This is a genomic window from Bacillus sp. REN16 (assembly GCF_020731355.1).
Classification (GTDB): Bacteria; Bacillota; Bacilli; order Bacillales; family Bacillaceae_L; genus Ferdinandcohnia.
The window spans coordinates 1-57,671 of the sequence record NZ_JAJFZK010000012.1; the positions used below are offsets into that span (position 1 = coordinate 1).

At 39.1% G+C, this 57,671-nt stretch carries 57 protein-coding genes and 1 riboswitch (1 of these 58 running past the window's edge); of the genes, 15 read left to right on the forward strand and 42 right to left on the reverse strand.

Annotation, left to right across the window (positions count from 1 at the left end):
• Positions 1-38 precede the first annotated feature (38 nt).
• The 4 genes from bioB to LKW28_RS16685 form a co-directional block, all read right to left on the reverse strand.
• On the reverse strand, positions 39-1,046 hold the full coding sequence (gene bioB, locus LKW28_RS16670) for a biotin synthase BioB (RefSeq protein ID WP_229141496.1): 1,008 nt from the start codon (positions 1,044-1,046) through the stop codon (positions 39-41).
• A gap of 66 nt (positions 1,047-1,112) precedes the next feature.
• On the reverse strand, positions 1,113-1,709 hold the full coding sequence (locus LKW28_RS16675) for a biotin transporter BioY (protein WP_229141498.1): 597 nt from the start codon (positions 1,707-1,709) through the stop codon (positions 1,113-1,115).
• Between the two features lie 195 nt (positions 1,710-1,904).
• Positions 1,905-3,470, reverse strand: a complete 1,566-nt coding sequence (locus LKW28_RS16680) for an FAD-dependent oxidoreductase (RefSeq protein WP_420708899.1) — start codon at positions 3,468-3,470, stop codon at positions 1,905-1,907.
• Positions 3,471-3,653: 183 nt separating this feature from the next.
• On the reverse strand, positions 3,654-3,881 hold the full coding sequence (locus LKW28_RS16685; protein ID WP_229141499.1) for a hypothetical protein: 228 nt from the start codon (positions 3,879-3,881) through the stop codon (positions 3,654-3,656).
• Positions 3,882-4,049: 168 nt separating this feature from the next.
• Between LKW28_RS16685 and LKW28_RS16690 the strand changes: the two genes are divergently transcribed.
• Positions 4,050-4,703, forward strand: coding sequence for a carboxymuconolactone decarboxylase family protein (locus tag LKW28_RS16690; protein WP_229141500.1), 654 nt, complete (start codon positions 4,050-4,052; stop codon positions 4,701-4,703).
• Between the two features lie 77 nt (positions 4,704-4,780).
• Here the strand turns inward: LKW28_RS16690 and LKW28_RS16695 are convergent, their stop codons facing one another.
• The 6 genes from LKW28_RS16695 to LKW28_RS16720 form a co-directional block, all read right to left on the reverse strand.
• Positions 4,781-5,152, reverse strand: coding sequence for a hypothetical protein (locus tag LKW28_RS16695; RefSeq protein WP_229141501.1), 372 nt, complete (start codon positions 5,150-5,152; stop codon positions 4,781-4,783).
• Positions 5,146-5,877, reverse strand: a complete 732-nt coding sequence (locus LKW28_RS16700; protein WP_229141502.1) for a hypothetical protein — start codon at positions 5,875-5,877, stop codon at positions 5,146-5,148. Before LKW28_RS16700 ends, LKW28_RS16695 begins: the two co-directional genes overlap by 7 nt.
• Positions 5,878-6,750: an ABC transporter ATP-binding protein gene (locus tag LKW28_RS16705; protein WP_229141504.1), complete on the reverse strand. Its 873-nt coding sequence runs from the start codon at positions 6,748-6,750 to the stop codon at positions 5,878-5,880.
• The gene (locus LKW28_RS16710; protein WP_229141505.1) at positions 6,734-7,537 is read right to left on the reverse strand and encodes a hypothetical protein; all 804 of its coding nucleotides are present in this window, start codon (positions 7,535-7,537) and stop codon (positions 6,734-6,736) included. The genes LKW28_RS16705 and LKW28_RS16710 overlap by 17 nt, the downstream gene beginning before the upstream one ends.
• Positions 7,512-8,081 carry an RNA polymerase sigma factor gene (locus tag LKW28_RS16715; RefSeq protein WP_229141506.1) on the reverse strand — a complete coding sequence of 190 codons (570 nt, stop codon included), beginning with the start codon at positions 8,079-8,081 and terminating at the stop codon, positions 7,512-7,514. The genes LKW28_RS16710 and LKW28_RS16715 overlap by 26 nt, the downstream gene beginning before the upstream one ends.
• 174 nt (positions 8,082-8,255) lie before the next feature.
• The gene (locus LKW28_RS16720) at positions 8,256-8,567 is read right to left on the reverse strand and encodes a hypothetical protein (RefSeq protein ID WP_229141508.1); all 312 of its coding nucleotides are present in this window, start codon (positions 8,565-8,567) and stop codon (positions 8,256-8,258) included.
• A gap of 270 nt (positions 8,568-8,837) precedes the next feature.
• On the opposite strand from LKW28_RS16720, the gene aspA reads away from it, so the two are divergent.
• Positions 8,838-10,256, forward strand: coding sequence for an aspartate ammonia-lyase (aspA, locus tag LKW28_RS16725; protein ID WP_229141509.1), 1,419 nt, complete (start codon positions 8,838-8,840; stop codon positions 10,254-10,256).
• 42 nt (positions 10,257-10,298) lie between these two features.
• Here aspA and LKW28_RS16730 read toward each other — a convergent pair whose 3' ends face one another.
• From LKW28_RS16730 to LKW28_RS16750, 6 genes are all read right to left on the reverse strand, one after another.
• Complete coding sequence (locus tag LKW28_RS16730; protein ID WP_229141510.1) at positions 10,299-11,084, reverse strand: SDR family oxidoreductase; 786 nt, start codon at positions 11,082-11,084, stop codon at positions 10,299-10,301.
• A gap of 135 nt (positions 11,085-11,219) precedes the next feature.
• Positions 11,220-12,143 (reverse strand): DMT family transporter, encoded by a 924-nt coding sequence (locus tag LKW28_RS16735; RefSeq protein ID WP_229141511.1) that lies wholly within the window; start codon positions 12,141-12,143, stop codon positions 11,220-11,222.
• Positions 12,144-12,233: 90 nt separating this feature from the next.
• Complete coding sequence (locus LKW28_RS16740; protein WP_229141656.1) at positions 12,234-12,851, reverse strand: TetR/AcrR family transcriptional regulator; 618 nt, start codon at positions 12,849-12,851, stop codon at positions 12,234-12,236.
• Positions 12,852-12,873: 22 nt separating this feature from the next.
• Positions 12,874-13,593: a GTP pyrophosphokinase gene (locus LKW28_RS16745; RefSeq protein ID WP_229141512.1), complete on the reverse strand. Its 720-nt coding sequence runs from the start codon at positions 13,591-13,593 to the stop codon at positions 12,874-12,876.
• 47 nt (positions 13,594-13,640) lie between these two features.
• The gene (locus LKW28_RS23040; RefSeq protein WP_267498042.1) at positions 13,641-13,763 is read right to left on the reverse strand and encodes a hypothetical protein; all 123 of its coding nucleotides are present in this window, start codon (positions 13,761-13,763) and stop codon (positions 13,641-13,643) included.
• 123 nt (positions 13,764-13,886) lie between these two features.
• The gene (locus LKW28_RS16750) at positions 13,887-15,188 is read right to left on the reverse strand and encodes an MFS transporter (RefSeq protein ID WP_229141513.1); all 1,302 of its coding nucleotides are present in this window, start codon (positions 15,186-15,188) and stop codon (positions 13,887-13,889) included.
• Between the two features lie 129 nt (positions 15,189-15,317).
• Here LKW28_RS16750 and LKW28_RS16755 point away from each other — a divergent pair, with 129 nt between their 5' ends.
• The 4 genes from LKW28_RS16755 (at position 15,318) to LKW28_RS16770 (ending at position 19,987) form a co-directional block, all read left to right on the forward strand.
• Positions 15,318-16,559, forward strand: a complete 1,242-nt coding sequence (locus tag LKW28_RS16755; protein WP_229141514.1) for a helix-turn-helix domain-containing protein — start codon at positions 15,318-15,320, stop codon at positions 16,557-16,559.
• Positions 16,552-17,334, forward strand: a complete 783-nt coding sequence (locus LKW28_RS16760; RefSeq protein WP_229141515.1) for a TatD family hydrolase — start codon at positions 16,552-16,554, stop codon at positions 17,332-17,334. Before LKW28_RS16755 ends, LKW28_RS16760 begins: the two co-directional genes overlap by 8 nt.
• A 250-nt stretch (positions 17,335-17,584) precedes the next feature.
• Complete coding sequence (locus LKW28_RS16765; protein ID WP_229141516.1) at positions 17,585-18,490, forward strand: rhodanese-related sulfurtransferase; 906 nt, start codon at positions 17,585-17,587, stop codon at positions 18,488-18,490.
• A 234-nt stretch (positions 18,491-18,724) separates the two neighbouring features.
• A complete protein-coding gene (locus LKW28_RS16770; protein ID WP_229141517.1) occupies positions 18,725-19,987 on the forward strand; it encodes a sensor histidine kinase in 1,263 nt (420 codons plus the stop codon).
• A gap of 15 nt (positions 19,988-20,002) precedes the next feature.
• On the opposite strand, the gene LKW28_RS16775 is transcribed toward LKW28_RS16770, so the two are convergent.
• Both LKW28_RS16775 and LKW28_RS16780 read right to left on the reverse strand, forming a co-directional pair.
• Positions 20,003-20,494 (reverse strand): hypothetical protein, encoded by a 492-nt coding sequence (locus LKW28_RS16775; protein WP_229141518.1) that lies wholly within the window; start codon positions 20,492-20,494, stop codon positions 20,003-20,005.
• 16 nt (positions 20,495-20,510) lie between these two features.
• Entirely contained in the window at positions 20,511-21,428 is a 918-nt protein-coding gene (locus tag LKW28_RS16780; protein ID WP_229141519.1) for a ParA family protein, read from the reverse strand.
• A 170-nt stretch (positions 21,429-21,598) separates the two neighbouring features.
• Between LKW28_RS16780 and LKW28_RS16785 the strand changes: the two genes are divergently transcribed.
• Entirely contained in the window at positions 21,599-22,369 is a 771-nt protein-coding gene (locus LKW28_RS16785; RefSeq protein ID WP_229141520.1) for a class I SAM-dependent methyltransferase, read from the forward strand.
• Between the two features lie 24 nt (positions 22,370-22,393).
• On the opposite strand, the gene thiD is transcribed toward LKW28_RS16785, so the two are convergent.
• The 3 genes from thiD to thiM are packed head-to-tail and all read right to left on the reverse strand — an operon-like array spanning position 22,394 to position 24,631.
• The gene (thiD, locus tag LKW28_RS16790; protein ID WP_229141521.1) at positions 22,394-23,173 is read right to left on the reverse strand and encodes a bifunctional hydroxymethylpyrimidine kinase/phosphomethylpyrimidine kinase; all 780 of its coding nucleotides are present in this window, start codon (positions 23,171-23,173) and stop codon (positions 22,394-22,396) included.
• Positions 23,173-23,820, reverse strand: a complete 648-nt coding sequence (thiE, locus tag LKW28_RS16795) for a thiamine phosphate synthase (protein ID WP_229141522.1) — start codon at positions 23,818-23,820, stop codon at positions 23,173-23,175. Before thiE ends, thiD begins: the two co-directional genes overlap by 1 nt.
• Entirely contained in the window at positions 23,807-24,631 is an 825-nt protein-coding gene (gene thiM, locus LKW28_RS16800; RefSeq protein WP_229141523.1) for a hydroxyethylthiazole kinase, read from the reverse strand. The genes thiE and thiM overlap by 14 nt, the downstream gene beginning before the upstream one ends.
• Positions 24,632-24,692: 61 nt before the next feature.
• Positions 24,693-24,803, reverse strand: a riboswitch (TPP riboswitch).
• A 141-nt stretch (positions 24,804-24,944) separates the two neighbouring features.
• On the opposite strand from thiM, the gene LKW28_RS16805 reads away from it, so the two are divergent.
• The 3 genes from LKW28_RS16805 to LKW28_RS16815 all read left to right on the forward strand — a co-directional run bounded on the left by LKW28_RS16805 (position 24,945) and on the right by LKW28_RS16815 (position 26,794).
• The gene (locus tag LKW28_RS16805; protein WP_229141524.1) at positions 24,945-25,292 is read left to right on the forward strand and encodes a PadR family transcriptional regulator; all 348 of its coding nucleotides are present in this window, start codon (positions 24,945-24,947) and stop codon (positions 25,290-25,292) included.
• Positions 25,279-26,277 (forward strand): HAAS signaling domain-containing protein, encoded by a 999-nt coding sequence (locus tag LKW28_RS16810; protein WP_229141525.1) that lies wholly within the window; start codon positions 25,279-25,281, stop codon positions 26,275-26,277. The genes LKW28_RS16805 and LKW28_RS16810 overlap by 14 nt, the downstream gene beginning before the upstream one ends.
• Positions 26,278-26,470: 193 nt before the next feature.
• A complete protein-coding gene (locus LKW28_RS16815) occupies positions 26,471-26,794 on the forward strand; it encodes a hypothetical protein (RefSeq protein ID WP_229141526.1) in 324 nt (107 codons plus the stop codon).
• 30 nt (positions 26,795-26,824) lie between these two features.
• Here the strand turns inward: LKW28_RS16815 and LKW28_RS16820 are convergent, their stop codons facing one another.
• Positions 26,825-27,526 (reverse strand): gamma-glutamyl-gamma-aminobutyrate hydrolase family protein, encoded by a 702-nt coding sequence (locus tag LKW28_RS16820; RefSeq protein WP_229141527.1) that lies wholly within the window; start codon positions 27,524-27,526, stop codon positions 26,825-26,827.
• Between the two features lie 12 nt (positions 27,527-27,538).
• Positions 27,539-28,591 carry a P1 family peptidase gene (locus LKW28_RS16825; protein ID WP_229141528.1) on the reverse strand — a complete coding sequence of 351 codons (1,053 nt, stop codon included), beginning with the start codon at positions 28,589-28,591 and terminating at the stop codon, positions 27,539-27,541.
• A 196-nt stretch (positions 28,592-28,787) separates the two neighbouring features.
• On the opposite strand from LKW28_RS16825, the gene LKW28_RS16830 reads away from it, so the two are divergent.
• Positions 28,788-29,783 (forward strand): zinc-binding dehydrogenase, encoded by a 996-nt coding sequence (locus LKW28_RS16830; RefSeq protein WP_229141530.1) that lies wholly within the window; start codon positions 28,788-28,790, stop codon positions 29,781-29,783.
• A 35-nt stretch (positions 29,784-29,818) separates the two neighbouring features.
• On the opposite strand, the gene LKW28_RS16835 is transcribed toward LKW28_RS16830, so the two are convergent.
• Genes LKW28_RS16835 through LKW28_RS16850 form a run of 4 tightly spaced genes read right to left on the reverse strand, consistent with a single transcriptional unit; the run spans position 29,819 to position 33,296 of the window.
• Positions 29,819-30,562, reverse strand: a complete 744-nt coding sequence (locus LKW28_RS16835; RefSeq protein WP_229141532.1) for a hypothetical protein — start codon at positions 30,560-30,562, stop codon at positions 29,819-29,821.
• Between the two features lie 49 nt (positions 30,563-30,611).
• Entirely contained in the window at positions 30,612-31,877 is a 1,266-nt protein-coding gene (gene kynU / locus LKW28_RS16840) for a kynureninase (RefSeq protein ID WP_229141533.1), read from the reverse strand.
• Between the two features lie 12 nt (positions 31,878-31,889).
• Positions 31,890-33,035 carry a GNAT family N-acetyltransferase gene (locus LKW28_RS16845; protein ID WP_229141535.1) on the reverse strand — a complete coding sequence of 382 codons (1,146 nt, stop codon included), beginning with the start codon at positions 33,033-33,035 and terminating at the stop codon, positions 31,890-31,892.
• Positions 33,036-33,095: 60 nt separating this feature from the next.
• Positions 33,096-33,296, reverse strand: coding sequence for a hypothetical protein (locus LKW28_RS16850; protein WP_229141536.1), 201 nt, complete (start codon positions 33,294-33,296; stop codon positions 33,096-33,098).
• Positions 33,297-33,446: 150 nt separating this feature from the next.
• Here LKW28_RS16850 and LKW28_RS16855 point away from each other — a divergent pair, with 150 nt between their 5' ends.
• Positions 33,447-33,764 (forward strand): hypothetical protein, encoded by a 318-nt coding sequence (locus LKW28_RS16855; RefSeq protein ID WP_229141538.1) that lies wholly within the window; start codon positions 33,447-33,449, stop codon positions 33,762-33,764.
• Between the two features lie 222 nt (positions 33,765-33,986).
• Here LKW28_RS16855 and LKW28_RS16860 read toward each other — a convergent pair whose 3' ends face one another.
• From LKW28_RS16860 to mnmH, 11 genes are all read right to left on the reverse strand, one after another.
• Complete coding sequence (locus LKW28_RS16860; RefSeq protein ID WP_229141540.1) at positions 33,987-35,237, reverse strand: M20 family metallo-hydrolase; 1,251 nt, start codon at positions 35,235-35,237, stop codon at positions 33,987-33,989.
• Between the two features lie 35 nt (positions 35,238-35,272).
• Positions 35,273-36,376 (reverse strand): alanine dehydrogenase, encoded by a 1,104-nt coding sequence (gene ald / locus LKW28_RS16865; RefSeq protein WP_229141541.1) that lies wholly within the window; start codon positions 36,374-36,376, stop codon positions 35,273-35,275.
• Between the two features lie 95 nt (positions 36,377-36,471).
• Positions 36,472-37,824 (reverse strand): aspartate aminotransferase family protein, encoded by a 1,353-nt coding sequence (locus LKW28_RS16870; protein ID WP_229141543.1) that lies wholly within the window; start codon positions 37,822-37,824, stop codon positions 36,472-36,474.
• A gap of 209 nt (positions 37,825-38,033) precedes the next feature.
• Positions 38,034-39,500: a CoA-acylating methylmalonate-semialdehyde dehydrogenase gene (locus LKW28_RS16875; RefSeq protein ID WP_229141544.1), complete on the reverse strand. Its 1,467-nt coding sequence runs from the start codon at positions 39,498-39,500 to the stop codon at positions 38,034-38,036.
• A 173-nt stretch (positions 39,501-39,673) separates the two neighbouring features.
• Entirely contained in the window at positions 39,674-41,281 is a 1,608-nt protein-coding gene (locus LKW28_RS16880; RefSeq protein ID WP_229141545.1) for a PucR family transcriptional regulator, read from the reverse strand.
• A 159-nt stretch (positions 41,282-41,440) separates the two neighbouring features.
• Positions 41,441-41,653, reverse strand: coding sequence for a hypothetical protein (locus LKW28_RS16885; protein ID WP_229141547.1), 213 nt, complete (start codon positions 41,651-41,653; stop codon positions 41,441-41,443).
• 36 nt (positions 41,654-41,689) lie between these two features.
• A complete protein-coding gene (locus LKW28_RS16890) occupies positions 41,690-43,012 on the reverse strand; it encodes a solute carrier family 23 protein (RefSeq protein ID WP_229141549.1) in 1,323 nt (440 codons plus the stop codon).
• A 200-nt stretch (positions 43,013-43,212) separates the two neighbouring features.
• Positions 43,213-44,631: a dihydropyrimidinase gene (hydA, locus tag LKW28_RS16895; RefSeq protein ID WP_229141551.1), complete on the reverse strand. Its 1,419-nt coding sequence runs from the start codon at positions 44,629-44,631 to the stop codon at positions 43,213-43,215.
• A 24-nt stretch (positions 44,632-44,655) separates the two neighbouring features.
• Positions 44,656-45,939, reverse strand: a complete 1,284-nt coding sequence (gene preA, locus LKW28_RS16900; RefSeq protein ID WP_229141552.1) for an NAD-dependent dihydropyrimidine dehydrogenase subunit PreA — start codon at positions 45,937-45,939, stop codon at positions 44,656-44,658.
• A gap of 28 nt (positions 45,940-45,967) precedes the next feature.
• Positions 45,968-47,338: an NAD(P)-dependent oxidoreductase gene (locus LKW28_RS16905; protein ID WP_229141553.1), complete on the reverse strand. Its 1,371-nt coding sequence runs from the start codon at positions 47,336-47,338 to the stop codon at positions 45,968-45,970.
• 299 nt (positions 47,339-47,637) lie between these two features.
• Positions 47,638-48,693 carry a tRNA 2-selenouridine(34) synthase MnmH gene (gene mnmH, locus LKW28_RS16910; protein WP_229141554.1) on the reverse strand — a complete coding sequence of 352 codons (1,056 nt, stop codon included), beginning with the start codon at positions 48,691-48,693 and terminating at the stop codon, positions 47,638-47,640.
• Between the two features lie 156 nt (positions 48,694-48,849).
• Between mnmH and LKW28_RS16915 the strand changes: the two genes are divergently transcribed.
• The 3 genes from LKW28_RS16915 (at position 48,850) to LKW28_RS16925 (ending at position 52,782) form a co-directional block, all read left to right on the forward strand.
• Positions 48,850-49,962, forward strand: a complete 1,113-nt coding sequence (locus LKW28_RS16915; RefSeq protein ID WP_229141555.1) for a CdaR family transcriptional regulator — start codon at positions 48,850-48,852, stop codon at positions 49,960-49,962.
• 88 nt (positions 49,963-50,050) lie between these two features.
• Entirely contained in the window at positions 50,051-51,463 is a 1,413-nt protein-coding gene (gene glcD / locus LKW28_RS16920; protein WP_229141556.1) for a glycolate oxidase subunit GlcD, read from the forward strand.
• Positions 51,460-52,782 (forward strand): (Fe-S)-binding protein, encoded by a 1,323-nt coding sequence (locus tag LKW28_RS16925; RefSeq protein WP_229141558.1) that lies wholly within the window; start codon positions 51,460-51,462, stop codon positions 52,780-52,782. The genes glcD and LKW28_RS16925 overlap by 4 nt, the downstream gene beginning before the upstream one ends.
• 34 nt (positions 52,783-52,816) lie before the next feature.
• Here LKW28_RS16925 and LKW28_RS16930 read toward each other — a convergent pair whose 3' ends face one another.
• The 4 genes from LKW28_RS16930 to LKW28_RS16945 all read right to left on the reverse strand — a co-directional run.
• Positions 52,817-53,404: a YdcF family protein gene (locus LKW28_RS16930; RefSeq protein ID WP_229141559.1), complete on the reverse strand. Its 588-nt coding sequence runs from the start codon at positions 53,402-53,404 to the stop codon at positions 52,817-52,819.
• 89 nt (positions 53,405-53,493) lie between these two features.
• Positions 53,494-54,312, reverse strand: a complete 819-nt coding sequence (locus tag LKW28_RS16935; protein WP_229141561.1) for an NAD-dependent epimerase/dehydratase family protein — start codon at positions 54,310-54,312, stop codon at positions 53,494-53,496.
• 64 nt (positions 54,313-54,376) lie between these two features.
• Positions 54,377-57,580: a UvrD-helicase domain-containing protein gene (locus LKW28_RS16940; protein ID WP_229141563.1), complete on the reverse strand. Its 3,204-nt coding sequence runs from the start codon at positions 57,578-57,580 to the stop codon at positions 54,377-54,379.
• Positions 57,573-57,671: the 3' end of a PD-(D/E)XK nuclease family protein gene (locus tag LKW28_RS16945; RefSeq protein ID WP_229141564.1), read on the reverse strand. 2,838 nt of this gene lie beyond the right edge of the window; only the last 99 of its 2,937 coding nucleotides appear in the window; its start codon lies off the right edge, out of view; the stop codon is at positions 57,573-57,575. The genes LKW28_RS16940 and LKW28_RS16945 overlap by 8 nt, the downstream gene beginning before the upstream one ends.

Sequence of the window (57,671 nt, forward strand, 5' to 3'; positions counted from 1 at the left end):
ATACCTATTATTTCTTGCCTTGCGAAGATTGTCGAATATTACTTACACAAGATTTTACGCAGACCCACTTGTACACCATGATCGATTTCAAATCCAAGATCTTGAAGCATTTTGTGGTCAGCCGAGCTCTTTTGACCAGCAGTTGTGAGATAATCCCCTACAAAGATTGAGTTTGCTGCATAAAGCCCAAGTGGTTGAAGACTGCGAAGATTCACTTCCCTTCCACCTGAAATACGAATTTCTTTAGTCGGATTTATATAGCGCATTAAACACAACACCTTTAGACAATATCTAGGACTCAGTTCGTCTGTTCCTTCTAAAGGGGTTCCAACAATGGCATGTAGAAAATTTACTGGAATAGAATCGGCATCTATAACTCGTAAGCTTTTTGCCATGTCCACAACGTCTTGCTTTGATTCTCTCATCCCCACTATTACCCCTGAACAAGGTGAGATTCCATGCTCCTTTATTGTTTCCAACGTATTAACCCGATCTTGGTATGTATGAGACGTTGTGATAGAACCGTGATGGTTTTCAGATGTATTAATATTATGGTTATACCGATCTACACCTGCTTCTTTTAACTTTTTAGCCTGATCAAATTTTAATATTCCTAGGCATGCACAAACCTTTAAATCATATTTTTCTTTAATTTCCTTTACAGCAGACACCACCTGGTCCACTTCTTTGTTACTAGGTCCACGACCACTCGCAACAATACAGTAGGTACCCACTTTTAATTGATTGGCTTTTTCTGCCCCTTTCAAAATTTCCTCCTTGTCCATCATTCGATATTTTTCAATGGGTGCAGTTGATATACTAGATTGGGAGCAATACCCACAATTTTCAGGACATAGTCCAGACTTTGTATTGATTATCATATTTAGCTTCACTCTATTGCCATAATAATGCTTGCGAATCACATAAGCTCCTTGTAATAATTCCAATATTTCATCATCTGGAGAGTTTAGAACATCTAATGCCTCTTCATTGCCTAATTCATACCCATCTATGACTTTTTGTGCTAATTCCTTCCATGCACACATCATATTTCCTCCCATACACTTTTTTTCAATTTGCTTTACTGACCTTTTAGCTATTCTTCTATTAAGTTAAGCAGTTCTTCTTAAACTCTTAAAGTAATCACGACTAACGAGTGACCTTTCAAAGCGATAAGCAAATATCCCTGCCCCAATTGAAAGTACAATATCCTTTGGTAACGGGACAATCATCCATAACCATGCTATTGAATACGTAAATCCTTCTGGTGCTGAAGCCCATAGTTTATAAGCAAAATACATCCAGTTCGTTCCGAAAATGTAATTTAAAGACATCCCGATTAGCGATGCAATGATGTATATATGTAATGCCCTTTTCTTTTCGATGATTTTTCCTGTTATATATGCCGTGAATATAAATGAAATGATAAAACCAAATGTTGGGCTAAATAAGTGAGCAAACCCACCGCTAAATTTTGCAAATACTGGAACCCCTACTAAGCCTACAAATGCATAGACACACATACTTATCGCGCCAATTCTGCTTCCTAAAATCGCACCTGCTAATATAGCAAAAAAGGTTTGCAACGTAATCGGAACCCCGCCTACAACCATAAATGGCGCAATTGATGTAATATTCGCACCGATTGCCATTAATGCAACAAACATTCCGACTAAACTGATTTCAATAGTCGATAATTTCCGTTTCATTCCCTATACCTCCTCCTTCTACAAGAAACTATAAAATTAGAATAAAGGGTTTGTTCAATATATGTCAACCTGTTTTTTATTTCGGTTGACAATTATTTTAAGAATAAAGGAGTCTCCGGCACGAAAGTAAACATGAGGATTCTCTTATTTAAAAACATAAAAGCACTGTTCTTTTGTTGAACAGTGCCGATTTTTTTAATACCCGGAATCTTCTGATGTGAGGTTATCCAGCATTGTATAATCGTATTGCTGCAATGGCTTTTCTGCTGGACCTTCCAGAACCTCACCTGTATAGGAGAATCTGGATCCATGGCAAGGGCAGTCCCATGATTTTTCACCATTGTTCCAATGGACTTCACAGCCTACATGGGTACATGTTGTGTCAACGACGTAAAGCTTGCCGTTCTCATCCTTATAAGCGCCTTTTCGATGACCATCAATCGAAATAACCGCACCTTCTCCATTCGGAATGTCACCCACATTTTTTTCTGGTATTTCCATTTTCCCTTGAATTAAATGCTTAACAACCTTTGCATTGTTGACAAAGAAATTTTTCAGCGAAGGGTGTGGATTGAATCGTGCAGGAGAATATATGTCACGATAGCGGTTATTTCTTTTCAGAATAATATCTCTAAATAGCAAAGCAGCAGCTGTGCCATTCGTCATTCCCCATTTTCGGAATCCAGTTGCGACTAAAATATTTGGTTCTCCAGTTGTAAGTTCCCCGATATATGGGATTTTGTCCAATGTTTGAAGGTCTTGTGTAGACCAACGATATTGAATATCCTTTACATCAAATATCTGTTCTCCAAATGTACCTAGTGCATTATATTCTTCTAACGTGTCGTTTCTTTCGCCCGTTTGATGACTGCCACCTACAACTAAAACATATTCTTCACCATTATTTATCGTTGAACGTAATGAACGCGTTGGCTTATCTGCACTTATATACATCCCGCCTGGAAAACTTTCCTTTGTTTTTGCCGCAACTATGTATGAACGTGTCGCTTTCATTCTTGCAGAATATAGGCCAGTCCCCTCATAGAATGGAAAATGGGAACAAGCAAGGACGAAACCGGCCTTAACCCGTTTATTTTCGCGTGTAAGTACTGTCGGCTTCTCACCTGTTTCAATATTCACTGCAACCGTATGTTCATAAATGAGTCCACCTTTTTCTTTAATAATTTTTACAAGATGCGCTAGATACTTTACTGGATGGAACTGAGCTTGATTTTTCATAACAAGTGCGTTTTTAATATCAATTTTAAAAGGAATACTGTCGACCAGTCCCCCATCAATTCCTATTTTTTGATAGGCCTGCGCTTCTTTTTCAAGCTTTTGTTTGTATTCGTCTGTTGTGGAGTAGATGATTGCGTCTTGTTGGCTAAAATCACAATCTATCTGATGCTCCTCCACTGTTTGTTGGACAAATTTGATTGCATCTGTATTTGCTTCGTAGTAAAGCCTAGCGGTGCTCTTTCCGAAATTTGTGATGAATTCATCATAAATGAGATCATGCTGTGCAGTCACCTTAGCAGTTGTGTGCCCTGTTGTCCCATTGAGTAATTGATCTGCCTCTAATACCGCAACCTTTAGCCCTTCGTTTACTAATACGTAAGCGGAAGTAAGTCCTGTAATCCCCCCACCTACAATCGCCACATCTACCTCAAGATCTTCTTCAAGTGGGGAAAATGATGGAATGTCGACATCGACTCGCCACAATGGCTCAGGTGATTCTGGAAGTTTTTTCTCATTTGCCACAATAAACCCTCATTTCCTAAATAAGTAATTTTGCCATTAGGTTTTCCAGTAATTTGGGTATCATACATGGGTGGGAATAGATTAAAAAAGAGAGCCGTTTAGTTATGAAGGACTTTCCCGGCACAACTCGGCTCCGTTCGGGACTTCATCGGGCTTATGAAGGACTTTCCGGGCTCATCCCAGCTACGTTCGGGACTTCATCGATATTATGAAAGACTTTCCGGGCCTCAATTGATCCCTTAATTCCTTCAAACGCCATTTATATTCCACGCGATTTTCTTTGTTGACGCTTAGTTTTTCCCATTCTTTCAGGGCTGTTTTTACTTCTTCGTAATTCATCGCCCATTCCTCCGATTCATCAAGAATTTCAGTATCAACCGTTTCCTTTTGATTGCCTGCTGCTGTTAACAATAATAGCCAAGGAACAGCTTTTGTATCCGTATTCCAACGCCGGCGATATTTCTTCCATATTTTCTGCTAAAATCCTCTTTTTCCTTTAAAAAATTCACAAGAACTGCCCTTCGAATGCTTTTCAAATTTAATGGAAAAACTAAAGTGAATCATAAAGGGGGGTTTCTTATGTCTACAAGCTTTTATCCGAAAGAAAATATTAAACATTTTGCGAAAATCAGGGATCTTGCGCCAGAACAGTTAGCGGCTTATAATGCGTTCGGTAAGACAGCCATGCAAGAAGGAGCCTTATCAAAGAAGGAGAAGGAAATTATTGCGGTTGCGATTGCACATGTTACGGAGTGCCCTTATTGCATTGATGCACATACAAAGGGTGCGAAAAAAGCTGGTGCATCCTTAGAAGAGTTAACCGAAGCGGTATTTGTTGTAGCTGCTGTTGAAGCCGGTGGTGCTGTTACACACAGCACACATGTACATAATGCAAATAATCAAGATGCTTCCGATACACTATATACACGCTCAAATTTAAATCATCTCGGTCAATTAGGAAAGTTTGCTCCAAATGGTTTCAAAGCGTATGGAGCATTTAGTGCTACCGCAACAAAAGAAGGTAATTTAAGTAGTAAATTTAAAGAAATCATTGCCGTGGCTGTTGCAAATGCTACTCAATGTCCATATTGTATCGATGTTCATTCAAAAAATGCTATAAAACTTGGGGCAACAGGTGAAGAGCTTGCTGACGCAATTCTGGTAACTGCTGCACTCCGGGCTGGCGGTGCCTACGCACATATCGCAAATCTTATACAAAGCTACGAAGAATAAGGTTATTAAATTCCCCAGTTCCTTGGGGTTTTTTTAAACCAAGAAAAATCACCTACCCCAAGGGCAGGTGCTTACATTCAAGACGTTACTTCTTTATTTTTCACAACGATTGACGTTAGCAATGGAACCGCAATGATCACAACTATCATCACAACGAATGCAACGATTGAGTAAAGTACTGGGAGTCCAAAGAAATTTATCGTTTTAAAACCATCAAAGAATCGTTCAACATTCATGTAGAATAGGAAGGAAAATTGGAATATATCCCTCAACCAATTCGGTAGTTGAAGTGCTTCTACAAGGAAATATGGAACTGCCAAAATTGCGCCATTAATCACGAGGGAAACCAACGCATTTTTACATAAGACAGATATCAGCACAATCATGATTGCAAAGCTGCATGCACCTAGCAAATGAAATCCAAGCTGAATAAAATGGTACTCTAGCATCGTAAAGCTATATGGTGAAAAATAGTATTTAAATGCATATTGATTGACGTATCCCAGCCACCATTACCATACTGTTGGAAATTCCAAGCGAGGTTGAATAACTCCCACCCAATCACAACCATAACTGTGTAAATTAATGCAGCGACTATTTTTGCTCGCAGTAGTGTACCTCTACCCTTTTTGGCACTAAAAATATAGTTATCTACCCCACTGCTGTACTCTTGTGTGTATATGGTAGACAGGCCCACTAGCAGCATAGCCCCGGTAATCAGAATCGAGAAGAAACTCGCATAATCAATAATTTCTTGTGGTGCTTTGTTATAGGCAAAAGTCGATGTATCGATTCCCTTTAGCATTTCTGCTTCAAGTTCACTATTATATTTAGTTTCTCCTGCAAGCTCTTTGATTTTTTCATGAGCATTGGTTTCAATTTGATGGCCATAGGCAATGGTTTCATACACCCCCATCAAAGTCGATTCTTCATCAGACCAAAATTGTCCCTCTTCCATACTCTCAAATTTCTTATTGAATTCTTCATTTCCCTTGGCAGCAAGCTCGAGCTTTTCCTCTGTAATCGTCCCTTCCCAACTCTTATATAAAGCTCTTTCTTGATCGGCCCCAGAATAGTAGGTAAATCCCGTAGAGAAAACGATCAACAGAAGGAACACAATATACACCATTCTCTGTTTAAAAATTTTATATAACTCAAATTTCAAAAGCTCCATTTATGCCACCTCCTCATCAAAGTAGTAGAGATAAAAATCCTCTAAATTGGGATGTTCATTTACGGCACTTAGATGAGGTTTGATATCACTCAATATACGAAGCTGGAAGCTATCACCGACTCGTGCGATGTTTCCAACCTTGTAAATCGATTGGAATCTCGTGATTTCAGACTCGTTCTTAACGGTAACTGACCACACCTTATTTGCTATTCCTTTTAATAATGCCTGGGGCGATTGCTTTTGAACTAATTTTCCAGCTTTTAAAATCAACACTTCCTTCGCAATGAACTCGATATCCGAGACAATATGTGTGGATAACAGAACAATTCGATTTGTTGAGATTTGTGATAAAAGGTTTCGGAACCGGATTCTTTCCTTTGGATCAAGGCCCGCTGTTGGCTCATCGACGATTAAAATTTTCGGGTCGTTCAACAGAGCCTGTGCAATGCCCACGCGGCGCTTCATTCCACCTGAAAACTTTCCTACTTTTTTCTTTGCATGATCAGTTAGCCCTACCAATTCCAGTGATTCAGCAACCTTCACCTTAGCCTCTTCCTTCGTTAGTCCCTTTAAGGTTGCAATATATTGGAGAAATTTTTCAGCAGTAAAGTTTTTATAGTGTCCGACATGCTGGGGCAAATAGCCAATAACATCGCGATACCGGTAATCCAGCAAAGCAATATCTTGACCATCTAGTAAAACTCTACCTGAGCTTGGCTTCATCACACTTGCGAGTATCCGCATTAATATCGTCTTCCCTGAGCCATTTGCTCCTAAAATCCCGTATACCCCGGTTGTAAATTCTAAATTTATGGAGTCCAAGGCATTTTTATCATCAAAGACTTTTGATACATTCTCAATTATTAAATTCATATGAAATACCCCTTTTGTAAATATTTATCATTTTTACAACGATAAAAATGGTTGCAGCAACTGTCACCAAAATATAAGCTAATGCGGAGATGGTTTCGATTCGTTCAATGACATCTTGTTGTGTAATGGCGATTACAGCAACAGTCCAAAGGACAAGCCCACCAGTAACGGTATATCCTCCGCGATACTTTGTGGCTACAACTAACATGATGGCCGCAATAACGGTTAGTGGTGAGACCCAAAAGAGAATGAATTTTCCAATCATGACCTCAGGTAAAAGAATCGCGAAGCTAATGGTTAAAAATACATTTAGAATGATATTAAACGCTCCTACAACAACCATTCTTGAGAAAATGATTTCCTGCAAGCTAAATTTGAATGACATTTCTAATTCGGCCATTTCGGTATTCGTACTTTTAAATACCTCAATAAACCCTAGGATCGTTGGAAGTGGTGCAACATACAGCATCATCACATAGGGATCTATTTTGTAGAAAACAACCGATAATACACCGAGTAGTAAAAATAAAAGATTTAACCCCCAGAACAATGCTGAAAAATAAAAGACTTCCCTAGTTGAATGTTGTAGGACATTTGATACACTAGCAACAAGTGTTGCCCATTTACTCTCTTTCGTTGGTACATAAGGTCTCATCGCATCAATGGTCATCATGATTTCAGATTCATTTGGAAATTCCACATCAAATTCATCAAGTGACATTCCTAATTCCTGTTCCCATTCAAAAATCTCATCATCGAATTTATCGTTTTGTCCTTTGTTGTTCATATCCCTCACCTCTTTCTAATGCTGCTGCAAGTTTTCTAAGGCCTTGCTTCAGCCTTGATTTAACAGTCGACATATTCGCTTTCGTGATATCTGCGATCTCCTGGATTTTCATGTCATGATAGTATTTCAGAATCACAGCCTCCCGTTGCATATCCGGTAGGCTATTAATCGCAGCCTTCACCAGCTCCCGCGTTTCCTTTCGTTCAAATATGTAGGGAACATTACTGTTTTCGCTTTTGATGGTTTCCTGAAGCTCCGCTTGCTTCGAGGTCTGCTTGTAATCAACACTTCTCCAGTAATCGCGACAATGATTGACGGCAATTGTGTAGAGCCAGCTTTTAAAGCTTCCTTTATTTGAATACGATTTGATTCGCTGCATCATTTTTATAAAAATTTCCTGTGTCAGATCATAGGCCATTTCCTTGTTTCCTACTTTTCGGTAAACAAACGCATAGATGAGTTTGTAGTACTTCCTTGTTAAAACCTCCATTGCTGCCTGACTACCTTGCAAGATTTCCTCAATTAGTTCCTGATCCTCGGGCATTTTTATCACCTCAATTACTAAGACGTAAAGATTAAAAAAAGGATTTATTTTATTCTTAAAAAGTTTCTACTTAAATTATCCAATTAGAAATGGATGGTTGCAATGAAGATATTCAGGTTCATGCAAAAAAAAGCACCTCTCCAAATAGAAAGGCGCTAGGGTTCATCTATTTATCTATAAAAAATAGTCCATCACAAAGTACACAACCAGACAAAGGAGTGACCCCGTTAAAAATGGACTAATCCTGAGTATCGCTTTTTCATGTTTTGGTTTGTAGCTTCCTAGAAATGTATTAAAAACGGCAACCTCTGAGTTTTTTGTAAAAACATCGCCCGAGGAGCCCATCAGGAATGCGAATAGGATAAAGAAACAAGAGCCGAAAAACATGGTAGTTAACATATTTGCATCTAAATACAGGGAAATCCCGAACAAGATTGCTACCTCTATGGCAGTAATCAGAAGCGCAAATGTCATGTGTCGTACCATTGTTCATCCCCCCTTCCCCAAACTGCTGATACCATGTCATACGATTGAGCATGAGAAAAGTTTCGGAATACTTTGTATTATCTTATTCAGCATTTTTATCGTTTAGTCCGGACAAGTACAAGGCAGATTTTTGATAATTAATAGAATTTTAATATTGTGAAAGCGTTTTAGTTCATAATGAGAAATTTAATGATATAATGGGGTGGTCAGATTTATATAAGTTAAAAAAGCATAGATTACTTGAATGTATATGTTAAGGGAGAGAACATCATGGGTCAATTTCGTGTTGAAAAGGATTTTCTTGGAGAAAAAGAGGTTCCGGTTGATGCCTATTATGGCGTTCAAACCATTCGAGCAGTTGAAAATTTCCCACTAACCGGTTACCGGATTCATGAGGAATTAATTATCGCTTTAGGTATAGTTAAAAAAGCTGCTGCATTGGCAAACATGGAAGTTAAGCATTTATATGAAGGTCTTGGCAATCCAATTGTACAAGCAGCGGATGAAATTATAAACGGAAAAATGCATGATCAATTTATCGTAGATCCGATTCAAGGTGGTGCTGGGACCTCGATTAATATGAATGCAAATGAAGTCATTGCCAATCGTGCACTGGAGATACTTGGACATGAAAAAGGAAAATATTATGAATTAAGTCCAAACAGCCATGTGAATATGTCCCAATCTACAAATGATGCATTTCCAACAGCACTTCATATTGCCACACTTAATTTAGTTGAAAAATTACTTATTACAATGGAACAAATGAAAGATGTCCTTCAGCAAAAAGCAAAACAATTTGACCCTATTATAAAAATGGGTAGGACCCATCTACAGGATGCAGTACCTATTCGACTAGGACAAGAGTTCGCTGCATATGCCCGAGCTGTCGAGCGTGATATAAAACGCATTCAACAATCCCGCCAGCATTTGTATGAGGTTAATATGGGAGCAACTGCTGTTGGTACTGGTCTAAATGCAGAACCACGTTATATTAAAAATGTAGTCAAATATTTAGCAGAAATAAGTGGGCTGCCATTAGTTGGTGCTGAACATCTAGTTGATGCCACCCAAAATATCGATGCATATGCGGAAGTTTCTGCTGCATTGAAAATTAGTATGATGAATATGTCCAAGATCGCAAATGACTTGCGTTTAATGGCATCAGGACCACGTGCTGGACTGGGTGAAATTATCCTGCCAGCCAGACAACCAGGATCATCCATCATGCCTGGCAAAGTAAACCCTGTTATGCCTGAAATGATTAACCAGGTCGCATTTCAAGTGATAGGAAATGATCATACCATCTGTTTAGCTACTGAGGCTGGTCAATTAGAATTGAATGTGATGGAACCCGTGTTAGCTTTCAATCTGATTCAATCACTAAGTATTATGAACAACGCATTTCATGTCTTTACCGAATACTGTCTAAAAGGGATCAAAGCAAATGAGGACCGTATGAAGGAATATGTAGAGAAAAGCGTTGGAATTATTACGGCTGTCAATCCACACATCGGATATGAAGTCGCAGCACGAATTGCAAGGGAAGCCATTATTAATGGTAAACAAGTACGTGAACTCTGTTTGCAATACGATGTGTTAACCGAAGAGGAATTAGATCTAATCTTAAACCCTTATGAAATGACAGAGCCGGGGATTTCTGGAGCATCCTTGTTGGAAAGAATGTAAAGCAAAGAGGACTGGCAACAGTCCTCTTTAATTTGGCCAATATTAAATCGCCTTCACCATACCGCCATCAACCAAGTATGCTTGTCCGGTCATATATGTATTGGCATCCGATACTAAAAATGTAACAAAGCTTGCGAATTCTTCAGGTGTACCATATCGTTTTAAAGGAATGGTTTCTTTGAACATTTCCTCAACATCTTCGATTGGCATTCCTAATTTCTCTGCATTCACTTGATCCAAATGAGTCACACGGTCAGTTGCAATTCGTCCAGGTGCAACTGTATTAATCAGGATATTATGTGGCGCTAATTCGTCAGCCAATGTTTTGGCTAAGCCGACAATTCCTAGACGAAACGTGTTCGAAAGTATCAAACCTGGAAGTGGCATTTTAATGGAGGAAGAGGCTATATTGATGATTTTCCCGCCATTTTTTTGCAAGTATGGTAAAGCTCCACGAATCATTCGAATGTAACTTAATAGATTTAATTCAAACGCACCCTGCCACGCCTCATCATCCAACTGATCAAAGGTTCCCGCTGGAGGACCTCCTGCATTGTTAATGAGTATATCAATTGTTCCAAACGTATCAACTGTATGGTTGATTAGCGCTTCAATGTCTTCTTTTTTGGTGATATCTGTTTGAAGGTAAGAAACTTTTCCTTTCTCAAACGCCGAAAGCTCATTCTGAACAGCTTCTAATTTGTCCCCGTTACGGCTAGCGAGCATAACATTTGTACCCTCTTTTACGAGCTGGGTTGCGATTGCTTTTCCTAGTCCTTGGCTAGATGCCACAACAATGGCTGTTTTGCCATCCAATTTTAAATCCATGTGAATGCCACTCCTTTGATTAGTTCTATTCATTAATTTTAACCCAATTTTTTCATTTTGTGTTAGTTCACGGATAATCGTGCCTCATTCCGATATAAAAAGCCAGCACCACGAAAAAGAGCTGACCCGACTTACCTATTTGGAGATGGAAACCCCAACTTGCTTATCAATCCGAGGTTTTCGAACAAATAATTCTGTTCCTAATAACACACCAACAACAATTAAAATAAAGCCAACTAACTGAATCATTTTGAATGGTTCATTTAAGAACAACACCGAACCAATCAACGAAAAGAATGGTGAGAGGTTTAGAAATATGGCTGTTTCACCCGCCCCAAGCTGTGAGATCGCAAAATTATAGCACAGGTTTCCGATTCCAGTTGAGATGATGGCTGACGCAATAAAAATAACCCACACATAAGCTGGAGCAATTCCAATCTGATTGAAGGATTGACTTTCTAAGGCAATGCTTAACATAACCAAAAACCCTGCGCCCATTAAAAGCGAATAACAGGTAATCGTTTTAGGATTCAATGTATAGGAAGCTTTTCGAATAAAAATGAAGCTTAGCCCCTGCGCAATGACCGATAAAAACACATATAAATCACCACTTGAAAGCTTCGTAAAAGAGCCTCCGCCTAGTACCAAAATAAAGTAAATGCCAATAATACCAAAGCATACCCCACACATTTTTAAAATGGTCATTTTAGCTTTTAAAAAAAGTATCGCTAAAATATTGGTAACAAGCGGTATTAAGGCTAGAATGGATGCGCCATTTGTCGCACTTGTGTTAACTAAACCAATGGAAAGCAGCGCTTGGTGACCAAAAATTCCCGTTAGAGCACTAAGTGCAACATAGCCGAACTCATGCAAATTCATTTTTTTGAGATCTTTCTTCACATACAAAAAGACAAAAATAACGAGTCCCGCAGCAAGAATTCGTAAGCCCGTAATGGTAAATGGAGGAAAGTTATTAACCAATATTTTTATTGCGACAATATTTAACCCCCATGCCATCATGACAAATAACAAGATGCCATATAAATAATGTTTTTGCACACATACCCATCCAATCTGATGAAAGTTAATGCATCCTATTATACTTCATTTCGTTTGAAAAAAGACGTGAAAAATAAAAAGTCCGGCGGATCACAAATGTGTTTCCTGCCGGACAAGACCTTTTTTCAACAAATTCATTTCTGTCATAAAATTCTTTAATGCTGCGTCACGTGGCAAATTATGTGCTAATGCATGGATTAAATTGCGTAACATAACCGATGTCATGATTTGCAAAGCATGAAATAATTCAACCTCATCTATGACATTCATTTTGATTAAATTAATCTTTGAGCATAACAACTTAAAATTTTCATTTATTTCATGTTCACTTGTCATTTTATCAAATGTTTTTTCAATTTTATGTGTCATATTAAGCAATGCATTTTTTATAAATGTCGCATTCTCATCCTCATATAAGAACAGCTCAAAAAAGTCGGTAAATGTTCGAAACAAATCACCTTCATACTTTACAAGCATCGAAAGAAATGCTGCCTTCTTTTCTCTTGCAAACTCACCCAACAAGAAGAAAAAAGCATCCTCTTTGTCTTCAAAATATTGGTAGAAGCTGCCCCGTGAGATTCCAGCAGATTTGATAATATTAGAAATCGAAGCGTCAAATAAAGGGACGCTGGAAAATTCCTTTTTGGCCGCTCTAATCAAATTTTGTTTTTTATCCTCTGGCAAATTAAAAAATGTAAGTTTTGGCATTTCCACTTTGTCCCCCTTGTACCTACTGATTGACAAACGAGAATAAGTCGGCTGGAAGACGGAATTGTTCTTCTTTACTATAAAGATATTCCGTTTTAGCTGTTTCTTTTAGTTTGTTCATTTCCCGCTGAAGGCTTTCCATTTTTTTATCTAATTGAGATGCAGTAACAGCAGCCTCTTTTAATTCATCCTTCATATGTTGAGGGATTTCTTTATTGTACTTATAGTAGATTTTGTGCTCCAGGCTTGCCCAGAAATCCATTGCAATTGTTCGAATCTGAACTTCAACGCAGACATGTTCTTCACGGTCGGACATAAAGATTGGTATTTGCAGGATGAGATGCAAGCTTTGATACCCATTCGGCTTTGGATTTTTAATATAATCCTTACATTCAATTAAAGTTACATCTTTTTGTTGTTGTAACATCTCACTAATACGATAAATATCCGAAACATATGAACATACGATACGTATCCCCGCAATATCACGGATGTTCTTTTGGATTGATTCAATTGAAAAGTCATATCCTTTCCGGTTGACTTTTTTTAATATACTTTCCGGAGACTTTACCCGCGATGATACATGTTCAATCGGGTTGTAATCGTGTATATATTGAAATTCCTGCTTTAAAATATTTATTTTTGTCATCATCTCTTCGAGTGCAAACTTATAAGACATCATAAATCGGATAAGTTCCACTTTCATATCTTTAATCTGGTCCATTCTATTTACCACAGACATCATTCGTCTCCTTTAATCCTAGAAATCAAATACTACTTGGCATTTTTTTATCTTAATAAAGTTATTGGTTTTTTAATAATTGAAGCTTTGACACCTAGTTCTTGCAGTTTTTTTGCAAGCTTTCTCAGTTTTAATTGATCTAGTTCATTTTTTGAATTAGTTTTTAACATGACATTGTGTCACCTCACTAGTTAAATTTTAGATGACAACATGTCACAAGTCAATCCAAAATGACACATTGTCACATTTTATTCACATCAAAAGCCTTCCCGTATAAGAGAAGGCCCAAATCCTTATATAGCCGTACTTGTTTTTTCCACAACTGATTTCTTTTCGTTCAATTCTGGGTGTGCTTTGCGAACAACACTTGGTCTTGCCAGAACTAACACTACCCCAATCAGGACTGCCGCTGAAGAAATGAGAATATATTGACCTGGCAGGACATCGTACAAATAGCCAAAAATAATCATCCCGAGTGGCATTAATGCGACCGCCATTGATTCTAAAATAGAGAACACACGTCCTTTGAAATCATCATCGATCATTTTTTGCATCATAACTTGTAGTGGTGTATTGACAACGATAATAACGGCACCGAAAGTAAACATTGCGATAAAATAGTACGCAAACACGGACCAATAGGATAATGAGATCATTAATGGAACAGCCATTGCACCCATGATTACTCCTAAACCAATGATGCCTCTCTTTGAAACGAGAAATGGAAACTTCACTTCTTTTCGAATTGAAAAATAAATCGAGAACAACAGCATTCCAACCGCAAATGCTCCTTGTGCGAATCCAAAATGTTGCGAAGCCATCTTTAATTTTTCAATTAAGATAAAGGAAAAACCAACCTCAAATGCTCCGAACAAGAAGTTAATGATTAATGAAATCCAGATCATGATCATAAGAACCTGTTTTGTTTTTAAATAGCTAATTCCCGCTTTAATACTCTGCCACATTGTTTCTGACTGATCTTGTGCTTCTTTCTCTTTACGTTTTGCGAATAGATTGAAGTTCATTGTCGATTCAAGGAGAACAGCAAGTACTGAAGCTGCTATATACATTCCTAAAAATACTTCCATCGACACTGTACCATATAAAAGCCCGCCAACTGCTGGGCTGCCAATTGCTGCAAATGACATCGAAATCTGATTAAGTGACATTGCTCTTTGGATCCGATCTTCATCAACCAAGCCTGTAACCGACGAGGTAAAGGTTACTCCTGTAAATGAAGTTGCGATGGATAATACGACGGTTGTCGTGTAAATTGCAAGTAATGATAGACCATAGGTCATGCTAAAACCAAGCAGTCCGACAATCGCGAGCGTCGTCACAAGCTGTGAAATAATCACAATTTTCTTACGGGAGTACTTGTCAGCCGCATATCCAGCAAGTGGGGCGACAAGTGCTCTTGGCAAAAGATTACAAATCAGATTTGTTGCAAAGCTTGTTGCAGATCCTGTCAATTGAAGTATATAAAAACTGATGGCAAATGCGTATACTTGTGCACCAAATGAGGAAATGATTTTACTGATTGTGAAAGTAAATAAATGATACGTTGCCCTTTTAAGCTTTTGTTGTTCATTCATGTTAATTCCTCCAATATTGGAAAAGTTTAATTTGATTAAACAAATCATATCATCATTATACTTTCCTTTCAACAAAAAGTTTAATATAATTAAACAAAATATAAAAAATAGGGAGAGTGCCTATTTCACATGCTTGGTGAACGCATACGCAAATTACGAAAACAAAAGAAATTAACACTTGAAGAGCTTGCAGGAACAAAACTGACAAAGGGCATGCTGAGCCTTATTGAAAATAATAAAGCAAATCCATCGATGGAAAGTTTAACTTATATTGCGGAAAGACTTGAAATCGAGTTATCTCAGCTTTTAAATGAAGTGAATTTTGAAGAGTTGCAAGACATATTAGATCAAGCTGAAAAAATATATGTTGTTTCTAGTGACGAAAATCCTAATAAATATAAAAATCTTATTTCACTAATCGAGCAGCATATTCCTCAATTAAATCAAGGATATGTGGCTGCCAGATTGCAGGAATTGTACGGATATAGTCTTTATTGGGAAAAACACAGGGATTGGACACAACCACTTGAGCAGGCTGCGGTACTTTACGATCAAATGAATGTCACGACCAAAAGGACCAGTATTGCTGTCTTTCGGGGACTTGTCCATTTCTTAGACTACAATTATGGAGATGCACTTGCTACAATCCTTCACGAACGTGGGGAAATCGAGAAAAAACATGTTTTTCTAGATCCCGTTTCGAGATTAGACCTTGATTATCAAGAAGCCGTTCTATACTTTGCAGTAGGCGATATTCAATCGGCCAAACGTGTCATGGATGAGGCGATTTCCTTTTCACAAAAAAATAAGATATTTTATTTAATTGATGATTTATACCGTCTTGCTGCTGCCTATTCCATGATGGCTGATGACCTGGAATTACATGAATACTATTTAACAAAATTAAAGCAGTATGCTGAGTTTTCGGATGACAAAATGTCAAAGATTACGTCACAGCTTTTTTACATTGAATCACTTACGTCTGTTAAGCATGATTATCATACAGCCCTTGAAATCGTTGATCAGTTTTTAGGGAATCCGGAATTTCACCAACAACAATTTAAGGAATGGTTTTATCTGGAAAAAGGGAAAGCTTTACATGGACTTGGCCAATATCAAGAAGCCATTGACTATTTAAATGAAGTCGAGGTTCCTGATTATCACCGTCATCCGTTTGACTTGTCACAATTTTATTTGAAAGATACGTACATCGCCCTTTGCCTTATTGAGCTAGGAAAAATAGATGAGGCATTGTTGGCAGCAAAAAGAGCAGTTGATTTATTTGATCATCTGCCGAACTCTCCATATAAAGAATTTAGTAAGAAAACGTATCATCAGATTAAGGCATTACAAGGTAAAAATCATGATTGATGCTCATATTCACCTTGAACAATATGAGGATACAATACTTCCAGTACAAATCGAAAAATGGCAGGAAGCCGGAGTTAAAGGAGTCATTGCTGTTTCCAATGATCTCCCCTCCTCCTACCGGACCCTTGAACTACATGAAAAGTTTCCAGGCTTTGTCCATCCTGCTATTGGATTTCATCCAGAACAACCGCTCCCAATCGAACAGGAATACTTAGAGTGGGAACGATTAGTACAGGCGGAAAGGAAAAAGATTGTAGCAATAGGTGAAATTGGTCTACCTCATTACAATCTTGAAAAGCTTCCTTTTTCTCTGGAGCACTATTATGATTTCTTAATTCGTTGTCTAGAGGTAGCTGTTCAACAACAACTGCCTGTCACGCTTCATGCCGTCCATGATAAAGCAGAGATGGTTTTTGACCTGTTACTGAAAAAACAAGTGGCAGCTGCACATTACCATTGGCTAAAAGCACCAGATGAGGTAATTATTAAGATTGTTGAAGCAGGTTACTTTATTTCCGTTACACCTGAAGTTTGTTACCGGACACGGGATCAAAAACTCGCAAAACAGGTTCCACTCTCCCAGCTCTTAATCGAAACCGATGGTCCCTGGCCATATGAGGAAGAGTTTAAAAACCAACCGACTACACCATTATTTTTACGCTGTATATTGAGTCATCTTTCCACTCTGTACGGACTAAATTCCCAAGAGTTGAATGAACAGATCGTGTTAAATACGACTTTTTGTTATAAGGAAATAAAAAGTACTTTAACATAAGCAGTTATTTTTGATATCATACTAAAAGAAAAAGCTTTAACACTAATCAGCAGTAGTCCGACTCTTCTACTGATTAATGTTTAAGACTCCGGCGGTTGCCACGATTTTTCAAAGGAAATTTTTTCGAACACAGGATCAAAGACTAAGAACGCCATGTCCTGTGGCAACGTCTTGTGATACATATCTCGCGGTCCTAAAAAAATCGGGCGCAAATTCGCCAATGTGAATTAGATAGAAACAGGTGAAAAAATTGGATTATCAAGTTTTACTCTATTACAAATATATCGAAATCGATGACCCGCAAGCATTTAGAGATGCACATTTTGAGATCTGCTCGAACCTTGGATTAAGAGGAAGAATCCTTATCGCATCTGAAGGAATGAATGGTACAGTTTCGGGTACTGTGGAGCAAACAGAAAAATACATGGAGATTATGCAAAACGACGCTCGTTTTTCTGACATGGTCTACAAAATTGAGAAAAGTGAAGGACATGCATTCAAGAAATTAAAAGTAAAGGTTAAGCCAGAGATTGTGAATTTAAATCTTGGTGTGGATCTCAATCCAAACGAAATCACCGGAAAGCATCTTTCTCCAAAGGATTTCCTTGAAACGATGCAAAAAGAGGATGTTATTATCCTTGACGCGCGTAATACGTATGAATATGATCTTGGCCATTTTAGAGGCGCAATCCGACCCGACATCGAAACCTTCCGTGAACTTCCAAAATGGGTTGAGGAAAACTTAAGCGAACACAAAGATAAGAAAATACTAACCTATTGTACAGGTGGCATACGGTGCGAAAAGTTCTCTGGCTTTCTTGTAAAGGAAGGTTTCAAGGATGTTTCTCAACTTGAAGGCGGCATTATCACATACGGCTATGACCAAGAGGCCAAAGGTGCTTTATGGGACGGAAAATGCTATGTATTTGATGAACGAATTTCGGTGCCAGTCAACCGAACTGGTGAAGAAACAGTTGTTGGGAAATGCTATCATTGTGGACAACCTGAAGAACGGTATGTGAAATGTGGAAACCCAGAATGCAACAAGCATCTTCTTCTCTGCGAGGATTGTGAGCACGAACATTACAGATCCTGCAGCCAAGAATGCAAGGATCACCCTCATAACCGATATATAAAGGAACATCAGTTGGTGTAAATAGAATACTGCTTAGGATTCTAAGCAGTTTTTTTTGCGTTTTTCTTGGTAAAAAAGTGGAATAACGAATAATATAGGCAATAAGTTCCACTTTATCCAAAAATTCCGCGACTTATTTCCAAAAAATTCACTTATTTCAAGCAAAATTTGTAAATCTATATTATAATAGAATCATCTATTGTCGAACTATTTACTATATTATAAAACTTTACTACTACTTGTCGAAGGTGAATTATGGAAATTACAAAGCATATTTTGGTTAACCTTTCAATATTAATCATACTTTTATTTATTGGTTTAATATGGTTTGAACGAAAAAGAAACCTTAGCCTTTCAAAATGGGAAGCTTACATAGGATTAGCTATGCTTATTGTGGTTTGCTATATATTTTCCTATCAGCCAACTCCCGCCTACTACTTTGACCTTCGCCTGATTCCAGTATTAATTGGAGGTCTCTATCTAGGGATTGGTCCCATCTTATGTTTGACTGTTATTGTTATAAGAGGATTTTTTGGGATAAACCTGGGGTTTTTTGCAACAATCTTATTATATCTTCCCCTTTCTGTTGTGTTATGGAAAACATACCCGAAGTTTTGGAAGCTGAGTTCAAATAAACGGATATGCGTAGCAGTATTTATGACTTTTATCTTATCCGTTTTAACAGTTGCTGCACTACAAATTACAAATCCGCCAGCCAACCCTTTTGATGCTTGGTTTGCTTACCTAATCATCCCACCGATTGGCTTAGGAATATTAGCCTATTTAACCGAATTTGTACGGAATAATATTCAAATGCGGCAAACCATTGTAAAATCAGAAAAGCTTCATGCTGTTGAACAATTAGGTGCAGCGATTTCTCATGAAATCAGAAACCCTTTAACAGCGGCAATGGGATTTGTACAGTTATTAATGTCAAATACCCTCGCCCGCCATAAACAAAGGGAGTATCTATTAATTATTAAAGCGGAATTAGGATCTGCTGAAAGAGTCATTCAAGATTATTTGACGTTTTCAAAACCCGCCTTTGAGACTGTTGAAACGCTTCAGATCAAACGTGAGTTGCAACAGGTTATTTCTATTCTAAAACCAACTGCGAACCAACACTCCGTTGAGATTATTACAAATTTTGCGTTGATTGGCTCGATGGAGGGTGACCGTCAGAAATTCCATCAATGCTTTATTAATGTCATGAAAAATGCTATTGAAGCCATGCCTGGTGGTGGGAGTTTATATATTGAGACTCACTATGATCGCTCCAATGTTGCGATTGTTATACGAGATACTGGTATGGGAATGACGAAGGAACAGATTGACCGGCTTGGAGAACCCTATTACTCCACAAAAGGCTCTAAAGGAACTGGCCTCGGCATGATGGTTGTCTACAGCATTGTGAAAGCAATGAATGGTACGATAAAAGTGACAAGTACAGTTGGAGAAGGAGCAGAATTCACCTTTCAATTCCCTTCTATCCTTTCCATTAACGAACCCCACGCCTAAAGGGTGGGGTCATTTTTATGCAAATTCCAAAAAAGCTTTTCCTCGCTTTTTAGTGCGAATATCACGCTTGATTGCCTCATAAATTTCATTTTTTGTTCCTTTCAATTCTTGCTTATCCTCGGTAAGCAGACAATATAGAAGCTTTAAATCTATTGCGGCAGCATCTTTCATGACTTTTGTTTTTGAGGTATTATCCATATAGTGGATAATCTTCTCCACAGATCTGAATTCGGCATAATTCAGTTTCGTTCCTGCCAACACACTGTAGTTCTTATTAAATAAAGAATCCACAATTTCAGAGAACGTTGGCTTTGTTTTATTGTTGGAGCGTTTTTCTGGTCTAGTTTTGATCCCTTTTTCCTCTATCGGGATGTCACCGTGACGATTAAATATCTCAATTGCATTCTCAATTTCTTTCACATCTTTTTTCGGCAATTGAAGTGTTTCATAGATTATCTTCATTTTTTCCAAATGACATGCGACTTTTTGATAAGTTAATGATCTCATCTATTTCTTCCTCCGCTTATATAAGACTATTAAAAAGAGTCGGTTCCAAACAAAATAGAATTTCATCCGTTAATTCTGCATATTCCGAACGTTTTTTACCCTCTGCTGTATCACGTGCAATCGCCTCATAGTGCTGAATCACCGTTTTGAAAAAGTAGTTCCCTTCTTCGAAATCTGAGAGAATTGAATCAATATCTGCTTCTTTTAATTCAGATTTTAAACTTCGAATCGCTTGGGTATTGTTAACATTGGCTTTTTTAAGCGTTTCAAATATTCCAATCAACTTCGGTTTTGGACCAAATAATAATGTAGCAAGCTGTGCTTTTTTATGATCAACACAATAATGGTTATAAATCTTTTCAACTGACTTCGTATAATGGACTACCCCACGAATGCTCATCGTTTGAATAATCGAGGGAATCAAGTAGTAGTCTGAGAACAGGAATGCACCCTGGGTTATTACATTATTGCTTGGCGGGCAATCAAATAGGATATAGTCATATTTGCTTTCAATCTCCGTACTTTGGAAGAATTGCTGAAGCACAACAAGGTCTTCAAAACCATCTCGTAATCTTGAAGCAATTTGATCGAGGCCACCATTTGTATAAAATAGATTAGAAGGAATGAAGTGGATTTGTTCAGGGGTTTGTTTGATTAAATTTGTTGTATTGATGGTGTACCTCAAATATGGGAATTGTTTAAATTGCTCCCACATATCATAGATAAAATTAAGACTTTCATTGTTTTCAAGCTGTTCAAGATGGCGATCAATTCTTGTAAGACAGATTTCACTCAATGAGCATTGAGGATCCAGATCAATTAAGAGCACCTTCTTCTTTGCTTCTGTCAGGTGAAGCGCAATCTGATAAATACTTGTAGTCTTGCCAACTCCACCTTTGTAGTTCCCAACAAAAATCTTTTTTCCTTCAGCCACATGCTGACCCCCTAAGAAGTATTCAATTATATTTATTAATAAAATAGGAAAATATTCTTATTTCGAGACATGATAACCTTTTCTTATCCCATTTTATAATCTTTTAATATTATCTGGATGTAAATTTTTACTATATGATTAAAGATATCAAGCGAAATGGGGGTTTAAGGATGAACAATAAAAATGACGTTAAAAAGCAATTTGGTCGTAGTGCTGCATCTTATGTAACAAGCGAAGGTCATCGTAAAGGCGGGGATTTGCAAACATTAGTGGCATTGGCCGACGCCAATGGAACGGAACTTGCTCTTGACATTGCTACTGGTGGCGGACATACTGCAAATGCCCTCGCACCACTTGTAAGGAAGGTGACAGCTTTTGATTTAACGCCAGAAATGTTAGCAGCTGCGGAGAAGTTTATTAAAGCAAATGGACATGAAAACGTGGATTTTATTGAAGGCGATGCCGAAAAACTGCCATTCCCAGATGGAACATTTGATATTGTGTCTTGCCGAATTGCTCCTCATCATTTTCCAAACATAAAAAGCTTCGCTCATGAGGTTTCTCGCGTGTTAAAATCAGGCGGTCAATTTTTATTAGATGATAATGTTGCTCCAGAAAACGACGAATTTGATGAGTTTTATAACACAGTTGAAAAAAAGCGAGACTACAGTCATTTCCGTGCATGGAAAAAGTCTGAGTGGCTCCAAATGCTCGAAAACGAAAGGTTTGAAATCCAAGAACTCTATCGTTTTGAAAAAACATTTGAATTTGAGAGCTGGGCTGATCGCATGCATTTGTCAGCCAAAGAGAAGTCCGAACTATCTGAGTACATGCTAAACGCTACCGATCAAATCAAACAGAAATTTCGGATACAAATAGTGAATAATCAAATTAAATCCTTCCAAGGAGAAGCAGTCGTCCTGAAAGCTACAAAACTATAAAAAGTGGGGAATCCCCCACTTTTTTTATAAATTATAGCAATGGTTCAAAGGCCCGCTCCCTTTCCCAAGGTCCAGTCCAGCACCTAACGCTCCCGTAATATAACGTTTTGATTCATGTATACTTGATTTTATATCCAATCCAGCTGCTAGATTACAGGCTATCGCTGAGGAAAGCGTGCAACCTGTACCATGAGAATTCGGGTTATCGATACGATCTCCTGGATACCATGTGAATATCCCATCGTTATATAAAAGATCATCGGCTGTATCCTCAAGATGTCCTCCTTTGATTAAAATGGCACCGTTATAGGTTTCGGACAATTTTTGCGCAGCCACTTGCATGTCTTCCTTTGTGTGAATCTCCATTCCGCAAAGTGTCTCAGCCTCATGAATATTGGGGGTGATAATCGTAGCTAGCGGAAACAATCTAGTGATTAAAGCATCCATTGCTGAGTCACTCAATAGCTTGCTTCCACTTGTAGAAATCATCACCGGATCCACAACAATATTTGCAGGCTCGTATTCTTCTAGTTTCTCAACAATTGTATGAATGATCTCAGGTGAAGACACCATCCCTATCTTCACACTATCCGGAAAAATATCGGTCATGATGCATTCCAGCTGCTGTCCAATAAATTCAGGAGTCGAATCTAGCACGCCGTATACACCCGTTGTATTTTGAGCGGTGAGTGCTGTGATTGCACTCATTGCATACATTTTGTGGGCGGTGATTGTTTTAATATCAGCTTGAATCCCCGCTCCCCCACTACAATCAGATCCAGCAATCGTCAATACCTTTTTCATTACTTTCTCTCCCTTACCATCTCTGTTGAAAGCTCCCGTAATTCTTTTGTGGCCCCGGTAATATCGGACTGGGCAAAGATCGCCGAAACAACCGCAACTCCGTCTACCCCACTCCCATTTAACTCCAAAATATTTGATTTAGTAATTCCGCCGATAGCGACAATTGGAATCGAGACACTTTTACAAATTTCCTGAACGGTTTCGAAGGTCATCGGTTTTGCATCATCCTTCGTGCTCGTTGGAAAGACAGAACCAATACCGAGATAATCTGCACCCGCTTTTTCAGCAGCAATCGCTTGTTCTACATTTTGTGCAGAAACCCCGAGAATTTTATCTGGTCCAATTAATTCACGCACTTTTTCAACCGGCATATCCTCTTGACCAACATGAACACCATCTGCATCACATGCCAGTGCAATCTCAACATTGTCGTTAATCACAAATGGAACATCATAGAATGCGGCTAGCATTTTAAGTTCAATTGCTTCCTGTAAAAAATCTTCATAACCAAGATTTTTTTCCCTAAGCTGCAGAAAGGTAATTCCACCCTTAAGTGCTTCTTCTACTTGTTCAACTAACGTCTGATTGCCTGTCCAAGCCCGATCTGTTACGGCGTATAAAAGCATTTCATGTTTATCGACGTTCAAGGTTCATCCCACCTTCTAGTAGTTTAAAATCTAGCTTGCTCATTGAATCAATTAAGTACATTCGAAATGATGAGGTTCCGCCATTTAATTCTTCTACTTTTTGATAAGCCAATTCACCACAATACCCAAACCCGCTAACCGCTGCAGCTGTACTTTTTAAAATTTCCTGAGGATTTGCTCCACAATAGGCAGCTGCAACCGATGACAGCATACAACCTGCACCCGTTATTTTTGACATCAAAGGATGACCATTTCGAATGACAAACGCTTCTTCCTTATTTGCAACGATATCAATGGCACCCGTAATTGCAATAACAGCACCGGTTTGCTCACTTATCATTTTCGCAAATTGAACCATCTCATCGATATTACCTTCATTGATAACATCTTCAGCAGCTGCATCCACGCCTTTTGTATTTCCGCTGCCAGCATGTACGGTTTTGATTTCTGATAGATTTCCCCTGATAACTGTAAACTGAACCTCTTTTAAAAGCCTAAAGACCGTATCGGTTCTTAAGCTTGATGCACCCGCACCAACCGGGTCTAACACAACAGGATGCCCGTATTTATTTGCAGCTTTTCCTGCTAAAATCATTGATTCAATTGTTCGTTCATTCAAAGTACCAATATTAATCACAAGCGCATTACAAATGCTTGTAATCTCCTCCACTTCCTTCGGATCGTCCGCCATTATCGGTGAACCCCCACAAGCAAGTACAATATTTGCAACGTCATTCACCGTCACATAGTTTGTAATATTATGTACAAGCGGTGTTTTTTCCCTAACATTCGCTAAAATTGGCTCAAACATCCCTATTCCTCCTATCCAAATAAAAAATGCGGTATACCTGAAATAGATATACCGCATGAATACTCATACTTAACATATTCCCTACGTTGGCATTATCCAAATCAGGTTTTAGGGTCAAAGCTACATTTCGCTTACTCTCAGCCCACATGTGTGAGCCCCCCTGTTCTTATTCAATTCACTTTATTATAACATATCAAATAAATCTGTCATTATTTTTGAAAAGATCAATTGCTATCGTCACAACAATAGTGTACGATACATAGTATAAATTAAATACTGTATGACATATAGTAATAAAAAATGAGGTGGGTGAATGAGTAACTTATTAAACTCATTAATGACAGAACTAAGAAGAGGAACATTGACACTAGCGGTTTTAAGTCAATTACGAACCCCGCAATATGGGTATTCACTTGTTCAATCACTAGAAGGTTCGGGTATTGCGATTGAACAAAGTACCTTATATCCCTTGCTTCGCCGTCTGGAAAAACAGGAATTAGTGACGAGCAGCTGGGATACATCTGAAAGCAGACCCCGAAAATACTATGTGCTAAGTGAACACGGTCTTGAGATCTTTTTACAGCTAAAAAAAGAATGGATTCAAAATTCAAAAGAGCTATACAGATTATTAGAGGGAGAGGAAGATTATGAATCTGATTGATATCTACATTCAGGAGGTTACAAGAAGACTGCCTGAAAAAATGCGTGATGATATCGCACTTGAACTGCGGTCAACCATCGAGGATATGTTACCTGATGAGTACAATGATGAAGACGTAAAAACTGTGCTTGGGAAATTGGGCAGTCCTGTAAAATTGGCTGGTAATTATCGGGAACGGCCTATGCACTTAATTGGTCCACGTTATTTTGATGTGTATGTTAGCCTATTAAAAATGATTTTACCGATCGCGGCAGTAGTAGCTCTTATCTCAATGCTTGCAGAATCTTTTATCGGGTATGATGGCGATAAAGCCATCATTAATGTTGTACTGGACTTAATTGGCATGGGGATTTGGAGAGTGATAGACGTTTCGATCCAAACCTTCTTTTGGTTTACAATTGTGTTTGCCATTATTGAAAGAACGGATAAAGGAAAAGATGACCTGCCATTAACAAGCAGCCTAAAAAAATGGACTCCAGATGATTTAAAAAATATCACCTACATCCCAAAGAAAAAGGCAATTTCAAAATTTGACGTATTTGGCGCTTTATTGTGGACAGCAATTTGGGGGACCCTTTACTTTTATGCCAACCAGCTTTTAGGTATCTATGAAGGCGGTAAAGATGGCCTCGAATTTATAACACCAGCTTTAAACCAAGAGGTATTGATTTCGTTTTGGCCATTCGTTCTAGCCGTGATTGGTTTGGAAATCGCATTAGCTTTATATAAACTAATCAAAGGACAATGGACGAAAAGAATGGCAATCTACAATACCATCCTTGAGGTATTTGCAACCATAGTATTCATCATGATCTTCTTAAATCCAAACATCTTAAACCAGGATTTTATCTTGTATATGTCAGATTTATTTAGCATCAATGAAAATCAATTTAACACTTGGTTCATTACAACAATACTCGTTATATTCATCGTATCCGCAGCCATTGCCATATTTGATGGAATTCGCAAGGCCAGTATTCGTTAGAACATGGGTAGAACATGGGGACGGTTCTCCCGTTCCCCTAATTTTTACCAAAACGCAAACCACTGAGATGGTCATCGGAATTTACCCTTTACCAAACAACCCTTTGTCTCTTGGGGAGGATTAGTTGTCCTATTCTTTTTTCGAAATGCATATAGATTAAGTAGTAGATATAGGAAAAAGGAGTTTGGTAATTTTGAATAAATTTATGGCTGCGATTGGGATTCTTTTTATCATATTTGTGACCGGTGTAATTGAAGCAGATGATGTCTTCGTTTACAAAAATGCGATTTCTGTTTCTGATATGTCTTCTGATGAAGAAGTAACTGCAAATCCGGAAGAGAAAAACTCGGTTAAGGGAATGATTCCTGAATTGGAAATGCAGTTCGTTGATACGGAGGTTGTGAACGGGAATAAAGTTGAGATTTATCGAGAATATGAGGTTTACCGTAATGAAGCGAACGAAGTGATTAAAAAAGTCCCCACCGACAATTATGAGTATTTGGAGTACTGGAGATAGGAGTTTAGCTCGGCTAAACTCCTTTATTTTTTAACAACTCTCTACAAATCTCGTAAATATCCGCTTCGCTATACTATCTCCATTAACCGCAAGACCTTCCGGATGCCATTGAACCCCTAGCACAAAGGAATGTCCCTTACTTTCAATTGCCTCGATAATTCCATCTGAAGCTACCCCACATACTTCAAGTGGATATGGCACATGGCGAACAGACTGATGATGATACGTATTCACCTTAAATTCGTCAGTGCCGGCAACGGATGCCAGTAAACTGCCTTCCTTCGCTTTTACATAATGAGCAAGGTGATATCTCGTTGCCTTTTGAGAATGTTGAAGCAGCTCGTTCTCATGCTGCGAATAAATATCCTGATACATATCCCCGCCAAGCGCGATATTCAAGATTTGAATACCCCGACAAATCGCAAGGATCGGCTTATCCGCGTCAAGCATTTCTTTAATAATAGCAGGTTCTAATTGATCCCTGCCAGGCGAAATTGTACCGAGTTTTGGATGCGGTTCCTCACCGAAAAGAGTGGGATCGATATCCCCACCCCCTGTTAAAAGGAGCGCATCTATTGAACTTGCAATTTGCGAAACATCCTCGTCAATCCCGATAGGCAAAATCACCGGAATGCCCCCGGCTTGAATAACGGCCTGAACATAATCATTCGACAGTGAATGTTTATAATCCAACTCAACATGTGAAGTAACACCAATTATCGGTTTACTCATGCAGTTTCCTCCTCATTTTAACTGAATCTCACCCATATAATCAGCCAATGAATAAAGAGTGTTTCCATTGCGACCTATTGTCGTTTTTGAGGTAATTAATGATTGTAATATGGATTCCTCTGTTGCATCAGCTGTTGCTAAGAACACTTGATCTAGATCGTCTTCATGGACAGCTTTATACGTCTGTAATGCTTGGTTATTTTCATGGCTAATTTTGGTTGCTGTTGAAAAACCGATGAATACATCACCACTCCCATTCCCAATAAAAGAGCCTGTTCTGCTTAGTCCCACTGAAGCTCTCTTGATGATGCGCTTTAATTGGCGTGATGTCACGGGTAAATCGGTCGCGATGATAATCATAATTGAGCCTTTAACGCCTTCTGGATTTGTTACTGGAAGATTGGATTTAATTACTTGCCCTACTTGAATTCCATTTAATCTAAACTGATCAATTTCACCAAAGTTTGAGAGCACCAATACTCCTAGAGTGTAGGTTCCATGCGGGTATGTAAGAATCCTAGAGGAAGAGCCAATGCCTCCTTTTAAGCCAAAGCACTTCATTCCCATACCTGCCCCAATACTTCCCTCTTCAAAATCGATTGTTGCAGTTTCAAGAGCCCCTTGGACATGTTCTTCTGTGATGGACTGTTTTCTGATGTTATTTAAAAACATATCATTGCATTCGCCAATGACAGGATTTACCGTTCCAGTAGTGTCTCCGATTTCTTTATTTTGCGCTAGGATATAGTCGATGAGATAATTTGCAGTCACCCCCACACTTAGTGTATTTGTAAGTAAAATCGGTGTTTCGATTGTGCCAAGCTCTTCGATTTGCAGAGTCCCCATCGTCTTGCCGAACCCATTCATAGCATATGAAGCGGCGACCACTTTATTGTTAAAAATATTTTGTTCATGCGGGATGATTGCTGTCACCCCGGTCTGGATATCTCCGTTCGAAATCGTGGAGTGACCGACTTTGACTCCTTTTACATCTGTGATTTTATTGAGGGGCCCTGTTGGTAAAGTACCGATTTGGATTCCGTAGTCTTTTAGTCTTTTTTGCATAAATGAAAAACCCTTCCCGTTTTGGTGTTTGTTATTATTATAGGCTAGATGTGTAGGGATAAGTATATGAATGGGGATAATTGAATTTTGATGGTACGAAAAAAGAACTACTTATTCCCAAAATCCAATTAGTTGAAATCCCCTGTTGAGTTCTATTAGAATAAAACTATCATACTTACAAACAGGAGGGAAATTTATGAAAGCGTTTGTACATCACCAAGTCCCTGGAATAGACGGTACATCCTATTCAGATATCGGTGAATTGGAACCAAAATTAGGTGAAGTGAAAGTCAAACTTAAAAGCGCTGGCCTCAATCACCGTGATTTATTCGTTTTACATAGGCATAAAGAAACAGAGCCGCCTCTAGTAATTGGATCTGACGGAGCTGGGATTATAGAGGCTGTTGGTCCTGGAGTTGAGGGCGTTAAAATTGGAGATGAAGTTGTCATCAATCCTTCATTAGGTTGGAAAGAAAATAGTGATGCACCACCTGAAGGCCACGAAATCCTTGGTTTGCCAGACCACGGAACCTTTGCTGAAAAAATTACAATCTCAGCGGATAATATTGGTCCAAAACCTGCGCATTTATCCTGGGACGAGGCAGGCGTATTGTCACTAGCGGCGATGACAGCCTATCGTGCATTATTCACCCGAGCACAAGTAAAACCAACCGATACCATCCTTTTACCAGGAATCGGAAGTGGAGCGGTTACTTTCCTTATGCTTTTCGCAAAAGCTGTTGGGGCTCGAGTCATCGTAACCTCTCGCTCAGAAGCAAAACTAAAGCAGGCTCTTGAATTAGGTGCAGATGTTGCAATTGATAGCAATGGTGACTGGAATGAACTGCTTGACGGTGAAAAAGTGGACATTGTGGTGGAAACAGTTGGAGCAGCTACCTTCCATAAATCACTCGGACAACTGCGAAAAGGTGGAAAAATGGTAACATTCGGTGCTTCTGCTGGTGATACTGTCAACTTCAACCTTCGCGAATTCTTCTATGGTCAATATACTTTACTTGGCTCAACCATGGCGAGTACTGAAGAGTTCAATGAAATGCTTCAATTCGTCAATGAACATAAAATTAAACCAGTTCTTGATAAAGTGTTCCCTCTCGAAGAAACAGCAAAAGCTATGCAGCGTATTGATGAAGCAGAACAGTTCGGAAAAATCGCGATAAAAATTGAAGACTAATGTGCACTGCACCCCATCGAAAGGGTGCAGTTTTTTTATGAAAAATAAGTCGCAAGCTTTTGTTTCATTTGTTCTTTATTCTCGGCAAATTGTCGATGCCGATGTCCATTTCCACCGGATGTATGTGGAAAGCCATAAAGAACAGAATCGGGCGAAACATAGCCACTTTCCGCAAGATAATCAAACACTGCTGTCACATTAACTCCCAAAGGAATTATGAGAGGATTTTGCATACTTACCATTTCTTTTGTAAAGCTCTCCATTATATGTTTCTTTAAGAGCTCCGTTCTTAACATCTTCGGTGTAGAGCCAGAATAGTTTTTTCCCTTATAAAATACCGGGTATCTAATTAATGATGCTGTTTGAACAAGATGACTAGCAGACGAAAACAGCTCACTTGTGGACGAAATGTCCAAATAGGATTGTAAGCCAAGCTCGTCCAACATTTGAATGAGATATTTTCTCATCGGGCCTTCAAAGCTTGAATTTTTCTTAACTTGATGAAGCAGCTCTTCATCCGAGAGGTCCTTATTTTTTATGTCAAGTATCGTTGAATAGGATCTTTTTATTTGATGTAGTCCCGGGGTGATTCCTACAATCATTACCTTCGCAGCCTCATTTACATATTCAAATGGCGCATAATAAATTTCGAGGTGTTTTTTTTCATCCCTATCTAGTAAAAATGTCTCGCTTTTTAAGTCCTGTTCTATATAATCTACCGGCAGGGACAAAATTTTTTGCTTATATGTATTAAACATTGAATCGGAAACGATTGCCACATGAATTCCTCCTTCAAGTTGTAAAAGGTATACCGAAATTTGGTATACCTTATGCTATGACGTCCCGCTCATTTGAAAATTTTACGTATTGCTTTTCGTCCATTATTGTTTTTAACATTTGCACGACATTCCAAACGTCCTCGAAGGAATTATAAAGGGGAACTGGTGCTAGTCGAATCATATTTGGCGCACGAAAATCTGGAATAACCCCATTTTCCTTTAGAGCCTTGCAAATTCGTGCTGCTTCCTTATGCTCTAGACCGACATGCCCACCCCTCACAGGATACTCACGTGGTGTGCCGATTGTAAATCCGAACCCCGCAAGTTCTGTATCAATAAGCTCAATTAAAAAATTCGTCAATAATAGAGATTTAGTCCGTATTTGTTCAATCCCCGCTTCTGTAAATATTTCAAGTGAACCAAGTAATGGTGCCAAGCTTAGCACATGTGGTGTCCCGATTTGAAAAGCACCGGCGCCATCCGCAGGCAAAAATGAATGCTCCATATCAAATTGCTTTTCTTTATTTGATCCAAACCAACCAGCAAGTCCCGGTAGCACGGAAAAATGCTTGCGATTCACATACAAGCATGCCACTGCACCAGGTCCTCCATTAAGATGCTTGTAATTACACCAAAAAGCAAAGTCTACTTCCCATTCAGAAAAAGAATGAGGGATTGCGCCTACTGAATGGCAGCCATCGAATCCAATTAAAATACCGCGTTTATGAGCTTCAGCTGTCAGATACTTCATATCCAAGATTTGACCACTTCGGTACAAAATCGATGGCAAAATCACAAGGGCTACTTCGTCAGTCATTGTCTCAATGATGTCGTCTTCGGCCAAATAGCGACCATCGCGACTTTTGACCCGAATAAGATGATCATCAGGATTTAACCCGTGAATCCGAAGCTGGCTTTGGAGAGCATAAATATCAGATGGAAAATTCAATTCATCCGCCACAATCTTGGTACGTTTCCCTTTTGGCTGATAAAAAGTCGCAACCAACTGATGCAGATTAACCGTTGTTGAGCCTGTTACAATCACCTCTTCAGGGAAGGCACCGACAAGTGGAGCAAGTTGTTCACTTGCCTTTTCCGACATATAAAACCACGGTTGCCTCCCTTTTGTCCAGCCATCAATCCCAAATTCCTTCCAGTCCTCCAATGAATGAAGCAGTGATTGTTCTGCCCGCTTCGATAATAGACCAAGTGAGTTCCCATCCATATAGATCGTATTTGGTTGTAGATAAAATTCACCTCGATACATGGCTAGCGGATCTTCCCTATCTAGTTTCCTGGCATGCTCAAAAAACATGGATTTCCTCCCTTAAAAAAAATCGTACATAAATGCCAGGCGATTCGGTACCAATTTTTCAAAAGCTTCTAGTTCGCTCTCAGCCCCGTTTATCATACCTGCTGCAAATAATTCAGTCGGACGCTTGTGACCGAAAAGTGCGGTTGATAATGCATTGATGGAAAGCTTAAGTGCACCTTCTGTTTCGTTCGTAACGTGAACCTCCCCCTCTTTTACAAGGAATGTTTTTTCATTCCATGTTGCAAATGGGTCTGTAATTTGGAGCTTTACTGTTTCGTTCCCAGTAAATTTGTATTTTGTTAAAAATGATTCAATATCGACAATTCGAACCATAAAATAGGGGGTAACTTCACGCTTCACTGTTTTTTGTTTCTTTAAGGCAAAAAATAATGGTTCTTTTTCGTAGGTTGTCATTTCAAGTTCTGAAATCATCGAGTCATGCTGACAAATAAAATTCCACATGCCGCGACGGGCTTCAAAATTAACTGGGACAAACTCCTCAACAACCATCTTGTTGTCCTTTGATTCATAAAGAATATACCCAAGTGGTTGCTCAGAAGCATCATAGTAAATGGCGATATTTAGGTCATCGACCACACTCTTCCACCAATCATCCTCGCGTACAAGCATTCCTGAGAACTGTGTCGCATATTGTTTATAAATCTCTTTAAGTTCATCCAAATTCACATTTTCAAAAAGGTAACGTTTTACTGAACCTTCTGCCGGATCAAGCATACTTAAATCAGAACGCTGATGAACCGTCTTTAAACGATTGCTAAATAGCTCCCATCCATATTTCCGATAAAAGGAAACATCAAATGGATGCAGCATTGACACGGTAAAACCCTGTGTTTTCATTGTTTCAAGTGCATATGTAAGCAATTCCTTCACATAGCCTCTTCTGCGGTATTCCGGATATGTTGCGACACCTGCAATTCCACCCATTTTAAAAGACTGGTCACCTACGTATGTTGTTAGTGGGATTAGATGAAACTTTGCTGCTAACATATGATTTTCATAGATGCCATAGATTTGATGTTTATTAAGATTTTGGAAGCTTGCTTCTAACCGTTCTTCAGGTACTTTGTACTGAAACGCGTATTCTGATAAACGAACGGAATCCATATATCGGTCCTCAGTAATTCTTTCAATTGTCATCATCCAACAACTCCATTTTATATAATGAAAAAATCTATCCTAAATCATGCATATTCATAATTACTCGCAACTAACCTCGGAAAGACTGAAGATATTTTTCTCTTCATAAACAACTGTTCCACCCTTATCCATACAGCTTTCCGCTATCTGGATGTTTATTTTGTGGTCAGCTCTAATTTCTAGTATTCTTACAACCCCAAATGTTACGATCAAAAGGCTCCCAATGATTGCAATAAGGAGATTTCTCTTACTTTTGCTCATTTCTTCCCCTCCCCTTTTTAGGGTACCATATTTGCCCTTACTCAGGAATCGAAATGTGATTTTTCGCAATATTTGTAAAAATATTTTTGTAGATTTTTGGTTTCATCCGTTGTATGATAGTAACACTAAACAATGGGGAGATGGTAAAAAGTGAGAAAACGAATAGCCATTGCCATCATTATGTTTGTTGCGATCATGTCCTTTTCTGCAACAGTCGCACATTCCCATGCGTTTAAATCATCAGATATTCAAGAAAATACGTTAACCATTAGTGGAGTTTCGTACGACAACCCTTCTTTTCATGATGATGGTAAACTAAAGATTTCATGGGTACTCTTCTCCATCACCTCGTTTTTAATTGTCCTCCAAGGGATGGTTAAGAACATTGATGTGGACCCATACAATCGAAAATTTGTATGGATAACGCCCATTTTTTATCAGTCGAATTATGTGATAAAGACTCTTTGATTTTTTACATTTTAAAAATCAAGGAGGAGAAAGAATATGTGGTTTCGATTTATTATGATTGGATTATGTTCGTTAACGGTGACTAGTTTGTTCATCTTTCAGGGAATTGAAATAACCCAGGCCTTTAAAGACTTTTTTTCAAATAAATAAAAAAAGAAAAGATCTGGAGCAAGACAAATATAAAAAACGAATGTAGGAGATTTTCTACATTCGTTTTTCTTTTTATTCCAATGCCATTTTTACAGTAGTGCGATACAGAAGCTCAGTTCCCAGCGAGATATCTTCAATGGTTGAGAATTCCTTTGGATTATGACTGATTCCATCCTTGCATCGTACGAATACCATGCCATATTCACATTCATAGGACATTGCTAGTGAATCGTGAAATGGGCCACTCATTAATTCCATTGGTTCCAACCCGATATCTTGAATTTCCTGACGCATAATTTCTTTGATTCTCTTTGCGCAATAACGCGGTTCGCTATTTGTATCCTCGGTAATTTTACAATGCAGCTGGTGTTCATCGGTAATTTCTTTGATCTTTGCCCGTAATTTAGCTTCAAGCTTATGCCGTCTATTAAGATCAATATCTCGTAAGTCCACCGTGAAGCTTACTTTTTCTGGAATGATGTTGCGCGAATCCGGAAAAACTCGTAAACTTCCGACAGTTCCGACAGTTGGAGCACTAGGATCTTCGCTTGCGATCTCATTAAGAGCAACGATGATTTTTGCTGCGCCAACGAGGGCATCCTTCCTCATTGGCATTGGAACAGACCCCGCATGCCCAGCAAAGCCCTCTAACTCAACTGTTAACCATAGCGGGCCGGAAATCCCGGTTACAATGCCAACAGGTTTATTCAAATTTTCAAGGACTGGTCCCTGTTCAATGTGCAATTCTAGGAACGAGCCAATGCTTCCTTTTGGATATTCTGATTCTTTCAGTTTTGAAGGATCACATCCAAATTCGATTAGCGCCTCTCTTCTTGAAATCCCATTTTTATCTTTACGTTCTAACTCACCTTCTTCAAGCTTTCCCAGTATTCCTCTTACTCCAAATAACCCTTTATTAAAACGGCATCCTTCTTCATCAGAAAAAGCAATTACCTCAATGGGGCGATTTGGGACAATTTGATTCTCTTTCAACGTTTGAACCACCTCTAGTGCTCCTAATACACCAATTGTTCCGTCAAATCTTCCACCATAGGGCTGTGAATCGATATGCGAGCCGAGCATTAAAATTGGTTCATCCGGATTTTTTCCTTCCATTCTGCCAATTAAGTTTCCAAAATGATCGATTCTTGCGGTTAATCCCGCTTCCTCCATCCAGCCCTTCACAGTTACGACAGCTTGCCTATCTTCCTTCGAAAGAGTGAGGCGACATACTCCCGTTTCACCGATTTTCCCAATTTTCGATAACTCAGTTATTCTTTCCTCAAGCCGCTCCTTATTAATGGTTAGAGTTTGGACATTCATCGAATCAGCCTCCTATTAAATCGAATGTACATAAGTTAAATAGTGGTTTTATACGGCAGTTTATGCGCTTTGGCAACTCCATCATATACGATCTTTCCACCGATTACATTTAGTCCTTTTTGCAAGGATCTATTTTCTGCAAAAGCACGTTCATATCCCTTATTCGCAATCTGAAGAATATAAGGGACCGTTACATTGGTGAGTGCCATAGTAGATGTTCTTGGAACAGCACCAGGCATATTCCCCACAGCATAATGAACGACTCCATGTTTCGTATATGTAGGATTTGCATGTGTGGTAACATGGGTAGCTGTTTCAAAAATACCGCCCTGATCAATTGCCACATCCACAATAACTGACCCTTCCTCCATTAGCCGAACCATTTCATCTGTCACTAGCTTCGGTGCTTTAGCACCTGGAATCAATACCGCACCAATGACAAGGTCTGATTCAGCCACCGCTTGACCAATCGTATAAGGATTCGACATGATCGTTGTGATGGAATTTCCGAATATATCATCTAGTTCTCGTAATCTTGCAGGATTAACATCTAAAAGCGATACTTGTGCCCCCAGACCCGCTGCAATCTTTGCAGCGTTCATACCAACGACTCCGCCACCAATAATTGTCACTTTTCCTCGATTTACCCCAGGTACTCCACCAAGAAGAACACCTATTCCACCTTTTGTTTTTTCGAGAAATGAAGCGCCAATTTGAGTAGCCATTCGACCAGCCACCTCGCTCATCGGAGTCAGTAAAGGCAAACTTCTGTCCTCTAATTGCACTGTTTCATAGGCAATCGCAACAACATTCCTTTGTATCAATTCCATTGTCAGTTCTCGATCAGCCGCAAGATGCAAATACGTAAAAAGAATGAGCCCGTCGTAAAAATACTGATATTCCTCTTGAATCGGCTCTTTTACCTTAATCACCATATCACAAGCCCAGGCATCGGCAGCCGATTGGACAATGGTCGCTCCAGCTTCCACATAAAGTTCATCAAAAAATCCTGAGTTTATACCAGCACCGGTTTCAATAAAAACCGCATTATTATGTTGAACCAATTGTAAGACACCTGCTGGAGTTAGAGCGACACGATTTTCATTGTTTTTAATTTCCTTCGGTACTCCAATCCTCATCTCCATCTACCTTTCTATTTCAATATTCTTGGGAAAAACACCCGTAATCCATTTTTATGAAGCAAGTAGACTACGAGTGTTGGATGTACAGTTGTTTACAATGCTTGAATTTCTTCAATGACGGTTCTTAGGACAAAATCTAAGTCTTCCTTGGAAATGGAAAGCGGCGGAGCAAGGGTTAACACATTATTGTACCCTGCAACTGTTGCCCCATTTTTTCCAATAATAAGACCCTTTTGGAGACATCCGGCGATGACTTTATTTACTTTGCCAACTTCAAGTGGCTCCTTCGTTTGCTTATCGGTGACTAGTTCGATTCCAATCAATAAACCTTTTCCCCTAATATCCCCTACATTTGGATGGTCCGCTAAAGCTTCAGTGAAGCCTTCCATTAATTTGTTTCCAAGCTCCCCTGAGCGCTCAAAAAGCTTTTCATTTTCCATAATTTCCAGGTTTTTAAGTGCTAATGCACATGCAGCGGGATTTCCGCCGAATGTATTAATATGGCGGAAATAATCGTATTCTTCAGATCCGCTAAATGCTTCGTATATTTCTTTTTTAACGGCAGTTGCAGATAATGGAAGATACGCACTAGTAATGCCCTTCGCCATTGTAATGATGTCCGGTTTTATCCCATAGTTCATAAAACCAAATGCTTTACCGGTACGTCCGAATCCGCAAATGACCTCATCAACAATTAGCAGTGCACCGTGTTTTTCGCATACTTCCTTTACTCCTGCCATGTATTCATCAGGTGGAACGATGACACCACCACCAGTAATAATTGGTTCCATGATTACCCCTGCTATCGTTTCGCTGAGTTCCCAGGTCATTACACGGTCGACATCTTTTACTGACTGTAATTCCGAAGCCTTTGTATCTGTTTTTTCCTCTGAACGGTATAAATCAGGTGGTGCTACATGAAGAAATCCAGGTGCAAGTGGTTCATATTTATATTTTCGCTGCGCTTGACCTGTTGCAGCAAGGGAACCCATTGAATTACCATGATAGGCACGATAACGTGAAATAAATTTGTAACGGGAGTGTTCTCCCTTTTGTTGGTGGTACTGCCTCACTAGTTTAAAAGCCGTTTCATTCGCTTCCGAACCACTATTTGAGAAGAAAATAACATACTTGTCTCCGAGCATTTCATTTAACTTTTCTGCAAGTTTTATCGCAGGTTCATGACTTTGGGTTAATGGATAATATGCCATTTCCTTAAGCTGCTCATGAGCAGCTTCAGCAAGTTCCTTTCGTCCATACCCCACATTGACACACCAAAGTCCAGACATTCCATCAAGATATCGCTTCCCATTATGATCTGTTACCCATGATCCTTCTGCCTTTTTAATCACAAGAGTTGAATTTGGATTATATGGCTTCATCGAATGCCATATATAATCCTTATCCTTTGTTAACAGATCCTCCCCATGTGTAACCTTCGTCATACCGCCTTTCCTCCTTCATTAATCAAATTCGCCCTAGGCGTATTTGCGCCCAGATTTTTTAGGCCCACACGAAGTGGGTCACAAAGACGTTGCACAGGAAGTGGCGTTCTTAGTCTTTGATCTTATGCTCGAAAAGTTTCCTTTTAAAATCTGTGCCATCCGCCGGAGGCTAACTTCATTGATAGGGGTTTTACCCCTTATCAATGAAGTTAATAGTCGAAACGAGAAGTAATCATCTTTTTACGGGTATAAAAATTTACCCCATCCTTACCATTTACATGAAGATCCCCGTAGAAGGAATCCTTCCAACCAGAAAACGGAAAAAAGGCCATGGTTGCTGGTACGCCAACATTAATACCAAGCATTCCTGCTTCTGCTTCTTCTCTAAATTGTCTGATTGCCCTTGCATCCTTTGTATAGATAGTAGCGCCATTTCCGAAACGCGACTTTTGAATATAATCAAGGCCTTCATCTAAATCCTTTGCACGTAAAAGACTTAAAACAGGAGCAAAGATTTCCTCCTTTGCAATTGTCATATCCGGCGTAACATGGTCAAAAATAGTGGGTCCTAAAAAGTTTCCTTCTGGCATTTCATCCATTTCTTTTCTTCCATCTCTAAGGAGTGTCGCCCCTTCTTCAAGCCCTTTTTCCAAAAAACCTAGAACCTTATTAAGGTGTGACTCACGGATGACCGGTGTTAAAAGCACTTCATCATCCATTCCATTCCCGATTGTTAGCTTATCAGCAGCATTTGTGAGCGCAGAAACAAATTTTTCATTGTCTCCCACAACAACAACAGCACTACAAGCCATACAACGTTGTCCCGCACTGCCGAATGTAGAGCTGATAATATTGGCTACCGCTTTTTCCATATCAGCATCTGGCATGACAATATGATGGTTTTTCGCACCCGATAGAGCTTGAACGCGCTTCCCTTGAGCTGCTGCACGTTCATACACATATTTGGCAACTGGTTGTGAACCTACAAATGAAATTGCATTTACATTTGGATGATCTAACAAACCATTTACCACATCATGAGCACCATGAACAACATTTAATACGCCATTTGGTCCACCCGCTTCTGTAAATAAACGTGCGAGTTCATTTGCAAGAATGGGTGTCCGTTCAGACGGCTTTAATACGAATGTATTTCCGCATGCAATGGCTAATGGGAACATCCACATTGGGACCATCATCGGGAAATTGAATGGAGTAATACCGCCCACTACTCCCAATGGGTAGCGGAACATTTCCGAGTCAATATCCTCAGCAATATTAGATAATGTCTCACCCATCATTAAGGTCGGCGCACCTGCTGCAAATTCGACACATTCGATTCCGCGTAAAACTTCACCATATGCCTCTTTATAGGCTTTACCGTTTTCCTGGACAACGAGTCTTGCTAATTTTTCGTGATTCTCTGTTAGTAAATAGTGATATTTGTATAGGATCCTAGCCCGCTTTGGGACGGGAGTCTTTTTCCAGGATTTAAATGCCTCTCTAGCTGCTTTTACAGCCAGATCTACATCTTCTTTTGAAGAAAGTGGCACATGTACTAATGTTTCTTTTGTTGCAGGATTTGGAACCTCAAGTGTCTCAGTCCCAAGTGCATCCACCCATTCTCCATTAATATAGTTTTTTAGTACAACTGTTTCATTTTTGACAACGGTCATATTTTGTACAGCCTCCTTTTGGAAATGGCACTGTTCGAAACTCTTAACCTATGGGTCAATTATCTCTCATGTTGAAAGTGCTTTCATTAGACATTCTGTAAAATAACTGCTTGTAATTTTTCCACATTTTGATTGATACTATTTACCTAAAAAGTCCACTAAAATCCTGCGGGCTAATGTATTTCTCTTTTTTCTTTCAATTGTTTTGATGAAACTAAAAATTCATACGATAAAATCATAAACTCAATCGCAAGTCGTTTCTCGTGACTCATAAAATCTGAGCCTAATAGTTTTTCCAGCTTTTGAATACGGTGATATAATGTTTGCCTTACAACAAACAAGCGGTTTGCCGTTTCTTGCTTTGAGCCGTTGCAGGATAAATAGGTTTTCAGCGTTTCCATCAGCTTTCCATTGTATTTTTTATCATAGGCAATAACCGGTTCTAAATACTCCAGAACCACTTCCTGTAAATCTATATGACGATGAAGCAATGAAATAAGCCGGAAAATATGTAAATCGTCATAAAAATAGCTCTGTGCTGGAATTGACATTCGATTTTGAATCCGAATGGTTTCTAAAGCGGTTTGGTAGCTTTTATGTACATCTGTTAATTTTTCCACAAATTTTCCAATTCCGAATTCTGGTTGAGCTTTTTTATTTCTCCGGTGTAAGTCGGAGTTTGATAATCTTTGGAGTCCCTCTTGAACTCGCTCTTTCCACGTCGAGGGGTTTCTTTCATTAATAATAATTAAAACAATTGTATTTCTTTTTTCAGCAACAAAAAGTGTAAAGCCCTGCTGTTCAAAAATGGCCCGCAAAAACATTTTATAATACGTTAAATCGCTTGTTGAATACTCACCGATTGGATCTATCTTACAAAGACAAACAATGGCTCCTTTTGGTTGACTTGTCGAGGTCATAGCTAAATATTCATTGATTGACTCTTCGCTTTGTTCACCTTCTAACCAATCATTAATCCACTCAGTGGCTTCCACCCGCTGCTTTTCTTCGACATAAAGATTGCGAAGAAAAAGCTGTGCTAGTGCAGTGGCTGTTCGGTCTAAGATAAGATGGTCAAATTCGGTTAATTCTCTTTCCTCTGAGATAATCACCAATTCTGCGTAGCTTTCCCCTAACAGATGGATGGTGATTTTTGCGATACTGGTAGAATCTTCTGACTTGGCCCTCACTAAATCTAGCAGTTTCATTCTTTTTTGTTCGGCAGCTTCTGGAGTAAATTGAGTTTCATTATTATTAAAGAGGATGATTACTTGAACTTGGAGGTAACTTCTTATAAAATGCAGTATTTCAATATAATGTTCGATTGATAATAATCTTTTATTTAATGCTTGTGAATAGTTTTCAAGATTGGTTATCATTTGATATTGGCGGTTAATTAAGAGTCCATGGATGTCTTGTGTAATTTCAACAAACTGTACTTCTTTTAAAAATAAGATGATTGGAAATTGGGACTTATTTGCGATGTCAATTATTTCTGGTGGGATTGATGAGGTGTAAATTCCTAATTCAATACAGATTCCTGCTGCCTGTGAATCAATTAATTGCTCAATGACTGAGATGAATTTCTCCTTATTGTCCCTCCAGGCAACACCTGTTGAAAGAATTAGTTCATTTCCATTTAAGAGATTTCGAATATTTGTCACTTCAACGACGTGTACCCATTTTACTTGTCGCCCGAGTCCTTCCATACCCGCAATTACTTTACTGCTTTCAAAATGCCTTCTACATAAAATATCTTCCACGGTAATAGATGATTTCAATCTGCAACTCTCCTATATTGAATTTTCAGACTACATTAATTATACGCTATAATCTGCTATTAAAGGAGTGTTTTTCCAAACATTTTTCTATATATACTATTTAAAAAAGAAAAAGCCGACGCCACGTTGATAGGGCTGCCGGCAAAATACAATTTTTATTTATGCCCCTTCCTTTTGTTGTTTGATAAGCATCACTGCAAAATACTTTCGACCTTCTGGTGTAACAATGTGTAATGTCTCTTTTTCGTCTGTATTCTCAAAATCTACGAATGCGCCACTAAGGTTTTCGATTATATTCGTCATTTTACAACCTTTTTGAATTAAAAAGTCTATTTTGTCCCTCTCTTGTAAAAAGATTTGGTATTCTGACATGTATGAACAACTCCTTTTCATCACAGAACTAATTTATTATTGTGAAGTAGTTTTCTGATCAAGCTCAACCTCATACATATTGACTTGATCATCAACGGACCCTCCAGGTATGGCCCAATTTAAGAGAACTCCCAAAATGGCTGATAATGCCATCCCATGAATTTCAAAGTTCGCTGAAAACTTCATGACCGCCCCGCCAATTCCAACAACTAGAATGACTGAAGAAATAATCAGGTTTCGCTTATCATCTAAATCTACTTTACTATCAACGAGCATCCGTAATCCCGAGGCAGCGATGATTCCAAATAATAAAAGCGAGATTCCACCCATTACTGCTGTTGGGATTGAGCTAATAAGTGCCGTAATTTTACCGATAAACCCAAACAGGATTGCAAACACAGCTGCTCCGCCGATAACAAAAACACTATATACTCTCGTAATGGCTAAAACGCCAATATTTTCTCCGTAGGTTGTATTTGGCGGTCCACCCATTAATGCTGCTAGCATTGTGGCAAGACCATCTCCCATAATTGAACGGTGCAGACCAGGTCTTTGAATTAAATCTTTATGAACGACCTTACTTAATACCATTTGATGGCCAATATGCTCAGATAATGTAACGATTGAAACAGGAACCATTAAAGCAATAATACTTAATGTGATGCCAGGGGAATAATGAACAAATGGAAATAGAAAGTCAGGCATTTCGAAAATATTCGCGGACTTTACACCAGATAAATCAACCAGTCCAACAATGGCAGCATAAATATATCCTCCAACAATTCCAATCAATACAGGAATTAGATTTAAAAAGCCTTTAAGTAAAATAGAGCTTAAAATCACAATTAATAAGGTTACTAATGCAACTGAAAAGTGAAGAAGACTATATTCACCATTCGCATTATTCATCGCCATACCGACTGCTGTTGGTGCAAGGCTAAGACCGATTACAATGATGACGGGTCCAACAACAACTGGGGGCAGTAATTTAATCAACCATTTATGGCCAGTTGCTTTAATGGCTAAAGCAACAATCCCGTATACAAGACCTGCCAAAAAGCTTCCAATCATGGCTGCACCTGGACCATCAGCTGCGGTTGCGGCAATAATTGGCGCAATAAATGCAAATGAGGAACCAACATATGCAGGAACCTGCCCCTTCGTAATAATAAGAAAAGTGATTGTACCTACTCCACTTGAAATTAGGGCTACACCCGGACTTAAGCCAACAAGATACGGAACTAAGATGGTTGCACCGAACATAGCGAACAAATGCTGGATACTTAATACCATAAACTTTCCTGGTGGCGGAGTCTCATGTATATCCAGGACTACCTTTTTCGAATCTACACCGCTCATTCCTAATCCCCCTTTATTTGGTTTTGCCAAAATATCCAAAACTTTTAATCTGGAGACATCGAAGCATTACAGTTTTAAATGACATCACCCTTCCTCTAAAAATATTTCCAATATTCAGAAATATGGAGACGTAAGGTTCACCTCTTTTCCTTTTCTTAAAAGAAGGAAGGAGTTTCTACCCCTCCTTCCTTCTTCTTGACTCACATGGTGGCTGTTTGATCCTTTACTATTTCATAATTTTCACCGTATTTTGCACGTTTAATAAATTGACCCGCACCAATTTTTCCAACAAATTGTTTATCACGGACAACAAATTCTCCTCTTGAAAGAACAGAGACGGGTTCACCGGTAAATTTCATACCTTCAAATGCACTGTAATCGACAGCCATATGATGTGTTTCGGCCGAGATTGTTCGTTCTATATTAGGATCAAAAATCACAATATCTGCGTCTGCTCCGACCGCTATCGTTCCCTTCTTCGGATACAAGCCAAACAGCTTTGCAACTTTGGTAGATGTTAAGTCAACAAACTGATTCAATGTAATTCTTCCTTTTTTGACACCTTCTGAGAAAAGAACGGTTAAGCGATCCTCAATCATTGGTCCTCCATTTGGAATTTTTGAAAAATCACCTGCTCCAAGCTCTTTTTGCCCTTTAAAATCAAATGAACATTGATCCGAACCAAAGGTTTGAAGCTGTCCTGTTCGGAGTGCATTCCATAATACATCTTGGTTCCATTTTTCACGCAATGGCGGTGACCAAACGTATTTAGCGCCTTCAAAATTTGGTTTTTCCAGATAAGATTGATCAAGTACTAAATATTGCGGACAGGTTTCTCCCCACACATCAAAGCCCTTTTCTCTTGCTTCCGTAATGGCTTTCACTGCATCTGCACAAGTAACATGAACGACATATAGCTGTGAATTCGCAAGACCAGCAAAGGTCGCAGCCCTTTCCGTTGCCTCGCCTTCAATCTCTTGTGGCCGTGTTAAAGCATGATAGATGGGATCCGTATTTCCTTCACTTAGAGCCTTTTTCACAAGATAATCAATGACGTCTCCATTTTCTGCGTGAACCATAACGAGGGCACCCAAATCTTTAGCCGCAACTAATGTTTTAAATAAAGTTTCATCATCTGCCTGAAGAACATATTTATAAGCCATAAATACCTTAAAGGATGTGATCCCTTCATTTTCAATCACAGTTGGAAGCTCATTTAATACAGCATCTGTTACTTCCCCAATTGATAGGTGAAATCCATAGTCAATCACTGCTTTGTCTTTCGATTTCCCATGCCATGTTTGAATAGCATCTTTTAGTGGCTCTCCTTTGTTGGATAAGCAAAAATCAATTACAGTTGTAGTTCCTCCAAAGGCAGCAGCAATTGTACCGGTTTCAAAATCATCTTTTGTTACTGTACCCCCGAAAGGCATTTCTAGATGGGTATGGGGATCAATTCCGCCCGGAAAAACATAGCAACCTTTTGCATCAACTACCTCTGCACCCTCAGTCGGAAGATTCAACCCGATTTGACTGATTACACCATTTTCCACAAGAATTTCTGCTTGAAACGTATCAGTTGCTGTCACAATGATTCCATTTTTAATGATTTTCTTCATCTTAGCCCTCCCCAAGAAATACATTTACTTTACTGAGTCTATCTTACAACTGGCTGCACCTAGTGCTGCCTGACGCTCATTCCAAGTCATTGGCGGTAACCCGCTTGGGATTTCAACCATATCAATTGCTCCATCAACCGGACATACGATTGAGCATAGGTTACAACCCACACAGTCTTCCTCTCTAACCTTAAGGATGTTGTAGCCATTTCCGTCCTTAAGCATATCGATACATTGGTGTGAAGTATCTTCGCATGCAATATGGCATTTATTACAATTGATACAAACATCATTATTGATACGGGCAACGATTTTATAATTAAGGTCAAGGTCACCCCAGTCTGAATATTTAGGAACAGTCTTTCCAACGATGTCCATGACAGAAGCAATCCCTTTTTGTTCTAGATAATGATCTAACCCTTCAATCATGTCCTCCACAATTCGAAAGCCATGATGCATGGCCGCTGTGCACACCTGTACCCCAGATGCACCCATCAGCATATATTCAACCGCATCCTGCCAGGTTGAAATTCCGCCAATGCCAGAAATCGGTATATTGATATGAGGACTTCTTGCACATTCAGCAACCATATTTAACGCGATTGGTTTTACCGCAGGACCGCAATATCCGCCGTGTGCTCCCTTACCTCCTACATGCGGGATGGTATTCCACGTATCCAAATCTACGCCTGCTAAACTATTAATTGTATTAATCATGCTAATTGCATCAGCACCACCGCGAGTGGCAGCCTCTGCAGTAGCTGTGATATCCGTAATATTAGGTGTTAGCTTTACGATGACTGGTGTTTGCGCTACTTCCTTTACCCAATAGGTTTGTTGTTCTACAAGTGAGGGCACCTGCCCAGATGCTGAACCCATCCCCCGTTCGGCCATTCCATGCGGACACCCAAAATTGAGCTCTAATCCATCCACGCCCACTTCTTCGACTCTTTTTACAATTTCATGCCATTTTTCTTGTTTGGGCTCGACCATTAATGAAGCAATGATTGTATGGTTTGGAAAGAGCTTTTTAGTTTCTTTGATTTCTTTTAAGTTCACCTCTAGTGGACGATCAGAGATTAATTCAATATTGTTAAAGCCGGCTACTCGTTGCCCATTAAAACTAACCGCACCAAATCGTGATGTTACATTTAAAATGGGGTCACCTAATGTCTTCCACACCGCTCCACCCCATCCTGCATCAAATGCACGTTGAACTTGATAACCGGAGTTCGTTGGAGGAGCAGATGCTAACCAAAACGGATTAGGGGATTTTATACCTGCTAGATTAATTCGTAAATCCGCCATTCATAAACCTCCTTTTACCTTATGATTTTTATGCAAATTCAGTAACTGCACCGAACATTGCCTTATGAATGGCATATGCCGCATCCTTGCCCTGCTGTGCAGCTGACACAACCATTGCTTCACCTTGCCCCTTTCCAAAAATCACATCACCACATGCGAATACTTTTTTATTGGATGTATGGAGAGTCTCGGGATCGATTTTTACGACGCCACCGTCATGTTTAAGGCCGAATTGTTCAATAAGTTCTGTATATCTGGTCTGTCCAATTGCTTTAATTACCGCATCGACCTCTAAAATGAACTCGGAGCCCTCAACTGGTACAGGTCGTCTTCTGCCATCTTCTCCAGCCTCACCAAGCTCCATTTTGATACATTCTATCGCTTTAACTCGACCTTGTTCGTCCCCAATAATTTTTTTAGGTGCTGTTAGCCATCTAAATTCGACCCCGTCCTGTTTGGCGAATTCATATTCGAAATCATACGCAGTCATTTCATCAATCGTTCTTCTATAAAGGATTTTTACATTTTCAGCCCCTAACCTGACTGAACAAGTAGCGCCATCAATTGCTGTATTCCCTGCACCTATCACAACAACCCTTTTTCCTAAGAATCGGTCTGATATAGGCTTGGTTTTTGTTTCTCTTACAAAATCGATTGCATCATATACTCCCTCTAAATTTTCTCCTTCAATACCAAGCGAAGGAACCTTTGACATTCCTATCGCTAGAATAACAGCATTGAAGTTTTCCAGAATTTCATCAACTGAGATATCCTTTCCTACTCTAGTATTCGTTCGTATTTTTACATCTACACTTTCTACCTGCTTTACCTCCCAGAATGAAATTTCCTGCGGTAGTCTAAAAGAAACAATTCCATATGTGTTTAGGCCACCAGCCTTTTCTGCTGCTTCAAAAATAGTTACATCATAGCCGAGTAAACCTAGTTCCCGGGCAGCTGAAAGTCCAGCTGGGCCGCCTCCAATAATGGCAACTGTTTTTCCATTCTTCTTCCCCGGTTCAAAAAGCACCTGTTCATTGCGAATTGCCCAGTCTGTTGCATATCTTTGTAAATTACCTATCATAATTGGCCTTGTAGAATGATTTAAGACACAAGCCCCCTCGCAAAGTTCCTCTGTTGGGCAAACGCGGGCACAGCTTGCTCCGATGGGGTTGGACGTCATAATGGTTTTTGCTGATCCTTTTAGGTTTCCAGAAGCAATCTTTTTGATAAAAGCAGGAATGTCAATTCCGGTAGGGCATGCAGTTATACAGGGGGCATCATAGCAATAAAGGCAGCGATTGGATTCTTCAATAGCTTCTCGGTTGGTTAGTGCAGGGTTCACTTCAGTGAAGTTCATTTTTAAATCCTGATATGAAATTCTTGTGTTTGAATGACTCATAGATTTACCTCCTTCTTATAGTAAAAATCGCAAATTATATTGCCATTCATTTGCAATTTTTTAAACTCACAGATAGAAAGCGTTTTCAAATCTATTCATGTTTTACTGCTATTTATTGCCAAAACATGAATTATTGTCCCAAAAGTATGAACTTTGTGTCTATTTTACTTTTTTTAGAGATTGATTGCATTATACAGAGTGTTAAAAGATATATGCTGTGAACCACTCATAATGTAAAAAAAGAGCGATAGAGTTTGAACCACATACACTGTGGTTTCAAAATCTACGCTCTTCTAAAGTTATCTTATTGAGGCCATTGTTCCGGTAATAAATTCTTCGATTAATTGTGTGGCTTCTTCGGCATTTTTCACATGTAAAACTGTGCTTCGGTCCTCTGATATTTGTTCAGCCGTATGGTGATACCTCGGGTCATAATAATATTCCAATAGTAATTTTATGGCAGAATTATAATCACCTGTCTCAAGATCTTTTTCAATCTGTGTTGCAATTGGTGTATGAATTCTTCTTTTGATTCGTTGAAAAGCAGACATACATTCATTCGGAAATTCCCATGGGCGATAATCCTCTAAAATGTTTAATACCCGCTCTTCCATTGGCAGGTCAACAAAAATATGATATCCCTGTTCTTTTATTTTTAGTAAAAACTCTGGTAAAGTCACTCTGCCAACCCGTTTGCTTTCGGCCTCCAGCAGCACATATGAAGATTGCTTTAACTCAAGTGCCCGCTCCACAAACATTAAATCAAATACTTTTTGATTGTGGGGCTTTTTACCAATCATTCCAAACACCGATCCACGGTGGTTTGCCATGCCTTCTAAATCAATAACAGGATAGCCCTTTTCTTGAAGTTCAGTTAAAATTTTTGTTTTTCCCGAGCCTGTATATCCATTTATCACAATGGACTTAGGCTTGAATTCTTCCGCAAGTTCTTCTAATTTTTCAACTACCCAGGACCTATACCCGCGAATTCCTCCGATTAAACGTTTTGCGTTGATTCCCATTAAATCAATGAGGGTTGCAGATGTTTTACTTCGCATTCCTCCGCGCCAGCAGTAAACAACCTTTTCCTCCTCTGGGAGTTTCGCAAACTCTTTGATAAAGTCCGGAAGCTTAGCCGATACAATTTCAAGCCCTTTATCCTTTGCTGCATCTGGGCTGACTTGCTTATAAACCGTGCCAATTTCTGCTCGTTCTTCATCCGTAAAAATCGGAATGTTCACACTGCCAGGTATATTGGATTCGGCAAATTCAGAAGGTGAGCGCACATCAACAATTGCAAGTGGCTTTTCTTTCCGCAATTCCCGTAAATCATCAACTGATATATCTTGAAACATCTATTTTCTTCCCTTCAAAAGCGTCTATTTACACTATGTCCACATTGCTCTAACTCTATTATAAAACAGAAAAACTCATATCGCACAAAATATACAATTGCAACAGTCTTCTGAAATGATAAAATTAAATGTAACAAAGATCTCGGAGGTTATTTTTTGCTAATACCATCACTTGCCAGAAAAATTATTAAAGAAGTCCGCAGATTAATTGATGAGGATATTATTATTGTCGATGTCTCGGGAATGATTATTGCAAGCACTGATATGAGTCGAATTGGAAGCTTTCACGAAGGTGCACTCCTTTCAAGCCGTGACAAAAAGAAAATGATAATCACTAAGAATATGGAAAATGACCTTAAAGGTGTAAAAGCAGGCATCAATTTACCGATTGTCTATAAGGATAAGGTTGTTGGTGTAATTGGGATAACTGGGAATCCCGAAAAGGTTTCCGCATATGGAGAGCTTTTGAAAAAAATGACGGAGCTGTTAATTCAAGAAAGCTACTACGCTGAGCAAATGGAATTGGAGTCTCGTGCCATCGAAAACTTTGTTTTTGATTGGCTTCAATTAGGGGATGAATTAAATGAATTTTATAGGCGCGCAGAGCATCTAGGAATCGATGTTGAAGTGGATCGTCACGTAGTAATAGGATTTATTAAAAGTGAGAAAGAAATTCAGCTTCAGGACATATCCAAACGGATAAAACAACATTCATTTTTAAAATTAAATGATATTTTTGTAAGATGGGGAAATGAACGGTTCCTCCTTCTTTTAGCTGACCGCTCAAAGGAACAAATAAAAACCCTTCTACAAAAATTAAAAAGGGAATTAGATCATCATTTTTCTGTGCAAATTTCGTTTGGAATAGGAAGTAATGATTTTGGATATTTCCTTAAACAGTCTTATGATGAAGCCGACCGGGCTCTTCAAATTGCTAAAAAAAATTCCTCTATTGTCTTTGATGATGAATTAAAATTGGAGATGCTTGTTCATGAAATAAGCGGCAAAGTGCAAGCTGAATTTGCGAAACGTACGGTTATAACACTTCTGAATGATCCCGAATTAGTAAAGACCTTACTTGAATATATTAAACAAAATCAGTCAATTAAAGAAACAGCTGAGTCACTTCATATCCATGTTAATACCCTTTCCTACCGTTTTAATAAAATCGAAGAGAAAACCGGTCTCCATCCAAAAAGCTTTGTTGATTTAACAACATTATATCTCGGTCTCTTATTTTTAGATCAATCTATAAAATTTTCCAGATAAAAATATAAATATTTGTAGGTTTCTACATAGCGGATTTTTCCGCTTTTTTTTATGCTTAATAGTAAGAAGATTTTTTGGAGGCGTTCACATGATTGAGGCAAATGTAAAACATCAATTATTAAAAATTGTTGGTCCTGAAAACTATGATGACTCAAATACTGGACGACTTGTGTATTCGTACGATGCGACCCCTCAGTTCCAGTCGATGCCCGATGCGATGGTTGCTCCTCGAAACAAAGAGGAAATTTCAGAAATCGTTAAAGTTTGCAACGAATACAAAATTCCTATTGTTCCCCGCGGTTCTGGAACAAATCTTTGTGCGGGCACTTGCCCAACCGAGGGTGGAGTTGTCCTTTTATTTAAACATTTAAATCAGATTTTGGAAATTGATGAAGAAAATTTAACAATTACGGTCCAGCCTGGTGTGATTACTCAAGAAATAACAAATGCGGTGGAAGCAAAGGGGTTATTTTATCCTCCAGACCCTGGTTCCATGAAAATCTCAACAATTGGCGGCAATATTAATGAAAATTCCGGTGGATTACGTGGGCTAAAATATGGTGTCACACGGGATTATGTAATGGGGCTTGAGGTTATTTTAGCGAATGGAGAAATCATTAAAACCGGAGGCAAACTTGCGAAGGATGTGGCTGGATATGACCTGACGCGGCTTTTGGTCGGCTCGGAGGGTACACTTGGCATCATTACCGAAGCAACCCTTAAGCTGATACCAATGCCTGAAACGAAGGAAACAATTCTTGCCCTATATGAAGATTTGGAGGCCGCTGCCAAAACAGTTTCAAAGATCATCGCCAATAAAATCATTCCGATTACACTTGAATTCCTTGATCAGCCAACTCTTGAAGCAGTCGAGGCATTTGCACAAATTGGCCTTCCTACCGACGCTAAAGCGGTTCTTCTGATTGAACAGGATGGTCCGTCAGAAATTGTAAAACGAGACATTGAGAGAATCATAGAAATTTGTACAGAAGAAAATGCTGTCTCGGTAAAATCAGCTGAATCTGAAGAAGAAGCAGAAGCCTTACGGACAGCAAGAAGGGCTGCATTATCAGCCCTTGCCAGGTTAAAACCAACAACTATTTTAGAGGATGCCACGGTACCTCGTTCTGAAATTGCCAAAATGGTAAAAGCGATTGGCGAAATTGCGAGAAAGTATGACCTGAATATATGTACTTTTGGCCATGCTGGGGATGGTAATCTGCATCCGACCTGCCTCACAGATGCTAGAGACCGGGATGAAATTGAGCGAGTTGAAAAAGCATTTGAAGAAATTTTTGAAAAAGCGATTGAGCTGGGTGGAACAATCACAGGCGAACATGGCGTAGGTGTGATGAAAGCACCTTATCTAGAAATGAAGCTGGGTGCCGCAGGGATTGCTGCGATGAAAGCCATTAAAACGGGACTTGATCCTAATAACATAATGAATCCAGGTAAGATATTTGCGAAGGAATCAAGAAAACGCGTGGTGGTATCAAAATGACAACGATACAGGAACAACAAAAAATAAAAGAAGAATTCCAAACACGGATGGATCAGAATGAATTATTAAATTGCATGCGCTGCGGGTTTTGTCTTCCAACCTGCCCAACCTATATTGAATCCGGCTATCAGGAATCCCACTCCCCACGCGGAAGAATCGCATTAATGAAGGCTGTTGTGGATGGTCTTATAGAGCCAGATGAGGACTTCGAGAAATCATTGAATATGTGCTTAGGATGTCGAGCCTGCGAACCAGTTTGTCCTTCTGGTGTAAATTACGGTCATCTTTTAGAGGAAGCAAGAGATATTGTTAATCAAAATAAAAAGCATTCATTACGAGCGAAAGCAGTAAGGAAAACGGTTTTTGAGGGTCTTTTTCCGCATCAGAATCGTATGCGCACCCTAACTGGATTACTAGGTGTCTATCAACGGTCCGGAATGCAAAAGATTGCTCAAAAAAGCGGACTCATGAAGTTTTTACCTGACAGCTTAGCGACGATGGAGCGGGTACTTCCGGAGGTGCCAACCTTAAAAGAACTAAAATGCCGTCCCTACCAACTTGGGCCAATTGGTGTTCAAAAGAAAAAGGTTTCCTTTTTCTCAGGTTGCTTGATGGATACAATGTTCATGAAAACAAATGATGCCACATTGAGGCTGCTTCAATTGGCAGGTTGTGAGATTGTCATTCCAAAAACACAAGCTTGTTGTGGGGCTTTGCATGGGCATAGTGGTGAAAAAAAGAAAGCGAAGGAGCTTGCGAAACAAAATATTATCGCGTTTGAAGAAATTGAAGCAGACTATATCATTACAAATGCGGGTGGCTGTGGTGCCTTTTTAATTGATTATGGCCATCTTCTAAAAGATGAGCCCAAGTGGGCAGAACGGGCAAAAGCTTTTTCGAACAAGCTTAAGGATATTTCTTCGGTATTAGTAGAATTAGAGTTTCATAAAAAAGATCTTTCCCTGCCAGATCAGATTATTACCTATCAAGATTCTTGTCATTTACGAAATGTGATGAAAACATCGTCCGAGCCGAGACGGCTGCTTAAAGCCATTAACGGTGCAACCTATATGGAAATGAAGAATGCGGATAGCTGCTGCGGCTCAGCTGGCATTTATAACATAATGGAGTCTGAAATGTCGATGAAGATATTAGATTCAAAAATGAAAAACGTTAAAGATACTCAGGCAAAAACAATTGTCACATCAAATCCAGGCTGCCTGTTGCAGATGAAGCTTGGCATTGAACGGGAAGGTTTATCTGATAAAATACGTGCCGTTCATATTGTTGATTTATTGCTTGAAGCGGTTAAAGAGTAAAAGCGAAAACAACGCTCAATTGGGCGTTGTTTTCTTAATTTAGAATATACTTTTCTGCATAATATTTTGTGACCGATAAATACTCACGAATATATGCTTTTAGCAAAGTTATTTGTGGTGTTTTTGCTGGGAGCCCTTCCACTTTTAAATCGGCATCTTTTGCAATTTGGATCGAACGATAAAGGTGATAATCATTTGTCACAATAATTCCAAGCTTTGCTTCCTCAGGAATAAATTCTTTCGAGAATTTGATATTTTCATATGTACTTGTTGACCGGTCTTCAAGGAAGATTCTAGATTCTGAAATCCCTTTATCTACTAGTTCTCGTCTTATCGCTTCTGCTTCTGTGATATCCTCCCCAGGGCCCTGACCGCCTGAAGCAATCAAAATGGTGTTCTCATTCTCTTTTGCATACTCAGCAGCCGCATCAATTCTGTATTGCAATGCAAGCGATGGCGTTTCACTGTTCACCTTTGCTCCAAGAATAATCAAATAATCTGCCTTTTCGGGTGGCTTAGAATCGACATACTGTGATATTTTTGAATGAACTATTCCGAAATACCCTATACCTATTATGAGTAAAAATCCAATTAAAAGTAGCATCATTTTCCTCTTTTTCAAATAGTAACAACCCCTTTGGTTATTCTACTATTATATCAAATGGACAAAAAAGGAAAACAAAAATCATGCCCTTTTAATGGGCATGATTTTTAGTTAAGCCAATTTTGATTTTCCAGATCCTCGTGGTGTGAGATAAAGCCATCCATCTCGGTTTCAGCCCCATTTAACACATCCTTTGAATTCATCTTTGACACAAATCCAAGCTCACGAGTTGCGTTGTCCGTTGACCACGGTTTATCTTTGTTATCTGAAACGCCATAATATGTACCAAACTTGACAGTTGATTGAATGGCTAAATCAAATAACTGAATCACATCAGCATGACTTAATAATGTTTTATTGGTTCGGGGAATCGTTTGTAAATCCTTCACCTCATCCCGTCTGACACTGCCAATTCGCAGATTAATCACAGACAGATTGTTCTCCTCTTCAAAGGCTAATATATGACCGAGATTTTCTGAAGCTAATTTTAGTGTGCCATACAATGTCCTTGAGTAGGGATAATCATTAACTGTAATCTCGCGACCGAGTGCCGAAATTCCATCCTTCTCATAAAAGTCAGTTACATGATTACTGCTTGCATAAACGACCTTTGGAATGCCAAGCTCAATTGCCGCTCTTAAAATGTAAAAGGATGCAAGAAAATGAATTTCAGTCTTTTTATGAAATTGTGTAAGATCTTTAAAATCATTTTTGGTGTTTACATTAAGCAGATTAACAATAGCGCCACAATCTGCTGGAATTTTACTTAAAAGGTCTGCAAAATTTGTTGCGTCGACCTCGATATGGTCCGAATGATCATCCACTTTTTTATCAAGAATAAAGATTTCGTAGTTGTTGCTGAGTCCTTCTTCAAGGATGGAACCAATTAGCCCCGTTCCCCCGATGATGGCAATCTTCTTTTTCAATGTTGTGCTCCCCTTTTTAACGAGTCTCATTGATTAAAGTTCGTAATTTTAAGGAAAACATACATCATAACACACTCACAATTCTATTCGGGGTCACAAAGTAAAGCAGTTTATCCGCTACTTTTTCACCAGTCATACGTTCCCAAATTTGTTGATAGAAGTCGATTTGAGTTCGGTAATATTTCGTAAGTTCAGGCAGCTGTTCAATGTCCTTAGGCCGATCCGTTTTATAATCCACGATTTTCCAAACACCATTTAGCTTATACACGAGATCAATGATTCCACTAACAAAAAGCGTCCCCGCTTTGTCCTCATTTTCAACGAACTTATATAAAGGGTCAACAGCATCGATTTTCAGCATAAATGGAACCTCTGTTAAAACTTCATCAGCTATTTGAAGCTCCGCCCAAATCATCGATTGTTTGAAACGATCAACAGCTTGTGCAACTTTGCCCATTCTTCCTAATGAAATTTCATGCTTATTTAAAATTGAGATTATTACTTCTTCGGCTTGCTCTCCCTTGACAATCTTTTCAAACACTTCGTGGATGGCTGTTCCCCATGCCCGGCCCCCACCTTCTTCACGCTCTATCCCAAGCTTAAAAATATCTTGTTTGTCTTCAGTCGGACTATATGTTGAAAAAGAAGATTGTACCCGATCATCAATCCATTCAAGTAATCCCTGCGTTTCTTCTACAAATTCTTCACGGGTGATGAGACTTGCACCTTCTTTTTCCTCATGAAGCAATTCAGGTACTTCAATCTCCTCAAGCCCTGGTAAACCATCAAGAAGAAGGTTCCATGGATTTTTATTATTTTTTGATTCAAAAGCGCTAATAATCATTGCTTTTTCTGCTCTTGTTGCTGCCACATACAGAACGCGAATTTCTTCTGCAAGCAAATACGCTTCCTCTGCATCGAGATAATCCTCCCAACGAAGAGGCTGTGCAACAGGTTTTCGCGCAAAGCCCTGTTTTCTCTCAAACATAAAATATCCCGTCGATGATTGCTCCTCACGTCTAATATGAAACCATATTTTATTGCGGACTTCCGGCTTTTTACCTGGGTGGGCCAAGAACACAATCGAAGCCTCTAAGCCTTTTGCTTTATGGACATTCATAATTCGTACGGCATTCTCATCTTCCTCTAGATTGATGACTTTTGTTTTTTCTTCGATTTGCTTTTTCAAAAATTCGACAGCCTGACTGAAGGTTGTAGCTTCGTCTTCCTCTCTCCCCCGCAATACTTCAATTATTTGCAGAAGATTTGTCGTCTCTCTTTTTCCATAGCCTTTTGTCAAGAACAATGGATACAGACCGATATCCCCGATTATTTTTTCAATGGCCACTACTGGGGAAAAGGTTGTTTTCCATTTGGCATATTGTTTCAACTTTGATAGCGCCCCTTCTATCTGTTGCATTGTTTCGGCATGTAAATTGTCAGGAGTCTGAGCGTACAGGAAAAATGCTCCCCCTGCCTGCCCCCATTGGAAAAGCTCTTCATCGCTTATACCAAACCAAACACTGCGTAAAGCGGCTACCAATGCAATTTGATTGGTAGGATCAACAAGTGCTTCAAGAAGCAGAATCAGATCCTGGAACTCTAGAATTGTGCCTATTGCCATTTCACCGCTAATACTGACCGGTATTCCAGCTTGCTCAAGTTTTGTGGCATACACATCCATTCCATCCTTTTGCCTAGTTAAAATCATAATTTCCCCAGGCTCGTGACCTTCACTTATTAATTTTTGAATATATGCGGTTATGCTTGTCGCATCTTCCTCAACCGTAATTGTTTTATTTTTTGCGAATTCATCTGCTAAAACCAGTCTTTTAATCCCTGAAAACTCAGATGGACTTGCTTCCTTATAGGAGAAGAGCGGACGATAGGAAGCCTGGTGAACAGTCTCTCCTTCAGGTAATTGTTCCTTAAAAACCTTATTCAGCAGACCTGTTACAGAATCTACTGTTCTAAAGTTCATGATCAACTGAAGCACTTCTCCGCCATGCACTTCAATCAATTCCTTCACCAGATTGTAGATATCGATATCCGCTCTACGGAAACGATAAATGGCTTGCTTCGGATCTCCGACAACAAATAGCGAGCCCGGACGCGGTTTGCATTTGGTCCAATTCTGTTCTGTTACATCCTGACCTGTTAAATAAAACATAATCTCCGCTTGAATCGGATCGGTATCCTGAAATTCATCAACAAGGAGCCGTTTATATTTCCCTTGAAAATACGAACGAACTTCTGCATTTCTCTTTAAAAGGGCTGCTGAACTCATTAACAAATCCTGAAAGTTCATCAACGCGCGTTCCTGCTTGAGCCTTTCATACTCTGCCTGTGCCCCTCGAAACATTTCAATCACAAATGGGTGGCAATATTCACTCCATCGTAATAGTAATGGCTGAATGTAAGACTCAAAAAAATCTGTGATTCTCGCATGATATTCCTTCGCATCCTCTTTTGAAGACCATTTATACTGTGTAACCGTTAACTTTTTATCAAACAACTGAAAAATCTTAATCTTTAATGCATCTGTTTTGTCATCATATCTGACATGACGAAGTGCATCATCAATAGCCTCCTGAAGATTGTCTGGACCTTTTGGAATATCATTCGGAATGCATCGACTTGCTTCTTTTAAAAGAATGACAAAGCGACGAAACACCTCATCAAGATTTGGCTTTTCAATCACTTCACTTGCCCACTCTACATCAGGATAATTCTTCATTTGACAAAAGCGTTCCATTAAATCTTTTTCTTGAAGCCCTAAATCCTTCATCATTCCTGATTTCTGTGGATGATTCTGTTCAAGCTTATGAGTATAAACTACCCAAGCAGCCTCAGCTAGTTGATCATCCTCTGTGTCCTCAAGTTCAGAAAAATGAACATCAATCCCTGCTTCAACAGGTCGCTCTCGAAGTAATCGTGCACAAAAGGAATGAACCGTTCCGATAAACGATTGTTCGATGCTTTGTAAGGCTTCCTCAAGTAAAAACTTCACATAAAGGTCTGTTTCCTCTTTACATTTTTTCTCGAGAACGGTTAAAAAACGGGTCTTAAGTTCATCCGCAGCTTTCTTTGTAAAGGTTATCGCGACAATCTCATCCATTTTTGCAGTCCCCGTATAAATCAGATTCACCATTCGATCAACGAGGCTTGTTGTTTTCCCAGAGCCGGCCCCAGCTTCGACAAGAAAGTTTTGATTTAAGACGGTTGTAATCTTGTCTCTAGCCTCTTGATCGATTATTACTTTAGTCATAGGCGCGCACCCCCTTAAAGCTTTTTAGTCCCTCAGCGGTTTCATCCTGTTGCTTTTGTTTTAAAGCATCCTTATTATAGGTGGACCTTCT

Excerpts from the sequence above, each read along its gene's own strand:
- bioB (WP_229141496.1), bottom strand. The coding sequence starts at position 1,046 with ATGTGTGCATGGAAGGAATTAGCACAAAAAGTCATAGATGGGTATGAA.
- LKW28_RS16675 (WP_229141498.1), bottom strand. The coding sequence starts at position 1,709 with ATGAAACGGAAATTATCGACTATTGAAATCAGTTTAGTCGGAATGTTT.
- LKW28_RS16690 (WP_229141500.1), top strand. The coding sequence starts at position 4,050 with ATGTCTACAAGCTTTTATCCGAAAGAAAATATTAAACATTTTGCGAAA.
- LKW28_RS16695 (WP_229141501.1), bottom strand. The coding sequence starts at position 5,152 with ATGCTAGAGTACCATTTTATTCAGCTTGGATTTCATTTGCTAGGTGCA.
- LKW28_RS16700 (WP_229141502.1), bottom strand. The coding sequence starts at position 5,877 with ATGGAGCTTTTGAAATTTGAGTTATATAAAATTTTTAAACAGAGAATG.
- LKW28_RS16705 (WP_229141504.1), bottom strand. The coding sequence starts at position 6,750 with ATGAATTTAATAATTGAGAATGTATCAAAAGTCTTTGATGATAAAAAT.
- LKW28_RS16710 (WP_229141505.1), bottom strand. The coding sequence starts at position 7,537 with ATGAACAACAAAGGACAAAACGATAAATTCGATGATGAGATTTTTGAA.
- LKW28_RS16715 (WP_229141506.1), bottom strand. The coding sequence starts at position 8,081 with ATGCCCGAGGATCAGGAACTAATTGAGGAAATCTTGCAAGGTAGTCAG.
- LKW28_RS16720 (WP_229141508.1), bottom strand. The coding sequence starts at position 8,567 with ATGGTACGACACATGACATTTGCGCTTCTGATTACTGCCATAGAGGTA.
- aspA (WP_229141509.1), top strand. The coding sequence starts at position 8,838 with ATGGGTCAATTTCGTGTTGAAAAGGATTTTCTTGGAGAAAAAGAGGTT.
- LKW28_RS16730 (WP_229141510.1), bottom strand. The coding sequence starts at position 11,084 with ATGGATTTAAAATTGGATGGCAAAACAGCCATTGTTGTGGCATCTAGC.
- LKW28_RS16740 (WP_229141656.1), bottom strand. The coding sequence starts at position 12,851 with ATGCCAAAACTTACATTTTTTAATTTGCCAGAGGATAAAAAACAAAAT.
- LKW28_RS16745 (WP_229141512.1), bottom strand. The coding sequence starts at position 13,593 with ATGTCTGTGGTAAATAGAATGGACCAGATTAAAGATATGAAAGTGGAA.
- LKW28_RS23040 (WP_267498042.1), bottom strand. The coding sequence starts at position 13,763 with ATGTTAAAAACTAATTCAAAAAATGAACTAGATCAATTAAAACTGAGA.
- LKW28_RS16750 (WP_229141513.1), bottom strand. The coding sequence starts at position 15,188 with ATGAATGAACAACAAAAGCTTAAAAGGGCAACGTATCATTTATTTACT.
- LKW28_RS16755 (WP_229141514.1), top strand. The coding sequence starts at position 15,318 with ATGCTTGGTGAACGCATACGCAAATTACGAAAACAAAAGAAATTAACA.
- LKW28_RS16760 (WP_229141515.1), top strand. The coding sequence starts at position 16,552 with ATGATTGATGCTCATATTCACCTTGAACAATATGAGGATACAATACTT.
- LKW28_RS16770 (WP_229141517.1), top strand. The coding sequence starts at position 18,725 with ATGGAAATTACAAAGCATATTTTGGTTAACCTTTCAATATTAATCATA.
- LKW28_RS16775 (WP_229141518.1), bottom strand. The coding sequence starts at position 20,494 with ATGAGATCATTAACTTATCAAAAAGTCGCATGTCATTTGGAAAAAATG.
- LKW28_RS16785 (WP_229141520.1), top strand. The coding sequence starts at position 21,599 with ATGAACAATAAAAATGACGTTAAAAAGCAATTTGGTCGTAGTGCTGCA.
- thiD (WP_229141521.1), bottom strand. The coding sequence starts at position 23,173 with ATGAAAAAGGTATTGACGATTGCTGGATCTGATTGTAGTGGGGGAGCG.
- thiM (WP_229141523.1), bottom strand. The coding sequence starts at position 24,631 with ATGTTTGAGCCAATTTTAGCGAATGTTAGGGAAAAAACACCGCTTGTA.
- LKW28_RS16805 (WP_229141524.1), top strand. The coding sequence starts at position 24,945 with ATGAGTAACTTATTAAACTCATTAATGACAGAACTAAGAAGAGGAACA.
- LKW28_RS16810 (WP_229141525.1), top strand. The coding sequence starts at position 25,279 with ATGAATCTGATTGATATCTACATTCAGGAGGTTACAAGAAGACTGCCT.
- LKW28_RS16820 (WP_229141527.1), bottom strand. The coding sequence starts at position 27,526 with ATGAGTAAACCGATAATTGGTGTTACTTCACATGTTGAGTTGGATTAT.
- LKW28_RS16825 (WP_229141528.1), bottom strand. The coding sequence starts at position 28,591 with ATGCAAAAAAGACTAAAAGACTACGGAATCCAAATCGGTACTTTACCA.
- LKW28_RS16830 (WP_229141530.1), top strand. The coding sequence starts at position 28,788 with ATGAAAGCGTTTGTACATCACCAAGTCCCTGGAATAGACGGTACATCC.
- kynU (WP_229141533.1), bottom strand. The coding sequence starts at position 31,877 with ATGTTTTTTGAGCATGCCAGGAAACTAGATAGGGAAGATCCGCTAGCC.
- LKW28_RS16845 (WP_229141535.1), bottom strand. The coding sequence starts at position 33,035 with ATGACAATTGAAAGAATTACTGAGGACCGATATATGGATTCCGTTCGT.
- LKW28_RS16850 (WP_229141536.1), bottom strand. The coding sequence starts at position 33,296 with ATGAGCAAAAGTAAGAGAAATCTCCTTATTGCAATCATTGGGAGCCTT.
- LKW28_RS16860 (WP_229141540.1), bottom strand. The coding sequence starts at position 35,237 with ATGAATGTCCAAACTCTAACCATTAATAAGGAGCGGCTTGAGGAAAGA.
- ald (WP_229141541.1), bottom strand. The coding sequence starts at position 36,376 with ATGAGGATTGGAGTACCGAAGGAAATTAAAAACAATGAAAATCGTGTC.
- LKW28_RS16870 (WP_229141543.1), bottom strand. The coding sequence starts at position 37,824 with ATGACGAAGGTTACACATGGGGAGGATCTGTTAACAAAGGATAAGGAT.
- LKW28_RS16875 (WP_229141544.1), bottom strand. The coding sequence starts at position 39,500 with ATGACCGTTGTCAAAAATGAAACAGTTGTACTAAAAAACTATATTAAT.
- LKW28_RS16885 (WP_229141547.1), bottom strand. The coding sequence starts at position 41,653 with ATGTCAGAATACCAAATCTTTTTACAAGAGAGGGACAAAATAGACTTT.
- LKW28_RS16890 (WP_229141549.1), bottom strand. The coding sequence starts at position 43,012 with ATGAGCGGTGTAGATTCGAAAAAGGTAGTCCTGGATATACATGAGACT.
- hydA (WP_229141551.1), bottom strand. The coding sequence starts at position 44,631 with ATGAAGAAAATCATTAAAAATGGAATCATTGTGACAGCAACTGATACG.
- preA (WP_229141552.1), bottom strand. The coding sequence starts at position 45,939 with ATGGCGGATTTACGAATTAATCTAGCAGGTATAAAATCCCCTAATCCG.
- LKW28_RS16905 (WP_229141553.1), bottom strand. The coding sequence starts at position 47,338 with ATGAGTCATTCAAACACAAGAATTTCATATCAGGATTTAAAAATGAAC.
- mnmH (WP_229141554.1), bottom strand. The coding sequence starts at position 48,693 with ATGTTTCAAGATATATCAGTTGATGATTTACGGGAATTGCGGAAAGAA.
- glcD (WP_229141556.1), top strand. The coding sequence starts at position 50,051 with ATGATTGAGGCAAATGTAAAACATCAATTATTAAAAATTGTTGGTCCT.
- LKW28_RS16925 (WP_229141558.1), top strand. The coding sequence starts at position 51,460 with ATGACAACGATACAGGAACAACAAAAAATAAAAGAAGAATTCCAAACA.
- LKW28_RS16940 (WP_229141563.1), bottom strand. The coding sequence starts at position 57,580 with ATGACTAAAGTAATAATCGATCAAGAGGCTAGAGACAAGATTACAACC.